Source organism: uncultured Rossellomorea sp. (assembly GCF_947488365.1).
GTDB lineage: Bacteria > Bacillota > Bacilli > Bacillales > Bacillaceae_B > Rossellomorea.
Window position 1 is genome coordinate 57,672 of the sequence record NZ_CANKZT010000008.1, and the last position, 57,671, is coordinate 115,342.

General features: G+C 44.4%; 49 protein-coding genes, 2 pseudogenes and 1 riboswitch (2 of these 52 cut by a window edge). Of the genes and pseudogenes, 39 read left to right on the forward strand and 12 right to left on the reverse strand.

The window, feature by feature from the left end:
- From Q1B03_RS19910 to Q1B03_RS19940, 7 genes are all read right to left on the reverse strand, one after another.
- On the reverse strand, positions 1–161 hold the 5' end (the start) of the coding sequence (locus Q1B03_RS19910; protein WP_299745843.1) for a hypothetical protein. The gene continues 1,141 nt to the left of window position 1, outside the view; 161 of the gene's 1,302 nt are visible here — the first part of the coding sequence; the start codon lies at positions 159–161; its stop codon lies beyond the left edge, outside the window.
- Between the two features lie 4 nt (positions 162–165).
- Positions 166–855 (reverse strand): response regulator, encoded by a 690-nt coding sequence (locus Q1B03_RS19915; RefSeq protein WP_299745846.1) that lies wholly within the window; start codon positions 853–855, stop codon positions 166–168.
- Positions 856–871: 16 nt separating this feature from the next.
- Positions 872–1,636: a sensor histidine kinase gene (locus tag Q1B03_RS19920; protein WP_299745849.1), complete on the reverse strand. Its 765-nt coding sequence runs from the start codon at positions 1,634–1,636 to the stop codon at positions 872–874.
- Positions 1,637–1,705: 69 nt separating this feature from the next.
- On the reverse strand, positions 1,706–2,677 hold the full coding sequence (locus Q1B03_RS19925) for an ABC transporter ATP-binding protein (RefSeq protein ID WP_299746053.1): 972 nt from the start codon (positions 2,675–2,677) through the stop codon (positions 1,706–1,708).
- Positions 2,678–2,682: 5 nt separating this feature from the next.
- The gene (locus tag Q1B03_RS19930; RefSeq protein ID WP_299745852.1) at positions 2,683–3,678 is read right to left on the reverse strand and encodes an ABC transporter ATP-binding protein; all 996 of its coding nucleotides are present in this window, start codon (positions 3,676–3,678) and stop codon (positions 2,683–2,685) included.
- An 11-nt stretch (positions 3,679–3,689) separates the two neighbouring features.
- Complete coding sequence (locus tag Q1B03_RS19935; RefSeq protein WP_113970311.1) at positions 3,690–4,610, reverse strand: ABC transporter permease; 921 nt, start codon at positions 4,608–4,610, stop codon at positions 3,690–3,692.
- A gap of 16 nt (positions 4,611–4,626) precedes the next feature.
- Entirely contained in the window at positions 4,627–5,532 is a 906-nt protein-coding gene (locus tag Q1B03_RS19940; protein WP_299745858.1) for an ABC transporter permease, read from the reverse strand.
- A gap of 239 nt (positions 5,533–5,771) precedes the next feature.
- Here Q1B03_RS19940 and Q1B03_RS19945 point away from each other — a divergent pair, with 239 nt between their 5' ends.
- From Q1B03_RS19945 to helD, 6 genes are all read left to right on the forward strand, one after another.
- Positions 5,772–7,292 (forward strand): glutathione ABC transporter substrate-binding protein, encoded by a 1,521-nt coding sequence (locus tag Q1B03_RS19945; RefSeq protein WP_299746056.1) that lies wholly within the window; start codon positions 5,772–5,774, stop codon positions 7,290–7,292.
- A 69-nt stretch (positions 7,293–7,361) separates the two neighbouring features.
- Positions 7,362–8,606: an amidohydrolase family protein gene (locus Q1B03_RS19950; protein ID WP_299745861.1), complete on the forward strand. Its 1,245-nt coding sequence runs from the start codon at positions 7,362–7,364 to the stop codon at positions 8,604–8,606.
- Between the two features lie 15 nt (positions 8,607–8,621).
- Positions 8,622–9,860, forward strand: coding sequence for an amidohydrolase (locus tag Q1B03_RS19955; protein WP_299745864.1), 1,239 nt, complete (start codon positions 8,622–8,624; stop codon positions 9,858–9,860).
- On the forward strand, positions 9,857–10,786 hold the full coding sequence (locus Q1B03_RS19960; RefSeq protein ID WP_299745866.1) for a DMT family transporter: 930 nt from the start codon (positions 9,857–9,859) through the stop codon (positions 10,784–10,786). Before Q1B03_RS19955 ends, Q1B03_RS19960 begins: the two co-directional genes overlap by 4 nt.
- Positions 10,787–10,990: 204 nt before the next feature.
- Complete coding sequence (locus Q1B03_RS19965) at positions 10,991–12,313, forward strand: D-serine ammonia-lyase (protein WP_299745868.1); 1,323 nt, start codon at positions 10,991–10,993, stop codon at positions 12,311–12,313.
- 255 nt (positions 12,314–12,568) lie between these two features.
- Positions 12,569–14,896, forward strand: a complete 2,328-nt coding sequence (gene helD / locus Q1B03_RS19970) for an RNA polymerase recycling motor HelD (protein WP_299745871.1) — start codon at positions 12,569–12,571, stop codon at positions 14,894–14,896.
- Between the two features lie 42 nt (positions 14,897–14,938).
- Here the strand turns inward: helD and Q1B03_RS19975 are convergent, their stop codons facing one another.
- Complete coding sequence (locus tag Q1B03_RS19975) at positions 14,939–16,198, reverse strand: MFS transporter (protein WP_299745874.1); 1,260 nt, start codon at positions 16,196–16,198, stop codon at positions 14,939–14,941.
- A 165-nt stretch (positions 16,199–16,363) separates the two neighbouring features.
- On the opposite strand from Q1B03_RS19975, the gene Q1B03_RS19980 reads away from it, so the two are divergent.
- From Q1B03_RS19980 to abc-f, 10 genes and pseudogenes are all read left to right on the forward strand, one after another.
- On the forward strand, positions 16,364–16,570 hold the full coding sequence (locus Q1B03_RS19980; RefSeq protein ID WP_299745877.1) for a hypothetical protein: 207 nt from the start codon (positions 16,364–16,366) through the stop codon (positions 16,568–16,570).
- 48 nt (positions 16,571–16,618) lie between these two features.
- Positions 16,619–17,264, forward strand: a pseudogene (locus Q1B03_RS19985) (class I SAM-dependent methyltransferase).
- A gap of 1,046 nt (positions 17,265–18,310) precedes the next feature.
- Positions 18,311–18,712 (forward strand): nucleoside 2-deoxyribosyltransferase, encoded by a 402-nt coding sequence (locus tag Q1B03_RS19990; protein ID WP_299745880.1) that lies wholly within the window; start codon positions 18,311–18,313, stop codon positions 18,710–18,712.
- 5 nt (positions 18,713–18,717) lie between these two features.
- The gene (locus Q1B03_RS19995; protein WP_299745883.1) at positions 18,718–19,308 is read left to right on the forward strand and encodes a kinase; all 591 of its coding nucleotides are present in this window, start codon (positions 18,718–18,720) and stop codon (positions 19,306–19,308) included.
- A gap of 47 nt (positions 19,309–19,355) precedes the next feature.
- Positions 19,356–20,270, forward strand: a complete 915-nt coding sequence (locus tag Q1B03_RS20000) for a DMT family transporter (RefSeq protein WP_299745887.1) — start codon at positions 19,356–19,358, stop codon at positions 20,268–20,270.
- 112 nt (positions 20,271–20,382) lie between these two features.
- Positions 20,383–20,565, forward strand: coding sequence for a hypothetical protein (locus Q1B03_RS20005; protein ID WP_299745891.1), 183 nt, complete (start codon positions 20,383–20,385; stop codon positions 20,563–20,565).
- Between the two features lie 335 nt (positions 20,566–20,900).
- The gene (locus Q1B03_RS20010; RefSeq protein ID WP_299745894.1) at positions 20,901–21,680 is read left to right on the forward strand and encodes an SDR family oxidoreductase; all 780 of its coding nucleotides are present in this window, start codon (positions 20,901–20,903) and stop codon (positions 21,678–21,680) included.
- A gap of 130 nt (positions 21,681–21,810) precedes the next feature.
- The gene (locus Q1B03_RS20015; RefSeq protein ID WP_299745897.1) at positions 21,811–22,380 is read left to right on the forward strand and encodes a TetR/AcrR family transcriptional regulator; all 570 of its coding nucleotides are present in this window, start codon (positions 21,811–21,813) and stop codon (positions 22,378–22,380) included.
- 49 nt (positions 22,381–22,429) lie between these two features.
- Positions 22,430–23,362 (forward strand): NAD(P)H-binding protein, encoded by a 933-nt coding sequence (locus Q1B03_RS20020; RefSeq protein WP_299745900.1) that lies wholly within the window; start codon positions 22,430–22,432, stop codon positions 23,360–23,362.
- Between the two features lie 487 nt (positions 23,363–23,849).
- Entirely contained in the window at positions 23,850–25,763 is a 1,914-nt protein-coding gene (gene abc-f, locus Q1B03_RS20025; RefSeq protein ID WP_299745903.1) for a ribosomal protection-like ABC-F family protein, read from the forward strand.
- Between the two features lie 57 nt (positions 25,764–25,820).
- Here abc-f and Q1B03_RS20030 read toward each other — a convergent pair whose 3' ends face one another.
- On the reverse strand, positions 25,821–26,660 hold the full coding sequence (locus Q1B03_RS20030; protein ID WP_299745906.1) for a LysR family transcriptional regulator: 840 nt from the start codon (positions 26,658–26,660) through the stop codon (positions 25,821–25,823).
- 103 nt (positions 26,661–26,763) lie between these two features.
- Here Q1B03_RS20030 and Q1B03_RS20035 point away from each other — a divergent pair, with 103 nt between their 5' ends.
- The 5 genes from Q1B03_RS20035 to Q1B03_RS20055 all read left to right on the forward strand — a co-directional run bounded on the left by Q1B03_RS20035 (position 26,764) and on the right by Q1B03_RS20055 (position 32,875).
- Positions 26,764–27,612 (forward strand): sulfite exporter TauE/SafE family protein, encoded by an 849-nt coding sequence (locus Q1B03_RS20035; RefSeq protein WP_299745909.1) that lies wholly within the window; start codon positions 26,764–26,766, stop codon positions 27,610–27,612.
- Positions 27,613–28,234: 622 nt separating this feature from the next.
- Positions 28,235–29,524 (forward strand): M20 family metallo-hydrolase, encoded by a 1,290-nt coding sequence (locus Q1B03_RS20040; RefSeq protein ID WP_299745912.1) that lies wholly within the window; start codon positions 28,235–28,237, stop codon positions 29,522–29,524.
- A 53-nt stretch (positions 29,525–29,577) separates the two neighbouring features.
- Positions 29,578–31,188 carry an amidohydrolase gene (locus Q1B03_RS20045; RefSeq protein WP_299745915.1) on the forward strand — a complete coding sequence of 537 codons (1,611 nt, stop codon included), beginning with the start codon at positions 29,578–29,580 and terminating at the stop codon, positions 31,186–31,188.
- Entirely contained in the window at positions 31,185–31,406 is a 222-nt protein-coding gene (locus tag Q1B03_RS20050) for a DUF3311 domain-containing protein (protein ID WP_299745918.1), read from the forward strand. Before Q1B03_RS20045 ends, Q1B03_RS20050 begins: the two co-directional genes overlap by 4 nt.
- Positions 31,406–32,875, forward strand: coding sequence for a sodium:solute symporter (locus Q1B03_RS20055; protein WP_299745920.1), 1,470 nt, complete (start codon positions 31,406–31,408; stop codon positions 32,873–32,875). Before Q1B03_RS20050 ends, Q1B03_RS20055 begins: the two co-directional genes overlap by 1 nt.
- 248 nt (positions 32,876–33,123) lie before the next feature.
- Here Q1B03_RS20055 and Q1B03_RS20060 read toward each other — a convergent pair.
- Positions 33,124–33,228: pseudogene (locus Q1B03_RS20060) on the reverse strand (glycoside hydrolase family 3 N-terminal domain-containing protein); the annotation flags it as partial.
- 70 nt (positions 33,229–33,298) lie between these two features.
- On the opposite strand from Q1B03_RS20060, the gene Q1B03_RS20065 reads away from it, so the two are divergent.
- From Q1B03_RS20065 to Q1B03_RS20095, 7 genes are all read left to right on the forward strand, one after another.
- Positions 33,299–34,588 (forward strand): spore germination protein, encoded by a 1,290-nt coding sequence (locus tag Q1B03_RS20065; protein WP_299745923.1) that lies wholly within the window; start codon positions 33,299–33,301, stop codon positions 34,586–34,588.
- Complete coding sequence (locus tag Q1B03_RS20070) at positions 34,581–35,654, forward strand: GerAB/ArcD/ProY family transporter (RefSeq protein ID WP_299745926.1); 1,074 nt, start codon at positions 34,581–34,583, stop codon at positions 35,652–35,654. Before Q1B03_RS20065 ends, Q1B03_RS20070 begins: the two co-directional genes overlap by 8 nt.
- Positions 35,651–36,718, forward strand: a complete 1,068-nt coding sequence (locus Q1B03_RS20075) for a Ger(x)C family spore germination protein (protein WP_299745929.1) — start codon at positions 35,651–35,653, stop codon at positions 36,716–36,718. The genes Q1B03_RS20070 and Q1B03_RS20075 overlap by 4 nt, the downstream gene beginning before the upstream one ends.
- A gap of 73 nt (positions 36,719–36,791) precedes the next feature.
- Positions 36,792–37,238 (forward strand): hypothetical protein, encoded by a 447-nt coding sequence (locus Q1B03_RS20080; RefSeq protein ID WP_299745932.1) that lies wholly within the window; start codon positions 36,792–36,794, stop codon positions 37,236–37,238.
- A gap of 442 nt (positions 37,239–37,680) precedes the next feature.
- The gene (locus tag Q1B03_RS20085; protein WP_299745935.1) at positions 37,681–38,514 is read left to right on the forward strand and encodes an STAS domain-containing protein; all 834 of its coding nucleotides are present in this window, start codon (positions 37,681–37,683) and stop codon (positions 38,512–38,514) included.
- Positions 38,515–39,008: 494 nt separating this feature from the next.
- Positions 39,009–39,212 carry a hypothetical protein gene (locus Q1B03_RS20090; protein WP_299745938.1) on the forward strand — a complete coding sequence of 68 codons (204 nt, stop codon included), beginning with the start codon at positions 39,009–39,011 and terminating at the stop codon, positions 39,210–39,212.
- Between the two features lie 121 nt (positions 39,213–39,333).
- Entirely contained in the window at positions 39,334–39,666 is a 333-nt protein-coding gene (locus tag Q1B03_RS20095) for a hypothetical protein (RefSeq protein ID WP_299745941.1), read from the forward strand.
- Positions 39,667–39,712: 46 nt separating this feature from the next.
- On the opposite strand, the gene Q1B03_RS20100 is transcribed toward Q1B03_RS20095, so the two are convergent.
- On the reverse strand, positions 39,713–40,564 hold the full coding sequence (locus Q1B03_RS20100; protein WP_299745944.1) for an STAS domain-containing protein: 852 nt from the start codon (positions 40,562–40,564) through the stop codon (positions 39,713–39,715).
- Between the two features lie 226 nt (positions 40,565–40,790).
- On the opposite strand from Q1B03_RS20100, the gene Q1B03_RS20105 reads away from it, so the two are divergent.
- From Q1B03_RS20105 to Q1B03_RS20125, 5 genes are all read left to right on the forward strand, one after another.
- Positions 40,791–42,854, forward strand: a complete 2,064-nt coding sequence (locus Q1B03_RS20105) for a sigma-70 family RNA polymerase sigma factor (protein ID WP_299745947.1) — start codon at positions 40,791–40,793, stop codon at positions 42,852–42,854.
- 214 nt (positions 42,855–43,068) lie between these two features.
- Positions 43,069–44,976 (forward strand): PTS mannitol transporter subunit IICBA, encoded by a 1,908-nt coding sequence (locus tag Q1B03_RS20110; RefSeq protein ID WP_299745950.1) that lies wholly within the window; start codon positions 43,069–43,071, stop codon positions 44,974–44,976.
- An 85-nt stretch (positions 44,977–45,061) separates the two neighbouring features.
- Positions 45,062–47,131, forward strand: a complete 2,070-nt coding sequence (locus tag Q1B03_RS20115) for a BglG family transcription antiterminator (protein WP_299745952.1) — start codon at positions 45,062–45,064, stop codon at positions 47,129–47,131.
- Positions 47,132–47,136: 5 nt separating this feature from the next.
- Complete coding sequence (locus Q1B03_RS20120) at positions 47,137–48,276, forward strand: mannitol-1-phosphate 5-dehydrogenase (RefSeq protein WP_299745955.1); 1,140 nt, start codon at positions 47,137–47,139, stop codon at positions 48,274–48,276.
- 418 nt (positions 48,277–48,694) lie between these two features.
- Positions 48,695–49,351, forward strand: a complete 657-nt coding sequence (locus Q1B03_RS20125) for a 2OG-Fe(II) oxygenase (protein ID WP_299745957.1) — start codon at positions 48,695–48,697, stop codon at positions 49,349–49,351.
- 36 nt (positions 49,352–49,387) lie between these two features.
- On the opposite strand, the gene Q1B03_RS20130 is transcribed toward Q1B03_RS20125, so the two are convergent.
- Positions 49,388–50,347 (reverse strand): multidrug resistance efflux transporter family protein, encoded by a 960-nt coding sequence (locus tag Q1B03_RS20130; protein ID WP_299746059.1) that lies wholly within the window; start codon positions 50,345–50,347, stop codon positions 49,388–49,390.
- 92 nt (positions 50,348–50,439) lie between these two features.
- Between Q1B03_RS20130 and Q1B03_RS20135 the strand changes: the two genes are divergently transcribed.
- From Q1B03_RS20135 to Q1B03_RS20160, 6 genes are all read left to right on the forward strand, one after another.
- Positions 50,440–51,030, forward strand: a complete 591-nt coding sequence (locus tag Q1B03_RS20135; protein WP_299745960.1) for a helix-turn-helix domain-containing protein — start codon at positions 50,440–50,442, stop codon at positions 51,028–51,030.
- Positions 51,031–51,387: 357 nt separating this feature from the next.
- Positions 51,388–51,924: a sigma-70 family RNA polymerase sigma factor gene (locus Q1B03_RS20140; protein ID WP_299745963.1), complete on the forward strand. Its 537-nt coding sequence runs from the start codon at positions 51,388–51,390 to the stop codon at positions 51,922–51,924.
- Positions 51,905–53,305 (forward strand): DUF4179 domain-containing protein, encoded by a 1,401-nt coding sequence (locus Q1B03_RS20145; protein ID WP_299745965.1) that lies wholly within the window; start codon positions 51,905–51,907, stop codon positions 53,303–53,305. Before Q1B03_RS20140 ends, Q1B03_RS20145 begins: the two co-directional genes overlap by 20 nt.
- Positions 53,306–53,424: 119 nt before the next feature.
- Positions 53,425–53,601: riboswitch (Lysine riboswitch) on the forward strand.
- Between the two features lie 115 nt (positions 53,602–53,716).
- Positions 53,717–55,003, forward strand: a complete 1,287-nt coding sequence (gene lysA, locus Q1B03_RS20150; RefSeq protein WP_299745967.1) for a diaminopimelate decarboxylase — start codon at positions 53,717–53,719, stop codon at positions 55,001–55,003.
- A gap of 43 nt (positions 55,004–55,046) precedes the next feature.
- On the forward strand, positions 55,047–56,285 hold the full coding sequence (locus Q1B03_RS20155) for a dicarboxylate/amino acid:cation symporter (protein ID WP_299745969.1): 1,239 nt from the start codon (positions 55,047–55,049) through the stop codon (positions 56,283–56,285).
- Between the two features lie 839 nt (positions 56,286–57,124).
- Positions 57,125–57,671, forward strand: the beginning of a protein-coding gene (locus Q1B03_RS20160) for a S8 family serine peptidase (RefSeq protein ID WP_299745971.1). Its footprint extends 3,179 nt past the window's final position; only the first 547 of its 3,726 coding nucleotides appear in the window; its start codon is at positions 57,125–57,127; the stop codon falls past the right edge of the window.

Here is a 57,671-nt window from a genome sequence, read left to right on the forward strand (position 1 = left end):
GCATAGCCGATTCCACCAAGCAGTCCATATTTCACAAGTGTTTCAGGAGAGGACAAAATCGTATTGCCGGTCACCCATCTTGCCAGGAGCGAAACGACTCCATACGCCACTCCAAACGTGATGGTTCCTTGTATATACTCACGATACGTTCGTGGCTTCATTGATTTATACCTTCTCTCTTATCCGATATTCCCTTGGAGTGTATCCTGTTTGCTTCTTGAATAATGAACTGAAATAGTGCTGGCTGCTGAATCCGCACGCTTCAGAAATAGAAGAGATGGACTTTTCGGTATCCTGCCGCAGTAATCGCTGTGCGGCCTGGACTCTGAAATCATTCAGGTATTCTGAGAAGCTGATCCCCATCTCTTCATGAAATTTTCTGCTCAGGTACGTACCGTTGATATGGATCTGGCTCGCCAATGAAGAAAGGGAAAGCTTATCGCTGTATTGTTCATGGATGATCGTTAACGCTTCCTGCACGATATGGGATTGGATTGATGCGTATTTATAGTGATCGAGAACTTGGAATAATTCTTCTTCAATAATCGGTTTTGTCAAATAATCCTTTGCCCCGAGTCGCAGGGAGGCCTGTGCATAATCGAATGATTGGTAGGCCGTGACCATAATGATGTCGATATGGTCATATTTCTTCATTTCAATCCCGAGTTCAATCCCTGATTTACCAGGCAGTTGAATGTCGAGGAGCGTAAGGCGAATCGGATGTTCCGTCAGAATCTTTAACGCCTGTGACGCATCCGCGGCTGTATGAATCGTCCAGTAAGGATATTTTTCGTGAATCATGTAGTTGAGCTGCTCCAGTTCCAGGGGCTCATCGTCAACGAGCAAAATATGCATGGCGCTTCCTCCTTCATCAAGTAATGGTGTCTTCTCTGGTCATATGAGGCCAGAAGATCTGGACACTCGTTCCTTTGGCTTCTTCATTCAGCTGAATGAGGATTTCTTCCTTAGGAAAGAGCATCTGCAATCGCTTCTGAATATTGTGTAATCCAATTCCACGGTCTTCCTTTTGAACATCTAGCGCTTCCAAAGCAGTTGATGAGCTGTTCCATACTTCTAAGTACACTTTGTTCCTTTGCTCATTCAGGATGATGATCAGCTTGCCTTGTCCGGGATTCTTTTCAAGTCCATGCTTAAAGGCGTTTTCTACAAGGGTCTGCAGGAGGTAAGGAGGGACTAGGGAAAGCTTGCAGCTTTCTTCAACGCTCCACACTACATCGAGCCGATCTCTGAATCTCAGTCTTTGAATGTCGAGATAATATCGGGTGTATTGGATTTCCTCCTCCATGGTGATCAATGGGTCAGTCTGTTTGTATTTGAACTTAAAGTATTTGGAAAGCACCTCGATGGCAGAAATCAGTTCTTCCTTGCGATTCAAACGTGCCAGGCTCAGGATGACATTAAGTGTATTGAAAAAAAAGTGGGGCTGGATCTGTTGGTTCAGTTGGTTGTATCTAGCTTCTTGAAGTTCCTGTTTCAGAAGCAGTTCGTTCTTTTCTTTCTCCAGTTGATCCAGACGTTTTTCAAATAGAAAGAGAAATAATAAGCTAAAAGCCCCAATGATTGGGGCTAATACGGACAGCATGATATAAAATGAAAAGGATTCTTGTGTAATCATGTGAAGAACTCCTAAAGTGATGAGTCATACTTTCTATTTTATAAGAAAACTAAGATTCTGAAAATATGTTTAGACATAATGGCACCTTGTGAAATGTTCTCCATGACCGGTCATAGGAGGCAGTTCTGCTTTACACAAATCCGTTGCCAGAGGGCAGCGGGTATGAAACTTACATCCGGATGGCGGATTCAATGGGGAAGGTACATCCCCTTTTAAAAGGATTCTTTCTCTTTTCTTAGAAAAATCAGGTACGGGGATGGCTGAAAGTAAGGCTTTGGTATAAGGGTGAGTAGGGTTGTCAAACAGCTCATGCTTTCTCCCAATCTCGACAACCTTCCCCAGATACATCACAATCACCCGATCTGATATATGACGTACAACACTTAAATCATGGGAAATGAAGAGGTACGTTAATTTCAATTCCTTCTGAAGTTTCTTTAACAGGTTCAAGATTTGTGCCTGAATGGATACATCCAGTGCCGATACGGCTTCATCACAGATGATCACTTTCGGATTGACCGCCAATGCCCGTGCGATTCCGATCCTTTGTCGCTGACCGCCGCTGAATTCGTGGGGGAGACGGTCGAGTGATGTAATCGGGAGACCCACATAGTCCAATAATTCCTTCATACGAGCTTCATGCTTGGAAGGGGGCAATACTTTTTGTATGGTCATGGCTTCTTTCAGGATCTTTCTGACGGTTTGTCTCGGATTCAAGGAGGCAAACGGATCCTGGAAAATGACCTGGATATCGCCCCTCATATTTCTTAATCCCTTTTTGGATAGACTGTTCAATTCGATTCCTTTGTATTGGATACTGCCTTCCGTCGGCTTATCCAGCTGAAGGATGGCACGGCCGGTTGTCGATTTACCGCAGCCGGACTCACCTACGATACTGAGGGTTTCCCCTTCATAGAGCGTGAAGGTGATATCGTCCACGGCTTTCACCACTTGTTTAGGTTGGAACAACGACTCCCTTTTGATAGGGAAGTACTGTTTCAGGCCATTCACTTCTAAAATAGGTTTTTTCTCTGTCATCATAGCGGTCATGTCATCTGCACCTCTTTCTCGGCATTATATAGAAAACATCTGATTTGACTGCCATCCTTCGAGGAATTGAGCTGTGGCTCTTCCTCGTGACATCGTGCGGTCGCCAATGCGCAACGGGGAGAAAAACGGCAGCCTTTTGGCATGTCATAAGGGGAAGGGACGCTTCCCGGCATCGTTTCCAGTTCTGCCTGGTCTTCATGCAATTTCGGTAATGAAGACATCAGTCCATTTGTGTATGGATGCTTCGGATTGGAGAATAATTGTTCCGTCGAACTATATTCCACAACCTGTCCGGCATACATAACCGCTACTTTGTCACATAGCTCGGCTACCACGCCTAAATCATGTGTGATGAAGATGATTCCCATATTCAGCTTTTTCTGAAGGTCCTTCATCAGCTCAAGGATTTGTGCCTGGATCGTCACATCAAGTGCCGTAGTCGGCTCATCCGCAATCAGGACTTCGGGATTGCAGGCAAGTGCCATGGCGATCATGACACGTTGCCTCATTCCGCCGCTCAGCTGGAAAGGCTCTTGTTTCGCCCTTTGTTCAGGAGAAGGGATGCCTACTAATTCGAGCATTTCGACCGCTTTCTTCCATGCTTCCTTTTTCCCGAGCTTTTGGTGGATGCGAACAGCTTCTGCAATCTGCTCCCCGACCGGTATGACAGGATTCAATGACGTCATTGGCTCTTGGAATATCATGGAAATTTGGTTTCCGCGCACTTTTCTAAGTTCGGGTTCGGACATTTTAAGGATGTCCTTTCCTTTCAATTCAATGGTGCCGTCCACTATCTTTCCGGGAGGGGAGGGGACAAGACGAAGAATCGAAAGGGAGGTCATGCTTTTTCCACAGCCCGATTCTCCGACGATTCCCAGCGTCTCACCTTCGTGAAGAACAAAATCGATTCCATCAACGGCTTTCGTCACTCCTTTTTTCGAAGTGAAATGGGTTTTTAAGTTTTTTACTTCCAAGACCACATTTTTACTCATTACAACCACTCCTAGTTAAGTTCAATTCGTTTGTTAAAGAATCGGTATAAAACGTCTACGAATAGATTGACGATCACGAAGACCAGGGATGCGACCAGTACTCCGCCCTGAACCATTGGAAGGTCACGTGTACGGATCGAGTCAACGATCATACGGCCGAGACCATTGATGGCAAAGACCGATTCAATTAATACCGTCCCTCCGAGAAGTGCCCCAAACTGAAGGCCGACCACCGTGATGACGGGAATCAAGGCATTGCGCAGGGCATGCTTATAGATAATGGCAAAGCTTTTTAAACCTTTTGCCTGAGCAGTACGGATATAGTCCTGCCTCACGACCTCAAGCATGCTGGATCGGGTCATTCTGGCTACGATGGCAGCTCCTCCGACCCCGAGCGTAAAGGCAGGTAAAATGATGTGCAGCATGCTGTCCCATCCCGCAACAGGTAAAAGCTGAAGTTTTACAGAGAATAAATAAATGGATAGAAGACCTAGAAAGAAGCTTGGAAGGGAAATCCCTAATAAAGCGACGATCATCACGGAAATATCGGTAGCAGAGTATGGTCTGACTGCCGAAATGATCCCTGCTGTCATTCCAAGGACTATCGTAATGAGAATACTGTAGAAGGCCAGTTCAATCGTGATCGGTAAGCGGGTCATGATTTCCTGGATGACAGGCTGCTGGCTCTTCAAAGATTGTCCAAGGTCACCCTGGAAGACATTCATGATGTATTCTCCATATTGAACATACAGTGGTCGGTTCAAGCCGAGCTCTGTCCGCAGTTGGTTGATCGCTTCTTTCGAGGCACCTTCTCCTGCAAGTATGATAGCCGGGTCTCCGGGAACCATCTGCATGATGAGAAAGACAACCAGGGTCACACCGAATATGACGGGGATGATTTCTATTAATCTTCTGAAAATGTACAATATCATTTCCTATTCCTCCTTATTATGATTTCAGTCTCGGATCAAGCGCGTCCCGAAGTCCGTCCCCGAAAAGATTAAAGCCGAGTACGAGAATGGAAATCGCCAACCCCGGGAAGAGGGCGATGTAGGGAGCCGTGAATAAAAAGTCCCTTCCGCTGGACAGCATCGTACCCCATTCAGGTGAAGGAGGCTGTGCCCCTAATCCAAGGAAGGATAATCCCGCTGCTGAAAGGATGGCGGTGGCGAGACGCAAGGATCCTTGAATGATGATGGGAGATAAAATGTTCGGCAGGATGTGCCTGAAGATGATGATGAAATCATTGGCTCCAAGCGAACGAATGGCATCGATATATTCAAGCTTCTTCGTTTCAAGCGTCGATCCCCGGACAACCCTTGCAAATAAAGGGATGGAGAACACCCCGACGGCAATCATGACATTCACAAGGCTCGGTCCCAGGGCAGAGATGATGGCAAGAGCCAGTAGGATCCCAGGGAAAGCAAGCATGACATCCAGGATTCTGCTGATGAAGGTATCGATCCATCCTCCATAAAACCCTGAAATCAACCCCATGATGATGCCAAAGAAAGCACCGAAGCCGACTGCGGCAAAACCGACCCCCATTGAAAGACGGGAGCCGTAGAGGATCCTAGCTAGGATATCCCGTCCTTTATCATCCGTCCCCATCCAATGTTCTGTACTCGGGGGCTGGAGTTTATTGTCCAGTTGAATGTCATAAGGATCATGTACAGCGAGTAAAGGAGCAAACAGGGCAATGAGAATATAGAAGAGAATGATCCCTCCACCGACTACTGCTGCCTTGTTCCTTGAAAAGGTTTCCCAAAATGGTTTGATTCTTGTTTCAAACAGGCTGGGCTTTGACTCAAGTATGGGTGATTGAATTTCTTGAACTTTAAGTTCTGTCGACATGACGTTTCCTCCTCATTGAAATGGTTTGTGTAATTCAAAGATAGAGGAAGAGGGGTGGAAAGGGAAGGTGATAAGTTTGAATTGTCAAAATAATTAAAAAGTTGGTAAAGATATTGAAAATCAATCGCTGTTTTCTTTTTTATAATGCAGATAGGCACCAACAATACGGAAAAGGGAGAGTGGAGGAATTGAAAGAAAATAAGAAGTATTTCAGGGGGATCGCAGGATTATTGATCGTGATGGTCATGCTCATCACCCAGGCGTGTTCAACAAGTAATGTAGAAAGTGAAACCGCAAGCAAACAAGGCGGTGAATCAGAAGGCGGGATACTGAAGGTCGTCCGATTATCCGATGCAACCAATTTGGACCCCCACTTTATCACAGATATTCCGTCCGCCAATGTACTTTATCAAAAGGTGTACGAGAGCCTTGTAACGTTTGATAAAGAAATGAACATTGTTCCGTCACTGGCGAAAAGCTGGGAGCAGCCGGACGATACGACGTGGGAATTCACATTAAATGAGGGAATCATGTTCCACGACGGTTCTGAATTTAACGCAGAGGCTGTCAAAGTGACGTTCGACCGCTTATTGGATCCAAACACCGGGTCTCCTCAAAAGGATAAACTGGGGATGATCAAAGAAATCAACGTACTGGATGAATATAAAGTGCAGTTCAAGCTCGATGCTCCTTATGCACCTCTCTTATCGATCCTTGCAAGTAACGAAGGAAGCATCATGAGCCAGAAAGCAGTGAAAGAAAATCCTGATAGTCTTGCTAAGCACCCGATCGGAACCGGGCCATTTGCCTTCAAGACATGGAAGTCAGGTCAGTCCATCACCCTCGAGAAAAATGAAGAGTATTGGGGAGAACAGCCGAATATTGATGGAATCGAGTTTCAGGTAGTACCAGAGGACGCTACCCGCTTAGCGATGATTGAAACAGGTGAAGCTCATATCAGTGATCAAGTGCCCGTAACTGAAATCGAGCGCATCGAAAGCTCCGACACATTGAATCTGTATCGAACAGAAGGGTTAGCCGTCGAGTATGTCGGATTCAATACGCAAAAAGAGCCCTTTGATAATGTAAAGGTAAGACAGGCCATTTCCATGGCCATTGAAAGAGAAGCGATTATAAAAGGTGTCTATAACGGAGTGGGTACTTTAGCGAATGCTGCCATGAGTCCGCAAGTATTCGGTCATAGTGAAAACGTGAAACCGTATGAGTATGACCCGAATTCTGCCAAGGAGCTTTTGAAAGAAGCAGGATTTGAAAAAGGTCTTGAGCTGACACTGATTACAAGTGACCGTAAAGAACGGATCAATATGGCAGAAGTCATTCAGTCCCAGCTGAAGGGAATCGGGATCAAAGTGAATATTCAAGTGCTTGAATATGGTGCGTATATTGAAGCCGTAGACACAGGAGAACAAGATATGTTCATTGGCGGTTGGGGGAATGCAACAGGCGATGGAGACTACAACCAATACAACTTGTTCCACTCTTCTTCCCACGGTTCACCAGGAAACCATTTCTATTACACCAATGAAAAAGTCGATGATCTCATCGAGCAGGCAAGGAAAGAAGTGGACCCTGAAGTCAGAAAGACATTATATGAAGAAGCGATGACCATTGAAATGGAAGAAGCGGTATACATTCCAATTCGAAACTACGAGCATTTAGCAGTGTACAACAATGAAGTGAAGGATTTTTGGTTGAGTGCCGCCAACTACTTAATGGTGAAAGAGGCAACGATCGAATAGGAGAGATTACGGATGGTGGATGAGCACCATCCGTACCCTTGTAAACACTAAATATTGGAGGCTGATTGGATGAAAACAGTATGGATGAAAAATGTGAGAATGGAAACGGGTTTTGAGAAAGAGAATGGAGTCGTGACAGGAACCCTTACGGAATATTCCCATGTCAAAATAGAAGGTGGAAAGATTACGGCCATCTCACGGGACGAGTCAGAGATTGAAGCTGGAGCGGCCGTGTTGGATGCAAAAGGAAAGCTGATCCTGCCTTCCTTACGTGAAATGCACATCCATATCGATAAAACCTACTACAGTGGTCCATGGAAGGCGTGCCGCCCGATCACAAAAGGAATTTTTACAAGAATAGAAGAAGAACAGGAGCTGCTTCCTAAGCAATTGCCATACGCACAGGAGAGAGCTGAAAAGATGATTGAGCTGCTGCTTCAAAATGGCCACACTCACATCCGGACGCACTGCAACATCGAACCGACTTCCGGCTTAAAGCACCTGGAAGTCACCGTTAAAGCACTAGAGAAATATAAACACCACCTCACTTATGACATTGTGGCGTTTCCTCAGCACGGGCTCCTGCGCAGCAATTCAGTGGAACTGATGCGGGAAGCGATGAAAAATGGTGCCACCCTTGTCGGGGGAGTCGATCCGGCGACAGTGGACCGTCATATCGATCAATCGCTCTATACGACGTTTGACATTGCTACAGAGCATAATGCCGGTGTTGACATTCACCTTCATGACCCGGACACACTTGGCGCTTTCACCTTTGAACGTCTTGCTGATTTTACAAGAGAGGCGAACTTGAAGGGGCGGGTCACGATCAGTCATGCCATTGCACTTGGTGATCTTGAGGGGCAATCTCTTACCGACATGATGTCCACTCTGAAAGATCAAGAGATTGATATTACCACTACTATCCCGATTAACCGTCCAACCATTCCTGTTTCGACTCTGGATCAGTACGGTTTACAGGTATCCGTCGGTCATGACAGCTTAACCGATCACTGGTCACCTTTTGGAACCGGGGATACGATCGAGAAGCTGAATATTCTTGCTGAACGATTCCGACTGATTGACGAGTACTCCATCAACCGTACATGGAAATATGCATCCGGAGGGATCACGCCGTTGGATGATGCAGGGAAACAGGTGTGGCCTCAAGTAGGGGACGCAGCAGACTTCCTCCTGGTGGAAGCAAGCTGCTCAGCGGAAGCAGTGGCAAGGAGAGCAAAAATTGATTCTGTTTATAAGAACGGGGAAAAGGTGTTGCTGCCTCACTCTGAATCTGTACTGATCAATAAATAATAGAAGGGAGACGTTTTGATGATCTGGCTGAAAAATGTGAAGCTTGAAGTAGGAAACATAGAAAATGGAGGCATGACAGAAACGAAAACAGAGCTTTTTCACCTCGGGGTCAAGGAAGGGAAAATCGTTCAACAGCTGCCTCATACACAGTCCATACCCGAGACTGCTGATGTGATCTATGATATAAAAGGTCACTTGGCCATTCCGACCTTTAACGAAATGCATAACCATTTGGACAAAACGTATCTAACGCTTGGATGGAAAGCGACGAAGCCCGTTAAAAACCTGAAAGAAAGATTGCAGTTTGAAGCAGAGGAGCTGACAGAACTCGCACCAACGACTAAACAAAGAGCGAAACGGATGATTGACGAAATCCTTTCAAACGGTTCAACGCATATCCGCACTCACGTAAACATTGATCCATACATTGGATTGAAGAACCTCGAGGGTGTCATCGAGGCATTGGAAGAGTATAAGCATGCGGTGACTGCGGATATCATTGCCTTCCCGCAGCACGGATTATTAAGAGGTTCCGTGCCGACATTGATGAGGGAAGCGATGAGAAATGGAGCCACCATGGTTGGCGGCCTCGACCCTGCAGGAATCGATCGCTCAATTGAAAAATCACTCTATGAAACGATGAATATTGCAACGGAGTTCAATGCGGATGTAGACATCCATCTGCACGACAGCGGGCATGTGGGGACCTACACGATCGATAAGTGGATCGATATGGTGGAAGAGTCGAATTGGCAGAACCGGACAGCCATCAGTCATGCCTTCTGTATCGGGGAGGTGCCGGAAGTGAAACAGGTTGAACTGGCAGAGAGGTTAAGAGATAACGGAGTGGCAATCATGTCGACCATTCCTTTGACAAAGTCCCTTCCGCCAATCAAGCTCCTGGACGATCATGGAGTGAAGGTCCATCTTGGGTGTGATGGATTCTATGACTCCTGGAGTCCGCTTGGTCACGGGGACGTGTTAGAGAAAGTGTATAAATACGGCCAGGTGACAAGAAAAAGCGATGAAGTATCCTTAAGGGACAGTCTGAAGTGGATAACTGGCGGAACAACGGCATTGACGAAAACAGGTGAATACAAGTGGCCGAAAGTGGAAGATGATGCAAGCTTTATTTTCGTTGACGCCGCTTCATCAGCGGAAGTCGTTGCCAGAAGACCGAAACGACTGGCCGTGATGAACAAAGGGAAAGTGGTATATGGGTCTCTCTGGAGTACCCATGAGCTGGTGAAATGAAAGAAAAGGTAAATGGAAAGCCCGTGTATCTCTACATGGGCCTCCTTTTTTGTGTCATTTGCTGGGGAAGTAATTTTATTTTCGGTGCGATTTTAGTGCACTATTTCAAGCCGATGGAAATCGCTTTTTTACGGCTTATTTTTATTACTCTGTTCCTGCTTATAGTATTCTACAAGCCAATTAGACAATTTTCTTCGTTGAAATCCATGGTCATCCCGCTGCTCTTCATCGGTTTCATTGGCGTGACCTTGAATCACTGGAGCTTCTATGCCAGCTTGACCACGGCATCACCCGTAACGGCTGCCTTGATCCTGGCTACGGCACCCATTTGTACATCCCTTATCAATTCGGTTGTATTTAAGGAACGCAAAAGTCCGTTTTTCTGGATGTGGAGCCTTTTCAGCTTTTTCGGCGTGCTCCTGGTCATCATGAAGAAAGGGGCCATAGTGATCGGTATGGGAGAAGGGTATATCTTCCTCACGATGCTTACATTTTCCGTGTTCATGATTCTTGTGGAACGATATGCAAGGCACCTTTCTTCTATTCTATTGACCTTTTATTCGACCATGGTGGGGTTGATCTTGATGACCGTGTTTTTGCCATTCTCCGACGTTACTTTTCTGAGGTCCGTCCCCTTCAGCATTTGGATGCTGCTTTTTTTTACAGCGATCATCATGCATGGGATATGCCCGCTTATTTGGAACCATTGCATTTCAGAAATCGGCTCTACAAATACATCCCTGCTCCTGAACATTGAACCGTTTGTGGCAATGGTGGTCGGATACATTGTGTTGAAAGAGTCGGTAAGCACTATGCAAATGATCGGGGCAATCACTATACTAATAAGCGTCACAATGGCTCTCCATTCCAATCGAATGGGACAGAGGGACAGTCACCTTGTCCCGACAAACTCAAATACACTATGATGATTGTTACGGGACGAGGGAGCGGTCGCCTTGTCCTCCAAATTTCTACAACTATTTCCCCGGAAATTGATAAAAAATCATAGTATTCTACAAAGAGTGTCATACTGATCCATTCATTTTTTTACCTTCAATAAATAGTCAACATTAAACTTCTAAAGGCTTCGAAACTTCTGTAAAATGATACGTAAATTGAGGGGGGAATAAATGATGGAACAAACATACGGGCTAAGACCGGCTTTACTTTCCGATCTAAAAGTAATGAAAGAGACCTTTTGGTCAAACTCTTCACTAAAATCCTGCTTCAATTCTGAAACAAATTCTGTAGACGGAAATGATATCTATGAAGCTGAAAAGAGGCTTCTGCGATTTGCTCCATACATACAACATGTATTTCCTGAAACAGAAGAGAAGAATGGAATCATTGAATCACCTATTAAATCACTGCCGCATATGCAGCAAGCGTTACAAGAGTATTATCAAACCACCATACCTGGAAAGTTACTGTTAAAATGCGACAATGAGCTGCCCATTGCGGGTTCCATTAAAGCCAGGGGAGGCATCTACGAAGTTCTGAAACTTGCAGAAACACTCTTGGTAAAACACGATATGATTCAATTGACCGATGACTATTCCATGTTAGCCCATCCCTCGTTCAAGGAGTTCTTTTCACAATACTCCATTGCGGTAGGGTCGACGGGAAACTTAGCCTTAAGTATCGGGACCATTGGTGCAGCTCTTGGTTTCAATGTGACGGTCCATATGTCGCGTGAAGCGAAAGAATGGAAAAAGGAACTTCTCAGAGAAAAAGGAGTAACGGTGATCGAGCATCGGAACGATTTCTCCTATGCCGTTGAAGAGGGGCGAAAGCAATGTGTGAAGGACTCGAATTGTTTCTTCATAGATGATGAAAATTCGAAGGATCTTTTCATGGGCTATGCAGTCGCTGCGCTGCGGTTACGAAAGCAGTTTAAAGAAGAGGGGATAAAGGTTGACAGGGACCATCCATTGGTCGTGTATTTGCCATGCGGTGTTGGAGGCGGCCCTGGAGGAGTGACGTACGGATTAAAGCATGTATTTGGTGATCATGTTCATTGTTACTTTGCCGAACCAACCAATTCTCCCTGTATGCTTCTTGGGCTATCGACTGGAAAACACGAAAATATTTCAGTCCAGGATTTAGGATTAAGCAATCGGACAGAAGCCGATGGCCTGGCGGTTGGACGCCCCTCAGCATTAGCAGGAAGGGTGGTGCAGGAACTGGTGAACGGCGTGTATACAGTGAAGGATGAAAACTTATTTAAAATGCTGGCTCTTTTACATAAATCAGAGTCCATTTCTTTGGAGCCTTCCGCACTTGCGGGGATGCCGGGCCCAACCTCCGAGCAAATACGGAAGCATCTTGAATCGCTTTCATTAACTAATAATCAATTGAATCATGCGACTCATCTAGTGTGGGCGACTGGTGGGAACTTGGTGCCTGCACCGATTATGGAAAGCTATGTTGCAAAGGGGAGTGGTTTACTATAATGCAGAGGGACGGACCTTGTGCTTTCAAATGAAGGCATGAGGTCCGTCCCTCTTTTTCCAGACGAAAAAATGCCAAACGATCATTAATCGTTTGGCAGTCATCATATTTATATTGATTAGAGTGGATATTTGTGATAAATTAGAACAGAAACGCTTATCTTGAGTAAATTAAAACATATTAACTCAATAATAATTATATAACATAATTTACTCTTTCGTCAACCCTCAATTTTTTTTAGAAAAAGGAGTGCTTGGATGAATCTTGAAATTCGGCAGGAGCAGGAACGTGTGGACCGTGTCATTGAGACAATTGTGGAGCAAATCGGTCGTCTGGAGGATGAAACCGGACGACGACAAGAGGAAGTGGTGGAGATCCGTAAACACTTCTGGGATGAGGTCAAGGTGAATACGGATACGTTCGATGATTTTCTGGAAACCGTCCTCAGTTTGAGGCAGCAGGCACAAGTGTTGACCGTCAGTCAAAGCACTCACAGGCAGGCAGTGAAAAAATTATCCGCTCTACAACGCATGAAGGGTAAGCCTTATTTCGGACGGATTGATTTTACCGAAGAAGGAGAATCGGAGTCGGAAAAGGTCTATATCGGCATTGCCACTCTCACAGATCAAAGTGGCGAGGACTTCCTGGTCTATGATTGGCGCGCTCCGATCTCGAGCGTTTACTATGATTATCCGCCAGGTCCCGCTGAATACATCACACCCGGTGGGATAATCGAAGGGACACTGGAGAAAAAATGGCAGTATCTCATCCGGGATGGCGTCATCGAATCCATGTTTGATACCAGCCTGACGATTGGGGATGAAATTTTGCAGGAGGTATTGGGGAAGCGGACCGATACCCATATGAACAGCATCGTGGCGACCATCCAGAAGAAGCAGAATCAAATCATCAGGCACGATTACGGCCGGCTGCTCATTGTTCAAGGTGCAGCGGGCAGCGGGAAAACATCGGCCGCCCTTCAGCGGATTGCTTATTTACTTTATAAGTATCGGGGCAGTCTCAAGGCTGATCAAATCATTCTGTTCTCCCCGAACGCCATGTTCAACAGCTACGTATCGAACGTACTGCCAGAGCTTGGTGAAGAGAATATGGAGCAGGTGACCTTTCAGGAATATCTGGACCATCGGTTGAGTGCGGAGTTCGAATTGGAGGGACCATACAGTCAATTGGAATACGTCCTGACTGAAACGGGTGCCCCCTCGTACCGGACCAGGACGGCGAGTATTTCCTTCAAGGCATCGACGGATTTCTTTGATGTCATTAAATTATACAGAACGTCACTGGAGGAATCCGAGATGCGATTCAAAGGAATCAAGTTCCGGGGACAGCCGATCGTCACAGCAAATCAAATAAAGGAACGATTTTATACCAGTGATACGTCATTGCGTTTCCATAACAGGCTGGAGAAATTGACCGAGTGGATCAATCAACAGATCGATGAAGCAGAGAAGCTTGAACGGAGCAAGCCTTGGGTCGAAGAAGAAATCGAGCTGATGAGCAATGAGGACTATCACAAAGCGCATCAGCACCTGCAGAAGAAAAATCCGTCTAATGATTATGAGATCGAGTATGATGCGCTGGCCAGATTGACCGTTCGCAGGAGATTCAAGGGACTGCGCAAGCGAATCAATAGGTTTCAATATGTGGACGTGAGAGGAATGTATCTTCAGCTTTTTGCTGATCCTACGAACATCTCCACCTTATGGAAGGGTGAGATCCCGGAAGAGTGGGAGGATATTTGCCGTTCGACAATGAACATGCTCGAGGAAGGGGAACTGTCCTACGAGGATGCGACTCCTTTTTTACTGTTGAAAGAGCTGATTCTTGGCTTTCAGACCAATACGTCGATTAAGCATGTGCTCATCGACGAAGCTCAGGACTACTCACCTTTTCAATTCGAATTCATCAAGCGTCTGTTTCCTTCAGCCAAGATGACCGTGCTTGGCGACTTTAATCAGGCCATCTTTGCCCATGCACGTGAGCACGTGGATTTCAGCACATTGACCGGACTCTATGGACAGGGTGAGACCACAATGATCAACCTGACTCAAAGCTACAGGTCCACCAAGCCGATCATCGAGTTCACACGCCGGCTTGTGCCTGGCGGCGACCAAATCTCCCCATTTGACCGGGAAGGGGATAAACCGGTGCTCACCCGGGTCACTGATCACGATGAACTTCACAGCCGAATTGCAGCGAAAATAGAAGAATGGAAGGACCGGGACTATCACTCCATTGCCGTCATATGTAAATCTGCGAGAGAAAGTGAAGCCGCATACGCCTCCTTAAGGGGTGTGGAAGGCATCAAGCTCATGAAAAGCGCTTCTCTTGAATACGAACAGGGCGTGATCGTCATCCCGGCATACCTAGCAAAAGGAATCGAATTTGATGCCGTCATCCTTTATGACGCATCTGCCAGCTCGTATGGTGACGATAGCCTCAGCCGCTTATTCTACACGGCCTGCACAAGAGCCATGCACGAGCTGCAGCTATTCAGCGTAGGTGAACCGAGTCCATTCTTTGAGCATATAAAAGCGGACCTTTATAGTAGCGAATCGTTTTAATTACTCCCTGGAAAGGGACGGACCTCTCATTAACAAGTATCCTTATGAAAGGGAATTAGAGGTCCGTCCCTCTTTTTTGATCAAGACCACAAACAAACTGGCCAGTACGCAGAATATTCCTGCGAGGAAGAATGCCCAAGTATAGGAGTTGAACAGGTTGAAAATGATCCCGCCGCCAAACGCCGCAACGGCAGCACCAGCCTGATGAGCGGCAAATATCCACCCATAAATGACCCCGCTTTTTGCAACCCCGAAGATCTGCCTTGAAATATTAATGGTAGGCGGTACGGTCGCAATCCAATCCAGTCCGTAAAATACGGAGAAGATGATGAGCAAAGTAACAGACCCTTCAGACAAAGCAAAGGGAAGTAAGACCAAAGAACCTCCTCTTAAGGCATAATACCAAAACAGCAGCCAGCGGTTATCGAAGCGGTCCGAAAGCCAGCCGGATAATGTGGTACCGAAAAGGTCGAATATCCCCATGAAAGATAGTAGTGAGGCAGCCGTCACCAAAGAGATCCCATAGCTTAAACAGTAGGAAACAAAATGAGTCCCAATTAATCCACTGGTGGAAAGACCACATATAAAGAAGCTCCCTGCCAGTAACCAGAATTCCTTTGCTTTTACCGCGAGAAATAACCCGTTGAACGCGATCAGAATTGGATTCTTCCTGGAGTCGCCCTCCTTTTCTTGAAGCCCGTCTTCATCGCCATAGGGCTCGATGCCGATATCTTTGGGTGAGCTTTTCATAAAGAAAGCAATGATGAGAAACATGGTGACGCTAAGAATGATGATGAGGCTGATGGCCCCTCGCCATGTATAGTTTTCTATAATGATTGCTAAGATCGGAAGTAAGATCAACTGCCCCGTGGCGGTACTTGCCGTTAGTATTCCAACTGCAAGGCCCCTGCGTTTTACAAACCAGCGATTTGCGATATAAGGGCTTAAGACTGTTAGGAAAAGAGAAGAACCTAACCCGATAATTATCCCCCAAATCAAAATGAGCTGCCATGGTTGATTCATCACCAAAGTAAGCAACGTTCCCGACAATAATGTTCCCATGGAGATAATCATGATCTTCTTTAAACCGAGCACTTCAATTAAAGCTGCCATAAACGGACCGGAAATCCCATATAAAAAGAGACCCACAGCAAACGCAAAAGAAATGACAGATCGGTCCCATCCGAACTCGCTTTCGAAAGGTTCGATGAAGACTCCTGAAGAAGAGCGGACAATTCCGGCTACGATAATCGAGAAGAAGGAAATGGTTAATATTATCCAGCTGTAATGAATTCGTTTCATATTGATCACCTATCCTCATTATATAGTGAGGAGTGAAGGTAAGCTCAACATTTTTAATAAATTAATGATTGAGTTAGGTGAAATTTTTTGAAATAATTGGTAATAAAAGATAAGAGATTAATAGAATCATTTAGTGGCGTCATTTTAAGAATAGGAGGGTTGCAAATGAAACAAAATTTAACCTTGGCCTGGATTGCTTCATGGTTCGCCCTTGTGGGACAGCTGATGTTTTTCATCGGAGTGTCGCTTTTTACAGGAGACTGGCGTTATGTTATGTGGAGTTTCATGGTGAGTATGGCGGTGGGGGTTCCGAGTATGATTCGTACAAGGCACGAACAGAAAAAAAGCAAACCAAGTAAGCTTGGATCATAATACGTATTCCTCTGACCAAGATAGACAATAAAATCAAAAGGTGCAGTAATGAACAATCGTTGGAATGAACGAATGTATAAATATTGGTCTCCAGTATACGATAGGTTTTTTAATTCGGGTGAATTTCTTAAAGCACGGAAAAAGATTTTTTGAAGAAGTGCAGTTTAACGAATATCAAAAGATATTATTTGTGGGTGTAGGTACAGGGGCCGATTTGGAGCTGATTAACCATAAGGTACTAAACATTACAGCAGTTGATTATTCTAATGAAATGCTTGAAAAAGCCAGAAAAAAGTTCCCGGATTCCTCGATTCAATTCTTAAAAATGGATGCACAGAATATGAGTTTTGAAGATCATCCATTCGACGTAGTGATTGGAAGCCTTGTTCTATCTGTCGTACCTGATGCAGATCAGTGTCTCAAGGAAATGATCAGGGTTTTGAAGCAGGATGGTGAGATCATCATCTTCGATAAGTTTTCACCCAAAGGAAGAGCACTTCCGATTTATCAAAAGGTGATCAGGCCGATTATAAGATTATTAGGCACGGATATCGGGTTGAACTTTGAGTTCCTGTATGAAAAGTATAAAGGGACATTATCTGTGAAAGAGGACATACCACTAATGTTTAATGGTATGTATAGAAAGATTGTGCTAAAAAAACGCTTGAAGGCATATCTAGATAAAAACTATTAAAAAGGGTCTCCTTAAAGTCAGCTTTTACTGATTATTTGGAGACCTTTTTATTTAGTAATTTATTCTTTGGGGGCTCCTTCAAAAACGGAAAAGTTCATTTTGCCAGACCTCTTTAATTTAAAAATCTTTATCTTTTCTTGATTTTCTTCTAAAGAAAAGAATAGTGGCTACAATAAGAATCAAAATGATGGTCATAGGTATAATGACAAATAACGCAGTACCGGTATCACCGATTATTGGAATCACTCCTCTCAAGTGTTTAAACATACTTCTCTATTCCCGATTACTATTTTGATAAAACTTTATGGAACACATTACAAAGAGCCCGAGAAGATTAGGGGAATCATCTTTTTTAACGGCTCTTTTCGTAAAGTGTGTTGCTATTGTAGAGAAGAGTGTACTAGTTGATTTCCGCTCCAGGATGCTCGCTTAGCCTCCGGGGTCTCACCTGTCCAGCTTCGGCGGCTAGCCCCTCGAGGTCATAAGCTAAATGGTCCATGAAGGCAAAGTACGCCTTCCCGGCCCATTCATCTTATGCTTGTCGGGGCTGAGCAAGCCGCCTCCGCTTTTCGGACTGTCCAGCTATTCCCGCAGGAGTCGAGCATCCTGCAGCGAGAATCAACTTTCTAAGCATGTATCCTTAATCGAAAACAATTAAAACAAGCTTTTTAGCAAACAACCTTATTCAAGGGTAGAGATTGATTTGCCTTTTTTGAAAAAGAATTTTTTTCTAGTTACATGGTATTATTGAGTATGTTGAAGCACTGTCACAGAAATTCTGTTAAAGATGGTGAGGGGAACTGCGTAGACTCCGGCGGATTTTGGGCGTGCCGAGACCCCGTTCGGCTAAGCTGAGGAGGCTCGGCCGAACGCTAGCTGCAAGCGGAGCAGTTCCCCTCACCATCCAGCACACACTAATTGACAGAGCCTTAACAGAGCTTATGTTAAAAAGCAACAATCTTTGCGAAAAGAGCGTTTTTAATAGAAGATTGATCTTTAGAATATTATGGTAAAATCAAGTTATGAATATAAGAAAGGAGACCGACATGAAGTTTTATGTTGCATCAAGCTTTCAAAATATCGATCAAGTACGAGACGTCTGTGAACGTTTGAAAAGAATAGGGTATACCCATACATATGATTGGACTCAAAATAGCAGGGCTTCCACAGTTGAAGAGTTAAGAAGGATCGGTGAAAAAGAAAAGCAGGCCATCATCGAATCCGATGTGATCCTTGTGTTGTTGCCTGGGGGAAAAGGGAGTCATGTTGAACTGGGAATAGCTCTTGGGCTGAATAAAAGAGTAATTTTATATTCTCCTAACAATGAAATAAGTGACTTTGCACAGACAACGACTTTTTATCATTTGTCAGAGGTTGAAGTATGTACGGGAAGCGTGGATGAACTATTAGAGTATGCAACTACAGCGAAAAGTCATTTTAAAGGGTGAGAATATTGGAAAACCACGATGATTTAAGGGGAATCATTTCGGCCATTCCATCTCAGGGCAGAACCATTTTAGGAATAGACGGCCTAAGCCGATCCGGAAAAACAACTTTCGTGGAACAACTTAATGAAATCCTGAAAAAAGAAGGGATTGCCTATCATATCTTCCACATCGATGACCACATCGTGGAACGCAATCAACGGTATCATACTGGATTCGAAGAATGGTATGAATATTTCCATTTACAATGGGACGTTCAGTGGTTAAGAGAAAACTTCTTTGAAAAACTGACGCATGACAAGCAACTCAACCTTCCATTTTACGACTCTCACATGGATAACCACGATTGGAAAACGGTTACGCTTCCTAAAACAGGACTCATCATTGTGGAGGGTGTTTTCCTCCAGAGGAAGGAATGGAAAGGCTTTTATCACCACATCATTTTCCTGGATTGCCCCCGGGAAAAGAGATTTATGCGGGAAGCTGAAACGACTAAACAGAATCGGGAAAAATTTGAAAAGAGATATTGGAAGGCGGAGGACTATTATATGGATACCTTTTGTCCGTTGGATAGTGCTGATATTGTTTTGAAGACTTGAAGTTTAGTTGTATAGTATAGTAAACAACCAATTTGGAGGCATAAGGATTGAAATCATCATTCATGACATACACAACATTATTCCTGGCCGTATTTGCTCTATCCACTTCAGCCATCTTTGTCAAATTGGCAGATGCTCCTGCCACGATCACTGCATTCTACCGCATGCTTTTTGCAGCACTCCTTCTGCTGCCATTCTTAGTATCAAGTAAATCGAACCGGAAAGAATTATCTACCCTTACCAAGAAACAGTGGGGACTCGGGTTATTGTCAGGAGTCTTTCTGGCGACGCATTATGTCTTATGGTTCGAATCCTTACACTATACCTCAGTGGCAAGTTCGACGGTAATCGTCACATTGCAGCCGCTCTTTGCCATGGTGGGAGGCTATTTTCTATTTAAAGAGCGATACCGCTTGGGAGCCCTGATCGGCTGTCTGGTTGCGATCGTCGGAAGCTTCGTGATTGCGTGGCAGGATTTTCAAATCAGTGGAGAAGCATTATTCGGCGACATCCTTGCCTTTATTGCAGCGGGGGTCATCACAGCCTATTTCTTTGTCGGCCAGCATATCCGTAAAAAGCTGTCCCTCATTCCGTATACGATCATCGGGTATGCCAGCAGTTCACTGTTCTTATGGATCTTTGCATTGACACAGGACGTTTCTTTCAAGGATTATTCCTCACAGACATGGTGGTACTTCCTTCTATTAGCCTTGGTTTCAACGATCTTTGGACAAACAGTGTTTAATTGGCTGTTGAAATGGCTGAGCACAACCGTGATTTCTATGGGGATCCTCGGGGAAACGATTGGAACCTGCTTACTCGCTTATTTCATTTTGGGAGAAGTGATCTCACTGCAACAAGGTATCGGAATCGCTCTGATCCTGATCGGCCTGGCCTTGTTTTTGCTGCTTCAGCGACAAAACGTTAAGATTGCAGATGATAAACGAAAGCAACTGGATTGATTGGCGAAAGCTGATACCCTTTATCCCAACACGTTCTATAACATCATGTTTGTCCTACTCCAGGGCATGATTGTGATTAAGAGCTCATATGGTTTAGAAGGGGGTATGTATAATGTGGTGGTTTGTGATCATGATTTCGGGTGTTTTATTATTCGCTTTACTAATCGATCTCAAGCGAAAGAAAAGAAGAAACGACCGGCATGTACAGGGGATTCATCCTTCTACCAAACCTGGTGAAGACCAGAATTACACCATGGGAGGCGGTCATGACTCGGGGAACGGCACAGGACAGTGATGATGGGCAAGGGACCTGTCCCTCCGTCCCGATAACCATAGATTGTCTATTGAAAAAAAATCCATTATCCTTCTGATTGAGAGATGTAGACGAAAGGGGATTTGAATCGGACATGTGGACAATCCTGTAATGATGAACGAGATCAATAGACTATGAACCTATCATTTTGACGGGAGAAGTGTGTCTGTTTGACCATCATATACAAGGAGCGCCTGGTGTGATTGAATACCCGACACCTAGAGTGGATACCTTTGTATCTGCTTTTTTTTGTGCCGGGATATATACATCTCTTAGTGACACCTTATAGCTTCCTTTAAAAATAGGAGGAATATGAAATGACCAATCTAAAAGGAAAAGTAGCGATCGTGACAGGAGCAAGTCGTTCAAAAGGAATAGGGGCAGCGACTTGCCGAACACTTGCCAGCGCCGGGGCTGATATCTTTTTTACCCATTGGAGCGCGTTTGATGAGGCTAGTGGAAATGGAGTAGAGAATGAGTTTCCGGAAACCTTTTGTGAAGAATTAAAGCAAATGGGCGTACGTGCCTTTCATATGGAAGTTGACCTGAGTGATAAAGCATCACCGCTTCGAATAATGGATCGAGTGGAAGAGACACTGGGAACACCATGTATTCTAGTAAACAATGCGACATTCGAATCACCTGCCGATTTTCGGACGTTGAATAGAGACATTCTGGATAAGCATTACCATGTGAACAACAGCGGGACGCTCATGCTGACCATGGAGTTTGCGAGGCGATATGAAATAGCCTTTCCTGAAAGAAAGGACGGGCGGATCATCCATATGGTGTCTAAGGGTCCGGATCCCAACAACCTGGCCTATATCGCAACAAAAGGTATGTTGATTGCCATCACTGAGCCATTATCCGTTGGCCTCGCGCCAATCGGTATCACCGTTAATTCGATTGATCCAGGTCCGACTGATTCAGGGTGGATCAATGAAGAGTTAAGGGAACACTTACTACCAATGTTTCCAATGGGACGATTAGGTGAACCTGAGGATGCAGCGAAGTTGATACGATTTCTAGCCAGTGATGATTCCGGATGGATCACCGGGCAGCTGATAAAATCAGAGGGTGGATTTTTGGGTAAGTAGATAAGAGGGACGGACCTCCAGCTTAGAGGAGGTTTGCCTCTCTTTTTTTGGTAAAAAATCCCTTGACATTACCATCGTAAGCGAAGTACTATTTAATTAAACACTGGTCAATAAAAAGGATGAGAAATGTATGTCACCCAGAAAAGCAGTAGCACAGGAGCTCACGAAGGAAATGGTAATGGCAGCGGCACGGGAGCTTTTTCGGAAGAAGGGTTATCAGCAGGTGTCCATGAGGCAGATTGCGTCCCAGCTTGGATACAGTCACGGCTCCCTCTACTACCATTTCAAGAATAAAGCAGAATTGTTCTATGCCATGATCGAAACCGATTTTAAACTGTTGGATCAATGGCTGGGTGATGTGATGGGTCAAGAAATGGATAACGAAGGGAAATTGAGGGGGATTCTTCTCGCATTCATTCGATTCGGCCTGAGTCATAAAAGCCAGTATGAAATGATGTTCCTGCTTGCGGATGAGGAAGTCAAAAGCTGCGTGAACAAAGGACCGAACGAATCATATGAAAAATTCGCTAAAGCCCTTATTCATCTAAGCGACCAAGAGATCACCATCCAACAGACGTGGTCGATTTTCCTGGCACTACACGGGTTTGTCAGTCATTACTGCCGTTGTGATGAAACCTATGAAGAAGTTGAGAACCTGGCACACTTGCACGTGAATTTTATCCTGAAATCAATAGGATAAAATTTTTTGGATGTATTTGACCAGCGGTTAATTAAAAGGGGGACTTTTTATGAAAAAGGCAACGGTGGTAGGGGCTTCTGGAGGGATGGGGTATGCACTTGTGCTGGAATTGGTCAGCAGGGGTTTAGAAGTCGTAGCATTTGCAAGAGGGAAAGAAAAGTTGTCCAGATTATTTGGAGGTTTGAAGGCTGTGACCATCGAGACTGGGGATGCGGAAAATAAAGACCAGCTTATTCATGCTGCAAAGGACAGTGACATCATCTTTCATGCCATAAACCTCCCTTATGATGAATGGAAACATAAATTAAGTACGATTACGGGAAACATCATTTTTGCAGCGGAACAAAACAGCGCCAGGTTGGCAGTTGTAGACAATATCTACGCCTACGGAAGAAGTGGCGGTACAATGCTGACCGAAGATAGAGAAAAACACCCTCATACACGAAAAGGCAAACTGCGCTTAGAATTGAATCATATGATCAAGCAATCTTCTGTTCCGTCGCTCATCTGCCATTTTCCGGACTTTTATGGACCGAATGCCACCAACACATACATCCATTTCACATTAGAACAGATTTTGAAAAAGAAAAAAGCGGGGTTTGTCGGTCCGAAGGATGTTGTGCGTGAATTCATATTTACTAAGGATGGGGCTAAAGCGATGGTCGACTTGTCCAGTCAGGACGAAGCATACGGACACAATTGGAATATACCTTCCACCGCACCGATAACTGGGAACGAAGTAGAGCAGATTCTAAAAAAGCAGCTCGGTGAAGAGAAGGGGCTTTACTACATCTCAAAATCGATGTTTGCCGTATACTCCCTTTTTGCAGGGAAGGGAATGCGTGAGGCGTTGGAGATGCAGTATATTAACTCGGAACCTACTATTCTATCTGGAGAAAAGATCGATGGATTTATGGGTAAGCGGCAGCACACATCCTATGAACAGGGGATAGCTGAAACCATTGCATTTATGAGGGGTTAATGGGACAAGGGACATGTCCCTCCGTCCTGCCTATTTACAAAATTATGAAAAAGTGAGATAATAAAGAAAATTCCGGGGGAGGGAAAGTAAGTTTATGGAACCAACTAATTGCTAATTAATTTATTTTTAAATTAATACGGATTTTGTAATGAGCGTGAAAGTGCCTATAGAGATAGGTTTATTTGTTATGCTCTTTATGGAGTCAGGGCAATTGGAAGGTAACTTACTTTACTGATATCGGGATGATGATTGATCATAAAGCGTCCAGCAGCGTCTGGATTGTATTAGGCATTGGAATGCGCTTTTTTAGTATGCGCATGATGCTTATACTGCTTTGCGAAAAATCATATACATTGATGATACTGGACCGTAAGAAGAGACCCTCTTCTTACGGTCTTTTTTATTTCACAATTGAATAGGAGTAAAGGTCTTCTTGACCCGTCCATAAACAGCGTAACTTCAATTATGGATGAAAGAAGGAACGCGTATGTTGGAACTGAAATTAAATGGGATAAAAAAATATATGGAAGCGACGCTGGTCGTGGAAGATGTATCGCTGGAAGTATATGAAGGGGATAAGGTCGGAATCGTCGGGGCAAATGGAAGCGGTAAGAGCACAATCTTGAAGCTGATTGCAGGCATCGAGCCGATGAATTACTATCCTGGTTACCCCCAGACATCGAGTCATGGGTATGACGAAGGCCTCATTCATATGTCGAGGGGAGCGACCACTGCCTATCTTGAACAATCGCCTGTGTACCCAACAGGGGTGAAAGTCAGTGATGTCCTTAATCTGGCCTTTGAAGAGATTGACAGAGTCGAGAAACAGATGCGTGAACTGGAAGAGCAGATGACCTTATTACAGGAGGATGAGCTCCAGCGGACACTTACTAAATACAGTGAGCTCACTCAGCTGTTTGAAGTAAAGGGGGGGTATGAACGAGAGGAAAAAATGAGCAGGGTTTGTACAGGGCTGCAGCTTACGGAGAGCTTCTTGGAAAGGGAATTCGACTTATTGAGCGGAGGGGAGAAGACAACGGTCATTCTTGGAAAGCTCCTGATTCACGAGCCGGATATCCTGCTTCTAGATGAGCCGACCAATCATCTTGATATGGAATCCATCGAATGGCTGGAGAGCTATTTGAAGAGCTACAAAGGGATGGTCATCATCGTGTCCCATGACCGCTACTTCCTGGATAACGTGGTCACAAAGATTGTGGAAATAGAGGATATGAGATCGACTTCTTATAAAGGCAATTATTCTTCTTTCATTGATCAAAAGGAAGAGAATATGCGCATTCAATACGAGCATTTCAGAGAACAGCAAAAGAAGATCCATCGCATGGAAAAGACCGTGTTGAGTCTGCGTGACTGGGCCATGAGGGCTGATAATACCAAGTTCTTTAAGAGGGCTTCAAGCGTCCAAAAGAAGCTGGATAAGATGGATCGCATCGATAAGCCAGTATTTGAACGAAGGAATATGAAGCTTGATGTGAGAGCTGCAGAACGATCAGGAAAAGAAACCATCAAGGCAGTGGGGCTTTCTAAACGCTTTGGGGATAAGATCATCTTTAACAACACAGATGTCATGATTCACTTTGGTGAACGAGTAGGCATGCTGGGTCCGAATGGAAGCGGGAAAACCACATTCTTAAAAATGCTTGTAGGGGAAGTGCGGCCGGATGAAGGCGTGTTAGAGTTTGGTGCAAATGTAAAGGCAGCCTATTTACCACAAAACATTGCTTTTAATAATGAGGAAGTCACGGTGCTCGACTGCTTCAGGGAGGATATCTCCATACTTGAAGGAAAAGCTCGGGAATTCCTGGCGAAGTTCATGTTTTACAAAGGCAGTGTCTTCAAGAAAGTAAAGCATCTCTCAGGTGGGGAAAGAATCAGGTTAAAGCTTGCCATGCTGTTATTCCAGGATATCAATTTACTGATACTCGATGAACCGACCAATCATCTGGATATTGATACAATCGAAACCCTTGAGGAAGCTCTCGAAGACTTCAGTGGTACGATTTTCTTCATTTCCCACGATCGCTATTTTATCAATCGGATGGCGGAGAGAATCATTGCTGTGGAGGATTATTCTTTGAAGAGCTATCATGGGAATTATGATGAGTATAAACGTGAAAAAGAGAAGGAGGAGAGGAAAGAGTCGATTGATGTAAGGGTTGAGAAACCAGTACAAAAACCTGAAAGAATAAATGAGGAAATAATACAGGCAAAAGTTTTAAAGAGAATTGAAAGACTGGAAAACATGATAAGAGAAATTGATCTAGCCATGGAGACAGGTCATATTGAATACAATGAACTGAATCAACTGTATGGAAGAAAGCTGGACGCCGTTAAAGAATTGGATGCTGAGATGGAACTGTGGCTGCGATCTAGCGATTGATATTTTAGAGGGACGGACCTTTGCTTCGTGTGGAAGCTGAGGTCCGTCCCTATCTGCTTATGAAGAACTTCCGAGCAACTCTACCAACTCTCTCACAATTGATCCCGCTTCTCCATCTTCAGGGTACACTGAATAAAATGGTCGGTTGATGACGTAAGGGTCAAGGGATACGAGCATTCCTTGGAGCACCTCTTCTTTTACCAAGGAGCTTGATAGAAATGCAATGCCGAGACCCCTTACTGCGAGTTGCTTGATTAAGTAATGACTACTGGCTTCAAGAATTTCTGTCGGTACGATTCGTTCGGATCTCAGAAAATCATCCGCATACTCTCTCGTCCCTGATCCGATTTCCCTGAGGATGAGGGGGGAAGAATGTAAATTCATGCGGCTGCTGGCGAAGAAACGCAGTTCGTCATGGCTGATGACTTCCAGGTGAAAAGGCTCGAGTCCCCGTGTTCCTTCCACAAGGGCGAGGTCGAGTTCTTTGTGATTCAGTGCCTCCACAATGGTTTCATGATTGTGGGTCATCAGTTGAAGCCGGATGTGTGGATAGAGGATCTTGATCTTTTTGACAAAATCGGGAAGAAGAACGTCACTGACGGTGTGAGTGGCCCCGATCCTTAATTGGATTTCTTCAGTCTTTTGTGTGACCTGTTCCATCGTCCTCCAAAGCTCCAACATCTTCTTTCCTTTTTCAAACACGTGAAGTCCCTCAGGTGTTAATTGAAAAGCCTGATTGGCAGAAGAACGGTAGATGAGTTCAATTCCTAAGGATTGTTCCAATTTCTTGATGTGAACACTGACGGTCGGTTGAGACAAGTTCAGGAATTCACTTGTTTTGGTGAAATGTTGAAGCTGAGCGAGAGTGACGAAGGTTCGAATCCATTCCAGTTGCATAGAACCCCTCCATTACAAAACGTAATCGTCTACATTATTATTATTCATTTCTATTATATCTTAAGGAAAGGTATAATGTGAGACGAAGGAAGTGAACAACAAGATGGAATGGTTATTATTTATCATAGGCGGAGCAGTCATCGGCATCATTTCTGGTTTTTTTGGTATAGGCGGCGGGATAGTTCTCACACCAACCTTACTTGTACTTGGCTATGAACCAAGCCAGGCGATCGTTCTCTCCTTAATGCTGACATTGGGATCGACTGCGACGGGGACAGTGTCACACATTCAATTAAAAAATGTAAATATGAAATTAGCGGTTGTCCTCGGGGGATTCGGAGTGATCGGATCAGTCATCACCGTACCATTTGTGAAGTGGCTCGATTCGATGAATGGAGCTTCCACGGTTATCTCCATTGTCTATATTGGGATATTAAGCTGGTTTTCTTACCAGTTTTTAACTAAACGAAGAAAGGAAGCGCAAGCGAAAGGAGTATCTGCAACTCCCTTTATCGGTATCTTCACCGGTATCATCTCTTCACTTATGGGGGTCAGCGGTGGATTTGTCATGACTCCGCTCCTCTCGAAATGGCTGAAGCTTGATCTCACCAAATCGATTGGAACCAGCATATCGGCAGCCTCGATCATCGTATTATCAGGGATCGGCTCGTACATGTATGCGGGGGAAGCACTCGATTACCGTCATGGAATCATGCTGATCATCGGAACCTTGATCGGAACCCCGATCGGCTCCATCCAGCTGAAACGATTCTCAGACGTTACCGTCAAAAAGATGCTTGCAGTTTTGTACATGGTGGTCGCAGTAAGCGTCATTTTTAAGATGTTATCAATTTCCTCTATCTCACTCGGACTGATCCTGGCATCCGTGCTCGTATTCTTTGGGATGCTGATTTATTCGCAGCAACGAACAAAGAGAGCAGAAAATTATTGATGGTTAAAAACAGAAAGTCGGTTGAGCACGCCAAGCGGTTAACCACGTTTGTAGGTCTGACGATGATATGCATATCGAAGTAGAGAGGTCATTCGCATAGCGAGTGGCCTCTCTATTTTTTTGCTGCGCTTAATGAAGTTTTTTTGAAATTTATGTAAATCAGCTGGATTTTTTTCGAAAACGGCCGGATTATCAACAGAAACGGCCGGATTTATCAGGATTTCGGCTGGATTTTCGTGAAAAACGGCCGGATTTATACTCATTTCGGCCGGATTATCTTCATCATGGCAAGTAATTGGCAAGCAGGACAGGGAACTTGTCCTAATAAATGTATCTGTTCTTGCGAAAACGCCTATGTAAATCTCTTCATTTTCAAAAGTCAGGCAGGATTAAGTGAAAATGTTCTAGAAACTAGTCTAAATAAGGGAGTGGAAGTCGAAAGGGGGTTGGTGTCCGATATTCATTGAATAGAAGACTCTACTAATTTTTCTGAAATTTCATTCTATTTGTCATTCTGTACGGATCACAGGATCTTTTATAGACAAAGTGTCTAATGATAAACAGGCTTTTTCAAAATAAACTAAAGTTAAGGCTATAAAATATGTAAGCAAAGGATGATTCTATGTCAATCAATCGAGAAAGATTAAAGCGTCATCTAGAGGAGTTAGCTGAAATCGGGAAGATCGGGGAGACAGGCGTTTGCCGTTTGGCCCATTCCAAGGAGGATCGCCAGGCAGTGGAAGTGGTGAAAGGCTGGATGGAGGAGGCGGGTTTGACGGCCAGGATTGACGGCTTCGGAAATTTGATTGGAAGGATAGAAGGTGCCGACAAGGATAAGCCGATCCTTATGCTGGGCTCACACATTGATTCTCAGCCATATGGCGGGAGGTTCGACGGGACTGCAGGTGCACTGGGAGCGATCGAAGTCATTCATAGTATGAAGGACAATGGAATCGTCCCGGACCGGAGCATTGAAGTGGTTTGTTTTTCCGATGAAGAGGGCTGCCGGTTTAACAAAGGAGTATTTGGAGTCCGGGCTATAGCCGGGATGCTTGAGGAAGGCGAACTGGACCGTAAAGACAAGCAGGGTGTGACGAGAAGAGAGGCGTTGAAGGAATTCGGGGTCGAGCCGGATGTAACCGCAAGTCCTGTTTACCAAAAAGGTGATATCGCAGCGTTTCTGGAGTTACATATTGAACAGGGGCCGGTCCTTGAGGAAAAGGGAAAACCAGTCGGAATTGTTTCAGGCATCTCCGGACCGATCTGGCTGACCGTTACACTAGAAGGATTCGCGGGCCATGCGGGTTCGGTGCCGATGACGATGAGGCAGGATGCCCTTGTCGGTGCGTCGGAAATCATCCGGAAATTCGATGAGCTGGTTAAAAGAGAAGGAACCGGAACCACAGTAGGAACGGTAGGCAGTATGCAGGTGTTCCCGAACTCAAGAAACATCATTGCCGAAAAGGTGGAGTTTACCGTGGACCTTCGTGATATAGATGTTGAAGCACGTACGAAACTGGAGGAAAAACTCTATCAAATCATCGAGGAGACGGCAATCAGTTACAATCTTAAATACGAGATTAAAGAAGATACCCGGAGTGAACCGAGATATTGTGCAGACTGGATCAAGGACATTATGAAGGAGGAGGATGAAAAGCTTGGACTGGATTCACCGACCTTAATGAGCGGCCCTTTCCATGATGCCTTATTCATGTCCTATATCAGTGATTACGGGATGATCTTCATACGCTGTGAAAAAGGCATCAGCCACAATCCAATGGAGTATGCCGAGATGGATGATGTGGAAAAAGGAGTTCAGCTCCTATACGCGACAGCATTGCGTGTTTGTAAGGGACATGGGGACAGGCACCTTGTCCCAAAAGACGGCTCTGCTGCTGTTCATGATAAGTAAGAGAAGGCTGGGACGAGGGACCTGTCCCTCTGTCCCATTTGGGAGGTGATCGTTTGAGAGCGACGATGCTCTTCGTAAACGGAGAAGTGGTTACTGTGAATTCTGAATTTTCCGTGAAAGAGGCGGTTGCCATTCAGGATAATAAAATAATCGCGGTCGGCACGGATGAAGAAATTCTATCATTTGCAGGTGAAGGAACGAAGATTGTGAATTTGGAGGGAAGAAGTCTCTTGCCCGGCTTTATTGATGCTCATGCCCACCTCGAACTTTATGGAACCAATAGGCTCGGGGTGAACGGCAAGGAGGCAGGAAGTATAAAAGAGCTCCTCGGGAAGTTGAAGGAGAGAGTACGATTAACTCCAAAGGGGGAATGGATCCGGGGCTGGGGTTATAACCAGAATACCCTTAAAGAGGGAAGGCACATAACTCGGTGGGATCTTGATCAGGTTTCCACCGAACACCCGATCATTGTGGTCCGGACATGCGGGCACATATCGTGCGTGAATACGAAAGCGCTGGAGCTTGCGGGTATTCATCCTGAAACAGAAGATCCGAATGGAGGGAAATATGTACGGGAAAACGGCGAATTAACCGGATTGCTGCTGGAAGCTGCCCATATGAACATGTTTCTTACAGCCAATTATTCTGAGGATGAGGTGCAGCAGGGATTGTCCCTCGCTTCCCAGGATTATTTAACAAAAGGAATTACGAGTGTCCATGATGCCGGGGGATATGGACCTGAACATATTCGGTTCCTTCAAAAAGCAGTAAGAGCAAAGAGAGTTAAGCAGAGGGTATACGCACTTTACGGTTCGCTGCATGATTCTGTAGAAATGGTGGAGAAAGGCCTGGTAAGCGGAATAGGGACAGGCCTTGGGGATGAGTGGATGAAAATCGGGCCTGCCAAAGTGTTTATCGACGGAAGCAGCAGTGGCCCTACAGCCAAGACGAGGGAGGCCTACACGAGCAATCCAAATGACTCAGGCATTTTATATTTGAACCAGCATGAATTAAACGGGTCCCTCGGAAAAGCGCATGAAGCGGGGTGGCAAATCACCGCACATGCCATCGGGGACAAAGCGGTTGAAATGATGATTGAAGCCATTCGCCATGCTCTTGACCTACACCCCCGTGAAAACCATCGTCACCGCATTGAACATTCCGGCATGACACCAGCAGACCTCATTTACCGGATAAAAGAGTTTGATATTGTTCCGATACCAAACCCAGCCTTCATTTATGAATTCGGCGACGGCTACGTGAAAGATTATGGAGAACGGGTCGACGTCATGTTCCCCTTAAAGAGCTTTTCAGAAGCGCAGATTCCTTTTGCAATCGGATCTGACAGCCCGATCACCGCCGTGGATCCGCTCCAAGGGATTTATTCAGCTGTCACTCGCATGAGTAAATCCGGTGAAGTGATAGGGACCGGACAACGAATCACCCTAGAGGAAGCGATTAAGGCCTATACATGGAACGGTGCATATGCGAGCTTTGAAGAACCCATAAAAGGCAGCATCGAAGCAGGGAAGCTCGCCGATCTGGTTGTGTTGAATGAGTCGATTTTACACTGTGAACCTGAAAGATTACGAGAGTTAAAAGTAGAGTTAACGATCCTTGATGGGAAAGGGGAATATGCAGCAAAAAAGGAGGGTGTTTTATGAGTAAAAGCGCGTTTACGAAAATCTATTGCTTGTCTCTGATTTTACCGTTTCTTCTATTGATCTTCCCCTTGTTTTCAATTGGAAACAGGGCAACCCCGATCATCATGGGGCTGCCGTTTTCGATATTCTGGGTGATTTTATGGATTATCATTACCTTTCTAATCGTTCTTATACTCTATCGGATCGATCCAGACAAAGATGAAGAGGAGGTCCATTAATGGCAGATTGGCAGATTGCAATGATCATGATGATCGGCTATCTTGTGATTGCATTAGTAGTTGGTGTGATGGCAGGAAGAGGTCATGATAAACATTCATTAGATGAGTTTACCGTTGCTGGCGGAGGTCTCGGCTTGGTTGTGATGTGGTTCCTGATGGGAGGGGCTGTGTTCAGTGCCTTTTCATTTCTCGGCGCTCCAGGGTGGGCATATTCCAAAGGAGCACCCGCACTTTATATTTTAACTTATACCGCTTTTGCGATTCTCCCATGGTACATCATCGGTCCGAAAATCGGGAAAATCGGTCGTAAATTCAATATATACACGGTTTCCGGCTTTATGAAAAAACGTTACGGAGGTAAGACGCTTCCTATCTTAATTGGGGTCATTGCGTTACTCGCCTCCATTCAATACCTAGCCACGCAGATGAAAGGGATGGCCTACATCTTCAATATCATGACTGAAGGACGTATTCCTCTTTGGCTTGGAGCCCTGCTCGCGTATGGAATCGTAGTCGTCTATGTTGCAACAGGTGGATTGCGGGCAGCGGCATGGTCTGACGTGTTCCAGGGGATCTTAATGATTGTCATCTCGTGGGTAGTCGGCCTTGCGATTGTGAATAAGCTCCACGACAGCGTGGGTGGGATGTTTACCAACCTCGTTCAGGACAACCCTGCCTTTTTTGAAATCGGGAATGAAGGGTCTACCATGTCAGGGACAGCTTATACGACCACGATTCTTGTATCTCTCATAGGGTTCTTAATGTGGCCACACCTATTTTCAAAGTCATACGCCTCCAATGCACGAACGATTAAGAAAACCGTATTGGTGTATCCGATCTTTGCCCTGTTCCTTATCCCACTATTATTTGTTGGCTTTTCGGCAGTGAATGTCGTCAATCCAGCTGACATTGGAGCACCGGATGAAATTCTTCCTTACCTGATCACCACCGTCCTTAGCCTTCCCGGCTGGGTTTACGGGCTTGTAGGTGCAGGAGCGTTAGCAGCAGCCATGTCTACGGCAGATGCCATCACCCACAGTGCTTCGCTGGAATTTACGGATGGGGTCATTAAGAATGTAAAATCGGACCTTTCTGATAAAACCACATTGCTTCTGATGAGAATCGGTGTGTTTGTTGTCGGAGGGCTTGCTTACTTTATCACCGTATTCGGGGGGCAGGGGCTCATCGCCCTATTGCTGGGAGCCTATGGTTCCATCGTTCAATTCGCACCTGGTGTATACGGAGCCCTCTATTCGAAAAGGGTGACCGGCCCGGCTGTGATCACGGGACTCGTCGTAGGTACATTTGTAAACTACTATTACCAGTTAGTCGCAGAAACCACGCCTTTCGAAATACATGCAGGTATCCTTGGATTGATCTGCAACATCGTCATTGTCATAGCTGTCAGTGCTTTCACCCAGCAAAAGAGTATCAGGATTGCTGAGGAGTATCGCAATATCGGATCCTAACAGGAACCTTGTTATTCCGGGAAAGCTGACGTGTGTTTTCTTTCCGAAAAAACTCCAACACAAAATCTTAAAAAAAGCCAAGAATGCTATTGGATCAGCATTCTTGGCTTTTTGACTTTGATTATTTTTCTGATTATACCTTATTAGACAACCATTTTTTTATCGCTGGATTCTCTTTTTAATGGACTCAATCGAATGATTAAGCTTCGTTAAGTCAACCTCTCCTGTTTGAATAACCTCCAGTTTGCCGGAAGCTCCAGGTGTGAATCTACGGAAGTATCCCCGTGGCCAGGGAAGTGCTTGATGGTTGAAAGGGTTTTCTCGGATTGACCTTTCATTGTTTGGATCCCTAGTTCCATATACATATTCACCTTAAATTTGGGGACAGTAATCAAGAGATATGTATAGAAGGAGTCTATTATAATGGATTCATATTTATTGGAGATGAAGGCATCAATAGGGGACAATGATGATTTCTTTCAGGTGCATCAAGATTTTGGTGAATCTCGCTATTTATTGTCAGGGCTTAAAAGTCTTATAGATGTACAGAAAACAATCCAGGTAATCGAAGATCGAGTCATATCAGGGACGATGGGTGAATTGCTTCATGATGGAGAGGAAGTCATCGAAGCGATTTTGGAAGGGAAGCTGATCATCTCAAGAGTTGAGGAAAATGGGCCTTTCTTCAGGATGGACCCGGTTGCAAAGGCGCTGAATCGTTCAATCGAGCCTCCTATCAATGAAAATACCCTACAAGGGCCATTGAGTTCTTTCAATGAAGACATCGATACAAATATTGGGATTATCCGCAAACAGGTCGTTTCAAAAGACTTGCAGATAAGATCCTTCTCAGGAGGGGGTGTAGAGAAAAGAACGCTTTCGGTAGTGTATCGTAAGGATAGCGCAGATGTGGATTATGTGAGCAGGGTCGTCCACCAGATCACATCAAATATGGATCAATCCCTTCATACCATACAAGATGTGACGAAGATGTTAGGATTGTCGACCCGAACCCTGATTTCTCCCTTCAACACAACAGAGGCGCCCCAAGAAGTATACAGGAGCCTGCAAAAAGGAAAACTTGTATTATTTCTGGATCGAATACCTTTTGCTCTTATTCTTCCAAGCGATTTCTGGGATATGTTCTTCCTTGAGAATGATCGGAATTTCTCTTTCCCTATCATGGTTTCAGTGAGGTTGCTCAGGATTATCGGTACATTGCTTGCCCTTGTTTTACCAGGGCTGTATGTAGCATTGGTCGCTGTCAATCCTGAGATGCTCCGTATTGAATTAGCATTATCCGTTGCTCAGACTCGTGAAGGTGTCCCTTATCCGGCATTTGTTGAGACCATTTTCATGCTTCTTATTCTTGAATTAATATTGGAGGCGAGTATTAGGCTTCCGAAAAGCATCGGTCCTACCATTACAATGGTAGGAGGGATCATTCTGGGTCAGGCCGTAGTCGAGGCGAGATTAGTAAGCAATTTACTGATTATCATCTTAGCCGCCACTACGATTGCCAACTCTACCATCATTGGATTTCAAAATTCCATCTCCATCCGAATCTTTAAATATCTTATCTTGATTCTTTCTTCGATTTTTGGGGTATTCGGCATATTGGCAGGAATATTCTTAGTTTGTGCATACTTAGCGGGGATAAGCACTTTTGGGGTGCCTTACCTCAAGATTAAAGGAGTTAGTAATAGTGGATAGAAGCTTGTATGTTGTCATTATGTACATTTTAACCCACATAGGCCTTATTCTGTTTTTGTATCCTAGTAATATCATTGAAAGCTCATCTCAAGGACATTGGATTCCGATCATTATCGGAGTCATCGTACATTTCATTATTTTATTCTTGCTTTTGACGGGGCTTGATCGTTTTCCGCAACAAGATATCATCACCATTTATCTGCGTGAGGGAAAGTTGATGACATTCATTTTTCTGTTCCCCGCTCTCCTCTATTTTTTAATGGCTAACATCATAACAGTCCGGGCGTATTCAGAAGTCGTTACCATTGTGTTTCTATCAAACACTCCCATCTGGGCGATCATGGCATTGCTGCTTATCTTATCATGTTATTTAGCTATTAAGGGAGTAGAAGCCATCTTTCGTACAGCTATACTTCTCTTCTTATTATTATTCCCGTTGGTTTGCTTCATATTGGTGGTTGCGTTTCAGAACGTGGATTGGCACTATGTATATCCCTTATGGAATGAAGATTTTTCTTTTTTGACTGACTCCTCTTACCATAGAAGCTTCTTTGCCATCGGTGGTGTATTTCTGTTTATTGGGTTTGTAAGGCCGGTCCTTCCCTATAAGAGCAAAAAAGTTTTGCTTGCTGCGGTTGCACTTATTCCCATCTTTACCATATCTGTATATATACCCGTCCTTACATTTGGCCAGGCAACAGCATCTACATTTATGTTCCCTTTCATCATGACAGTGGATGCCATCAATTTGACATGGCTTATGTTTGATCGACTCACCATGTTTTTCTTACTAAGTATAGTGATTTATATATTGTTGTTTATATCACTCGTATTATGGATGAGTGTAAAAATAATAAATAAATGTGTGCTTCCAACCATGAAATCATCTTATTTAGTAATATCGGTTTCACTCATCATTTACATCATTTGTTTGTGGATTCCAAATTGGAGTGACGTTGAACAGCTCTTTAAATGGAATACTCCCCTAAGATTTTATGTCATCTTTGGAGTTCCAATTTCAATTTGGTTTCTTGGTGTAAGAACAAGGAAGGAGAATGCAAGTTGAGGTGTAAAAAAGCGGTGATCTGGCTTTCTCTCTTATTCTTGGTTTTCATGATGAGTGGCTGTTGGGATACCAGAGATATTAATCATCGGGTGATGCCCGTTGTCTTGGGGATATCCAAGGATAGTGACCAATATAAAGTCTTTCTGCAGATTCCCCACCCTCAGCAGGATATGATACAAACGAAAGTGGTTGTTGGTGTTGGTGAAACGATTAATGAAATTGTAGATGATATCAGTGCTGACATGGAAAGCAGTGTCGATTTGCTTCACGTAAAGGTAATTGTCATCGATCGACTTCTTGCAGAAGAAGGTGTGAAGGACCTTATTTCAGGTATTATGAGGTCGAGGGATGTATCTTCAAAAGCATTGGTTGCCATTTGTAACGACGATATTGACCGATTTTTCGAAAGTATGGAGAAAAACACCTCTCCGCGCGGGACGACTCTGTTGGATTTCTTTGAAAAGAATGCCGGTTGGGACCCTCAGGTTGCTTTAACCAGAGTTTGGGAAGTTTATAGAAGTATTCACTCTTATACCCGGGACGTGGCCATCCCGATGCTCTGTCTTGGAGAGACGACGTTAGTGGACCATGTGGGGTCAGCGGTGATAAAGAACGGAAAAATGGTAGAAGAAATCAACCCTAATGAAACCCTTCTTTATAATGCATTTAAGGGAGAAAGCACTGAAGGGAAAATAGAGGTGCTCAATGAAGGAAGTGTCTTGATCTTAGGAAATACGATTGAACATACAAGTGAGGTGCGGAAAGAACCGTTCTTATATTCCAAAATAAAGTTAGATGTCATGATACTGGAAACAAAAGGAGATCCTACAGAGAAAATGATTGAAAAGGGATTGGAAAAGCTTCTGACAGATCGTTTGAATAAGATGTTCTCGAAGCTACAGAATAGTGAGGCGGATATTCTAGGACTTGGCCAATTATTCAGAAAAGAAATACCGAGGATGGACTTAAAGGAGTGGAGATCGAAGTATTATCAAAACTTGTCCACAGACTTTGTAGTTGATGTCGATATCCGGAATTCCGGGAATTTAAAGAACCCCGGTTAAGTACATAATTTTCTTATGTTTCAGCAAAATAAGGAGAAGTATTCTTTTTAACCGACAAAGGGGTTGTTTCAGCTTGATATTAGTATGGGGACTTATTCTTTTTTTAGTCATTGCACTGATGTTCGTGCCAAAGAGGTTAACACTTAGGGAAAATCTCATCATGTTTCCGTTCGTTGGTTATTTTGGTGCGTTGGCACATGTTCTGGTAGGGCTTATGTTGGATTATGTAGATTTTGGACCAACCAAAGGTGTGGAAGTTTCCGATTTTGCACTGGTGGCCTTTGCTCCCTCGTTTATTGCGCTTTTATACTTGAATATTATGAAACCGGATAAGCCATTGTTTTATGTGCTCATTTGGACAGTACTCTCGTTCTTTATAGAACTGTTGCTGAGTTTTAACGGTTATATGAAACATCTAGAGTGGAAAATATGGTACTCGCTCCCCGTTTATTTAGTGGCATTCCTTACGCTGCATTGGTTCTTTCAACATGTAGTCCGAAATGGTTCTAAGAGTTCGTAGATATTGAGGAAATGGTAAAGTAATTTACTAATTAATAAAGAGGAAAGATGGGGAAGTCTTTCTTATTGCACACATTCTTTTCTGTTTTTATTTATCCCCTACTAATCTTTTTCTGACAATGCGATTTCCGACCAGCTTTTTCATCAGGGCACATCCCTTATTTTCCCAAAGGGATAGTGTACTTTTTTATGAAAATATGCAACCTTTCAAGGTCAAATCAATCATAATTTTGGAAAAACATAGAAAATAAAATGGTCCTTGTACACCATTTGTTCAACTTTTTCTTCCCTTTCGTTCAAGGAAATAGTACATTACTCTTATAGGCATATGAATAAGTCATTTAGGGTATAGGCAACTAAGATAGTCTTATACATTCCTGCCCGTCAGGATCATGGCTTATGAACTGATCACAATATCTTGTCTTATAGAAAGTAGGTCGAATATGCAGGTAGAGGAAAAATTTTATGAATTTATGAAAGAACGTACGTGGAAACTGACGGAGAATTGGTATGAATCCCTTGATAAAAGTGATGTCTCAGGCGTTTATTCTTCAACTGATCCACAGGTCATCCTAACGTTGAAGCGCCAAAATCACGAATTTCACGAACGTTTTTGTCTCCTTTTTAAAGATATAGGGCAGGACGCACTATGTAATTTCGCTGAATGGATCGAAGAAATTGCAAAAGATGAAGAGCACTTACAAACCCCAACTCACTATATACTGAGGGAATTCTTCAGAACCCAGGATCAATATTTGGAGATTTTGAAGGAATTTGAACGCCTGTATGGCACTGATTATCCAGCGGAGAGAATCGATTCATTCAGAGAGTTGATCATTAAAACCTTTGGTCTTGTCATTTCCAAGTTTGCAGAAGAAAATTACGAGTATGCCCAAAGGCGTTTGAAGGCACAGCAGGAAATGATCAAAGAATTGAGTTCACCTGTCATCTTAATCGATAAAAAGACAGGGGTGCTGCCTCTTGTCGGTGATATCGATACAGGAAGGGCGAAGTATATCCTCGAGAATACACTGGCCGAATGCGTCGATAAAAATGTTGAGCACTTGTTTATTGATTTATCAGGTGTCATCATGGTGGACACGATGGTTGCTCATCAATTATTCCAGATAATGGAGAGTTTGAACTTGATTGGTGTGAAAAGTTCAATCTCCGGCATTCGCCCGGAAATTGCCCAAACCGCTATTCAACTTGGTATATCATTTGAAAATATTTCTGTCACTTCGACTCTTGAGCGAGCATTGAATGAGCAACGGTAGAAGCGATTTAATGAGCGGTTACTCTGTAATCGCTCGTTTCTTTTTATTCTATAAAACAAATTGTTTAAAACCATTCTATAAAGGTAATTACCACCATTATAGAGTGAATTTGGAAAAAACGCCCTTGGGGAATTCACCTAAAAGGAGGGGCAGCAATATGCAATTTGTCAAAATGATTCGATTTTCCCAAAATGGATTTACCTGTGGTACGCCTCAGTCCGACTCTAATTATAATCGGAGAGAGCCCATTTTTATCAATCGGGAGATCGACAATCTGTTTCATAAAGGTCAATCGATTTATATGTCGGAAATGATCCGACCGCGAAGTACTGATCGGCAATGGTCAGGATGTTTCTGTTATTTAGAAGAGTTCACACAGGTGGCTTCTGAAAATCGTCATATAGGCTTCCTCCCCAGGGAAAGCTTGATATGGGCTAGAAATAAGAGCCATCTTGGGGGGGGTTCCGTACTTTAGCCTCTCAGGTGAATCATGGTTGAAGAGAGTGACGGAGGATGACAACACATGGGTGAAAATGAGGGTAGAGGATGCTCTGGAACGAACCCATCTTTGGAAGAAAGAGCATGGTTCGGTTCCTGGGTGGATTACGGAATGCTTCCTGGTGGAGGAACAGGTGAAACGTCTTGTCTATCCTTCTGCTAAAGAGAGAAAGATGGAATTCTGGTTAATAAAAAATTAAGCATACAGGAAGTCATGAATGTCCCATTTTTCTGTTATACTACATAGTAGTTGATCTTAATCTAAAAAAGGTTGAAGTGTCGCGTTTTTCGTTCACTTTCTATGTAAAAGGGGAATTCACTTTGAAATTCGAAGATATTAATCCAGAATTAGTGGAATTATGCCGGACATCAGATCCGTTTCATATGGCAGAATCGGTGATCGGAGACCGATTAAGAGGATTGGATACCCTGTCGTTAAAGTCTATCGAGCGTAAAAAGGCCCTTCCTAAAGACGTGGTCAACCTCTTGATCATCTATTTCTTCTCAGAGGTAAAAGGCACGGTCTACCACAGGAATGCCCTTTCTAAGTTATATAATCATTGGGTCTCTAACGAAGTGTTTACTTTCTCTAAGGCCAAAAAGATGATCGAGCTGGACATGCATGAGCAGCTTGGTGAAATCGACCGTTCATAGATATGCATAAGGTCTGGACCATTGGGATCCAGACCTTTTCTATATATTATGTTCTTGGGTTGATGCTGTATCCCAGGCTCTTCAAAGCATGGAGTAACGTAGAGTGAATATGCAAAGATCCAAGGGGGATGCCGAGTTGAACGGCAGTTTGTGCGATGGCTGGCCTGATTCCCGTGATGACAGGATCGACCCCCACCAAAGTCAGGGTGTTCATAAGTTCAAAGATTTTCTGGGCGACCATGGTGTCGATGACAGGCACGGCTGAAAGGTCCACCACCAAATGCTGGATTTCCTTTTCCACACACTTCTCTAGGGCATGCTCCATGATATACTTTGCCCTCGTTGTATCAATATCCCCGACCAGTGGGAGTATCGCGATCGTATTGGATAATGGAATAATGAGTGAGCTCAATTCATTAATGAGTCCCATTTGATCCTTGAGTCTGCTTTCATAATGAGTCTTGTAGGATATAACAAAGGTTTTTATCACTTCATCAAAGATGGAATGGTAGTTTTCAATCATGGCATAGCGGGCTTCCAGCAGAAGATCTTCATTTTCCATCAGCCAAGCTTTCATAAATTGAAAATAAACTTTCCTGAAACGGTGAAATTGTTCAAGCACCTTATCGATACTTGTCCCGTCATTCACACGCTCTTTGGCAATGAGATTCGACCACTTTAAAAGCTCGTTCGAAAGTTTCTGTTCTTCATCGACCAACGCCTCGGTTATATAGAGTATAAAGCTTCCTGACTCCTGCCTAAGTTTTTCTTCAATTTCTTTCGGTGCGTTCACATTAAAGATGGAAAATTGATCGACTTCCCGCAACTGTAACCATTCACCGATGATCTCATCCGACTGCAAGTGAAAAAAATCCATCAACTTGTCCTTTGTTTTCATCTACATCCTCCAGACTCTTTCATAGACTAATAAATGACTCTTCAGTAAAAAAAATATATTGAAATGGAATAAGTTAGTCAATTGTATTTGATCGTGTTTGCCAGAATTTTGTCTGGGAATTCGTCTTCCGTTTTTTTTAACCCAAACACACACCCTTTATATGGTAAAATGGAATTACATGTTTTATTTTGGAATATTTCGTTTTTTTTAGGAGGGGAATACATATATGGTCACAACGCAAACAGCTCCCTTTTTGATCAGCAGGATGAGGGAAAAGGACTTGGAGTCGGTAATGGATTGGTTTGTACAGCGTAACCAGTCATTCTATGCCCTTGGACGGATATATGTAAATAAGCAAGAGGACCTGGAAGAGATATTTTATCGTTCAATCAACATGATACATAATGAATTACACCGTTTGAAAAAAGAACCTTCATTTGACTCGTGGGCTGTTTCTCATTTTATACATAATGGTCGGGATCTTTCTAAAGATAAGAGTTTCCGGGTTTCAGAAGGACAGAATCATGATGATGCGCTCTTTCAGGCCATACATCAATTGGAGTGGGATGAAAGGGAAGCGATTGCTTTATTCTATTTCAAGGAATGCTCTTATGAGGAAGTTGGGCGTATTCTTGATATTTCAGAAGAGAAGGTAAAATCTGTTTTATTTTCAGCTATACGAAAGCTTCGGAAAGAATTGGGCCACGGTTCTTTCGAGGGCTGCACGGAATACCATAAGCATTATCTTGATTACTTAGGTAGAACGATGGATCGGCCTGGAAAAGTAGAGTTTGAGATGCATATTTACCATTGTCAGGGCTGTCAGGAGGATTTGGCCACCTTTCAGGAAGTGGCACTGACTCTGACAGGAATGACAGATGCCATGGAGATCCCTGTTGGATTCATGGAGAAGGTCAAGAATAAGGTGGAAGAAAGAGAAGCGCGCAGGCAACGGAAGATAAAGAAACGGAAGTCGATTTGGCTTGCCTTCGCAGGTATTTTCGCAATGATCGTTTCGATTGGATTCGTGACAGGTGGATTCTCCAGCCTCTACTATGCATGGACGGAAGAGGATGAACAATTGCGTGCCATTCTCCAGCATGATCTGGGGGAAAGGTTGAATCTCGAGTCGGAAAGCAATGGGGTGAAGATCACCATCAAGAGTGTCGTCGCCGATGATGTACAGACCCTTGTCTTTTATGAAATAGAGGATACCGAGGAAGACAATCGCTATATGATGAATGCTCATGAAGGAGTCCATATCGAGAATGAATACGACGTCATGAGGCGTGATGTGCAAAACATGTTCTATTCTCCTCCTGTCGATCAGGATGAAATACAAAATGAAGAGAAAAATGTGTATAAAGGTACCATGAGTCTCCTGCCGGTTTCGATGGACAGCGGAACCATTAAATTGAATGTGGCAAGACTCATGCAAGTAGATCCGGACACTCGAAAAGGTGAGTATTTCAGTAGGGAGATGACATTTGCGGAAGGGGACTGGAGCTTTGACATTCCGTTTACAAAGCAGTCATCCCGGGTGCATAAGCTGGATAAGGAAATCGACATTGACGGAATTCCAGTCCGCCTGGATAAGCTTACGATCGCGCCGACTACGACGCTCCTCCAGTACAGCTTTCAGAATCAAGGCGGGGACAGAAGGATTGATGTCATTACCTTTGATTCCATTGAATCGGATAAGGAGAGAGTGAAGGCAGACCTCTTTGGAGGGAATATGTACGTTGAATCCTTTGACCAGGAGGGATGGAGTGCCTTTACATCAAGCTTTGACACCTTATATTTTGAAAATCCAAAAGAAGTTGACATACTGTTTGATTCCATTCATTTATCTGTAGACGATCGGAAAACCATCCCACTTGATAATCTCAAGGACCTGCCCGAGGCATTCGAGTATCAAGGGAATACCATTACCATTGATGAAATTCAGGCAGGAAATCCGGCGAAGGTGATTCTTACGCATGATGTATCGAAGGATCGTGCCTATGAAAGAGTGCACTATGGGTTCTCCAGCGATTATTTGATGAATGAAAATACTTCAATTGGAGTTAGTGATGGCGATGGGGTATTGATGGACAAAAACGGCAAGATCCATGAAATCGATGTATATGAGTATGATAAATTGGATCAACCCCGCTACTTCGAGAAGGAACAAACCATTGAATTTTATAACGATTCGTCCAGGGAAGATGTAAACTTGACCAAGCTTGAAATAGGGGGCTACAGCACAACGAAATATGTGGATGACCAGGTGAAGGTGAAGTTGGATTAAGAAGATAGAAGATAAAAAGAGGGACGGACCTCCTGCTTTTAGAGCAGGAGGTCCGTCCCTCTTAAGTGAGAATAACTTCCGCGGCCAGAGAAACAATAGGTTTGTCGTGACAAGGGTGACAAAGTTAGTTTTCATCTTTCTTGAAACCGTCACCATCCGGAGCCTATGATGAATATAAGAAAAATGATTATTCAAACATGAAAGGATGAGAGAAGTGGCTCAATCGAATATGAAAGTCGCGGTACAAAAGTTTGGTAACTTCCTCAGTTCAATGGTTCTGCCTAATATTGGCGCTTTTATCGCTTGGGGTTTAATTACAGCGTTGTTCATACCAACTGGGTTCTTTCCAAATGAAAGCCTTGCCAAACTGGTAGGGCCGATGGTTACGTACCTGTTACCGCTCTTAATCGGGTATACAGGAGGTAAGCTCGTACACGACCAGCGCGGTGGGGTCGTGGGTGCGATTGCGACAATGGGTGTCATTGTCGGTGCACCGGATACACCGATGTTCTTAGGTGCCATGGTCATGGGTCCTCTTGCGGCTTACGTGATCAAAAAGTTCGACGGGGCAATCGAAGGGAAAATCAGAGCAGGATTTGAAATGCTCGTCAATAACTTCTCAGCAGGTATTCTTGGAGGAATCCTTGCGATCCTGGCATTCCTTGGTGTAGGACCTGCCGTGGACGCATTTACGAATCTACTAGTCTCAGGTGTAGACTGGCTTGTGGCAGCTGGACTGCTTCCTTTAACAAGTATCCTGATCGAACCTGCAAAGATTTTATTCTTAAATAATGCCATCAACCACGGTGTACTATCACCGATCGGATTGGAGCAAGTTCAACAGGGTGGAAAATCGATTCTTTTCCTATTAGAAGCCAACCCGGGACCAGGTCTTGGAATTCTACTGGCGTTCATGTTCTTTGGAAAAGGAACAGCAAAGCAATCTGCATCTGGAGCAGGAATCATTCACTTTTTCGGTGGGATTCATGAAATTTACTTCCCGTACGTATTAATGAAGCCGATGCTGTTTGTTTCCGTCATCCTTGGTGGAATGAGTGGAGTGTTCACCCTTGTTTTATTAGGTGGAGGATTGGTATCACCGGCATCACCAGGTAGTATCCTTGCGATTACCGCGGTTACCCCTCCAGAAGGAATGGCGTATCTGGCAAACTTTGCAGCCGTCTTTGTGGCAGCAGCCGTTTCCTTCATCGTGTCTGCCATCGTGTTGAAATCAAGCAAAACGACAGATGAAGACATCGAAGGCGCAACGAAGAAAATGCAGGAAATGAAGGGCAAGAAAAGTTCTGTAGCCGGACAAGTAAGCCAAGGAACAATGCCTGAAGAAGTAAACAAAATCGTCTTTGCCTGTGATGCAGGGATGGGCTCTAGTGCTATGGGGGCTTCACTCCTCCGTAAGAAAGTGAAGGCGGCAAAACTCGACGTCAGCGTAACGAATACATCCATCAGTAACCTTCCATCTGACGCTCAAGTGGTCATCACACAGGAAGAACTGACGCCGCGGGCGAAAAATAAGCTTCCGAATGCTTATCACATTTCCGTGGATAATTTCCTATCCAGTCCGGAGTACGACAAGCTGATTGCGAGTCTTCAGGACGGAATCACGGGTGAGCAGGCAGAGGTTGTGGAGGATGCAGAGGAAGAAACGGTGAACGCTGAACCGAATGCTGATCATGATGATGATCTACTGCTTGAAGAGAACATCTTCATGAATCAGTCTTTTGCCACAAAAGAAGAGGCGATCCGGTTCGCAGGAGAAGCTCTGGTCAAAGCAGGATACGTGGAAGACAGCTATGTAGATGCTATGATTGACAGAGAAGGAATCACATCTACTTATATGGGTAATAATGTAGCCATTCCACACGGTACGGAAGACGCGAAGAAAGCCGTCATCAAGTCCGGATTCACGGTCGTTCAAGTTCCGGACGGCGTGGACTTCAACGGTGAGAAGGCGAAGATGATCTTCGGTATCGCCGGCAAGGACGGCACACATCTGGAAATCCTTTCAGGGATCGCCGTTGTCTGCTCCGAGCAGGAAAACGTCGACAGAATGGTTCTGGCCAAGTCAGCCAAAGAACTGAAGGACATCATTAATAGCAACTAGAACAATCATTCAGAAAGGTAGGATCCCTGCCTTTCTGTTCTCATTTGTATTGATAAAAGCTAATTCAGGGAAAAGAGTGGAAAGAATGTTTATTACATCAAGGGAAAAATCCATCATTGAATTGATCGTAAAAACATCGGGAAAACATACCGTGTACTCTCTTTCTGCATTCTTGAATGTGAGCGGGAGAACCGTTCAGCGCAACCTGAAATCCATCGAAAGCATTTTAAAACAGTATCATTTAGAACTGAAGCGGACGGGCAATGAAGGACTGTTCATCGACGGGAAGAATGAACACATCTATCGCTTGATCCAGAAACTTGCGGAAGTGAATCCGACCGATGAAACACCTGAAGAGCGAAAACTGGGTTTATTGATCATCCTTCTCCATGAAGGATCTTCCTTCAAAAAACAGGTCCTTGCACAGCAGTTGGGGATCAGCGTCACGACTCTCACTTCTTATCTCGATGAAATCGCAGATTGGCTGCAAAAATACGGCATCACCCTGACAAGGAAACGAGGGGTGGGGGTGGAGCTTACCGCAGATGAAGCCGACAAACGTCATGCACTGGCAAGCTTCTTCCTCGTCTATTTTTATGAAGACATCATCGAGACCCTGTATGGGATGCAAAAGGGGAATCACCTAGATGAGCCGGTGCTGGGGTATTTCAAACCGGACTATTTACTCGCTGTCGACCGGGTGGTGAACCAACACTTGGCAGAGGGGCAAATCACCTTGACGGACAGTGATTATATCGGTCTTGTTGTGTATACCTGCCTGACGATACAACGAACCGAAAAGGGCTTCGAATTACAGAAATATGAGCAAGCGGAGGATCATGATTCTACTGAAAATCAGCTGATGGACATGATTTACAGGGAACTGAAAGATAAGCTTTCCATTCCCATGACCAATCGGGATGTCCAATTTTTGACCGTTATTTTAAAAGGATCCAAAGTTCAGGATCCCGACGTTGTTTACTATGACAGTATCCTCCTTGGCCATCTCATCAAGAATGTCATCAAGGATGTATCGGAAGACCTCCATGTGGATCTGTCCGATGACTTTTCCCTTTTCCAGGGCCTGCTTGCCCATATGGGACCGTCCATCTTCCGCCTGCAGCAGCAGCTGGATCTTTTCAATCCATTGACGGATGAAATCAAGAAGAAGTATCCCGTGTTATTTTTAGCAGTGAAAAAGAGTCTTGAAACGGAATTCAAGGATATTTCTTTTCCCGATGATGAGGTCGCCTTCATCGTCCTTCATTTCGGATCGGCCATGCTGATGAATGAAGAGAAGGTGAACATCCAAGCGGTGGTCGTCTGTCCGACAGGGATCGGGACGTCCAAGATGCTCGCCAGCCGCATCCAGCGGGAACTGACGATGATCAACAAGGTGGAAATCCTGTCGATCAAGGATTTTCAGAGTGCAAACCTTGATGACTACGATATTGTCATTTCCACGGTCAGGCTCCCCTTTACGGAAGTGGAGTATATTCTGGTAAGCCCGTTATTGAGCGAGAAGGACATCGGATTCATCCAAAGCTATCTGCAGAATAATGTTGAAAAGCTGACGAGGAAGAAATACTTGAAGCCAGCGCCGCGATCGGTTGAGAAAACCGAGGTCAGGATGCTCCTTCAGGAAATCAAGGATGTCCACTCCAGCATGGAAGCCATCCTCACCAATTTCCGGGTGTACCGGAAGCAGTCGACGGGAAGTCACTTCAGGATCCTGAATGAAATGGTGGAACAAGCGGAACTGGACGAACTTCTTCAACACACGCATGTGGTCATGCATCAGCTGATCGAAAGGGAGAAAAAAGGCGGACTCGGGATTCCGAAGACGAATATGGGCCTCTTCCATTGCCGTGACCACAACGTGAAGAAGCTGATCTTCCAGGTGGCCCATCTGGATGAACCTTGTAAGATCAAAGGGATGGACGGTGGGGAAATGGAGATGAAAAGCCTTCTCCTCATGCTTGCCCCTGAAGAATTGAGCAGGAGGGAACAGGAAATTCTCAGCCTGATCTCTACAAGCTTAATCGAAGATCACCGGTCGATGATGATCTATTCGTCCACGAACGAAGCGGTCATTTTAAAGAAATTAGAAGAAATCTTTTTGGACTACTTACAAACTAATTTGATAAAGGAATGATGATGTTGAAACAAACGGTACATTTTGGAGCAGGAAACATAGGCAGAGGGTTTATCGGAGCATTATTCACACAATCAGGTTACCACGTGACCTTCGTAGACATCGCCGAGCAGGTGATCAACAAGCTGAATGAAGAAGGACGCTACGAAGTGAAACTCGCCACGGAAACGAAGGAAACCGAAACAATCGAGAATGTATCCGGACTGAACAACCTTCATCAAGAAGGGGAAGTCATTGAGACGATCGGACAATCCACCTATCTGACGACGGCGATCGGACCGAATATCCTTCCACGGATCGCTCCCCTGATCGCCAAAGGGATCGAAAAACGCATCGCCTCATCAGATGAGCCGTTATACGTGATTGCATGTGAAAATCAGATCGGTGCCACTGATATATTAAAGAATCATATTATAGAAAATCTTGATGAGAAAACGATTGCGATGCTTGAAGGAAAAGTCTACTTCTTCAATTCAGCCGTCGACCGCATTGTACCGATTCAAGATCAGAGCTCACTAGATGTACTCGTTGAACCGTATTACGAATGGGTGGTTGAAACAAAAGAAACAATCCCGCCTGTTGAAGGCATGACGATTGTAGACGACCTTGCTCCATTCATCGAGCGTAAGCTGTTCACGGTGAATACAGGCCATGCGGTCATTGCGTACCTTGGTTACCTGCAAGGCAAGTCAACGATCGATCAGACATTGGCCGATGAAGCCATTGCCGAGCAGGTCAAGGAGACACTGAAAGAAACAGGTGCCTACCTTGTGAAGCAATACGGACTTAATGAAAACGAGCATCTTGCTTATATTGATAAGAACATCGTACGCTTCAAAAATGCTTACCTGAATGATGATGTCAGTCGTGTGGGACGGGCGCCGATCCGCAAGCTGGGTCCTGATGACCGCTTGATCCGACCGACGACAGAGGCTCAAAAAGCGGGGCTCTCTTATGCCTACCTTGCCAAAGCGATTGCTGCAGCGCTATTGTTTGACAATCCTGAGGATGAACAAGCGGTTGAAATCCAGGGCATGATCAAGGAACACGGACCTGCCCATGTATTGAAAGAAGTGAGCGGACTGGATCCGGATAGCGAGATTGTGAAGGAAGTATTGGTTCAGTATGAAGGTTTGAAGGAATAAAATGGGATCGGCTGTCGAACTTGATTCGGCAGTCTATTTTTTTGGAAGGAAGACGCAGAGGAATCGACGCATAAATTTTAAAAAGACGCATACTTTCGAAATTTGATGTATAAGAGGAAACCGGCGCATAAAACCCATCCGTGTCTTTTCTGTGACGTCCCCGCAACCGCGCCAATCCTACAATCCCCTTCATTCCCATCAGACCCCTAATTTTTCATCAAAAAAAAGATAGAATTCCCCTCATCACGGGTGTAAAATATATAAAAATACACACGCAGGAGGAAACCGCCAGCCAAAATAAAGACTACAGTTATGCCTATTGTTGCTATCGTTTTTTTCTAGATTGGAAGAATCAAAGGGTGCTTCCACCAATATAAAAATTCAGAATGTTAAAAATACGATAAGAGGTTGATGAAAGTTGGCAATGGATAATACTGAAATAGCTGTAAAGGAACAAACGATTTTCCACCATACGGGGAATAAGATCAAGACGGACGACCGGGAGATTCAGATCATCGCGAAAATGGAAGAGCCGTTGATCGTCGTTCTTGGAAATGTGTTGAGCCATGAAGAATGTGATGAACTCATTCAGCTTTCCAAGGATCGGGTCGAGCGCTCGAAAATCGGTAACACACGCACAGTGGACGAGCTTAGAACGAGCAGTTCAGTGTTCCTAGAGGAGAATGAACACGACGTCGTGTCTTGTATCGAAAAACGGGTCTCTCAGATTATGAATATACCCGTGGAGCACGGGGAAGGTCTTCAAATCCTTAACTATAAACCGGGTCAGGAATACAAGGCTCACTTTGACTTCTTCTCGGCCTCATCAAGACCGGTGAAGAATCCGAGAATCAGCACCCTCGTGATGTACTTGAATGACGTAGAGGAAGGCGGGGAAACGTACTTCCCTAAATTGAATTTCTCTGTTTCTCCGCAAAAGGGGATGGCGGTCTACTTCGAATATTTCTATGATAACCAGGAGCTGAACGACTTGACGCTTCATGGCGGCGCACCGGTTGTCATCGGGGATAAATGGGCTGCTACCCAGTGGATGAGAAGAAAGGTATTTAAATAAAGTGAAGGAGGAGCATCCAGGATGCCCCTCCTTTTTTTAGCTGACGGATTTAACGGCTTTGACCATTCCGGTATTCATTCTTTTCACGTTTATGGTGTGGATGATCATTCCCGTGATGATCAGGAGGATGCCGATCAGGGCTATTCCTGATGGAAGTGGAACGGACAGGATCGCCGCTTCTCCTATGATGACAAACAGGATCTGTGTCGATTGGGTCGCTTCCACTGCGGCAAGTTTCCCGGGAGTGTGCCTTGCCTGATTCGTGGCGATGAAGAACAGGGACGTCGCAATCACACCTGAGCATATGGCGACAATAAAGGATTGTATCACTTGCTGCTCGCTTGGTGCCCCAACCTCGAAGAACGCATAGCATCCTAAGATCAGCCAGAAAGGAGTGCTTGCGATCGTCATCCCGAGCACACGTTGGAAGGTATCAAGCTTGCCACCGCACACCTCCATCATTTTCCGGTTTCCAAGAGGATAAGCAAAGGCTGCGATGATCACAGGTAAGATCCCAACGGCCATTTCAGAAAAGGACAATCCACTGGCATTTTCCTGTTGAATGAAGAGAACCCCAACTAAAATGATGGAGGATATGGCCAAAGCTCTTTTTTGAATGGTATGCCTGCGCCTGGCCGGCCCGGAAGTATAAAATAAAGGAGCGAGTAAGATGCCTGCGACGATGGTAAACTGCCACGTGCCCGCTACAAGCCAACCCGGTCCGTACGCAGCCGCATAGGTGATAGGACCATAAAAGAGGACAAACCCGACAAAGCTCCACGTCAGCCATTCGAATGGTTTCTTCTTCATTTCAATCCAGACTTGATTTATATTCTTCCGTAAACCTACAATAAGGAATAGGAAGGGTAGCATGAACAGGAATCGCAGGGATGAACTCCACATCCAGCTTCCACCAGCGAGCTCCATGGACCGGTTCAGAATAAAGGTGACGGCAAAGAACATAGATGAAATGACACCGAGAGCAAGCTCTTTGATGATGAACACTCCTTTCCAATACATATACTATAGTTTATTTTTTATATATTATAATATACTTACATACGTTGTCTATAGAAAGAGGTAGGATTATGAGTAATGACGGTTTGACTTGGCAGGACCCGGAAAAATTGGCTAGGCACGTCGGGATGACACTGAGACATATACGACATGAGCGTGGGCTAAACCTCCAGGAACTCGCAGCTATGACCGATGTCAGTACTTTGACTTTGGGCAAGATCGAAAGGGGAGAGGCGAATCCATCTTTGACGATCATATGGAAAATTGCGAACGGACTCGCGATCCCCATTTCGGCCCTTCTCGTGGAAAAACAAGAAGTCCAGATTTCCCGGAAAAATGAAGGGAGCAAAGTGATCAGTGCCAATGAGTCCTTGACCCTGGAACCGATGTTTACTTCCTCTGGCTACAGCTCATTGGAAACCCACAGGGCCTTCCTGAAACCGGACAGTGAGTACCGTGCGGATGCCCACCAGCCCGGGGTGATTGAATTTGTAACCGTTATGGAAGGAAAAGTACGTGTGAAGGTGCAGGATGAAGTATTCGAGCTCAGTCAGTATGACTCGATCAAATTCCATGCGGATAAAGGCCATAGTTACATGAATATGGAATCAATAGAAGCGGTCCTCCACTTTGTGATGATCTATACGGGACGGGCGGATTGAAGCTTATCGAGACGGATAAGCTTTTTTTAGTGAAAAGCATTACGATGGAAGATAAAAAAGGATTTTTCAACCTTCCTTTGGCTTTTGGATCATTTTCATTCAATCTTGGTGGAGGATGACCCCATCCTACTTAATTGCGTCGAAATCGTCCATGATTGCGTCATTTTCAAGGTGAATTGCGTCATGATCGAAGTAATTGCGTCGATTTCAAATTTATTGCGTCGTTTTTCATAGTTTATGCGTCTTTTTGAAATAAATGGTAACTACCCTCAGTCTACATCGCATGACACCCCATAAAAAATTCCTTGAAACTTTTCCCGCCTCACCCGACTCTAATGAATGACAGGAGGTTAATCAATGGATGTGAAACTCGTAAAAAGAGCAATCAAAGGGAATGAACAGGCATTTGAAAGGCTGATCCACTCAGAAAGCGAGAAGCTGTACAGGACGGCATTTCTATATGTAAGAAATAAAGAGGATGCTCTCGACGTGGTGCAGGAAACGGTTTGTAAAGCATTCACCTCGATAGCCCGTTTGAAGAACCCAGAGTATTTCAGCACCTGGCTGATCAAGATCCTGATACATACGGCATACAGCATGTTGAAGAAACAAAACCGACTGGTCCTGACGGGGGATGAGTTTCTAGACAACACTCTCGTCTCAGAAGAAACGGATATAGAAGGGCGGATCGACTTGATTACGGCCATGGCGTCTTTGAATCAGCACTATCAAACCGTCATTATCTTATTCTACTTCCAGGGTCAGTCGATCAAGATGATATCCGATACGATGGGTACGCCTGAAGGGACGGTCAAGACGTATCTTCACCGGGCGAAGCTGGAATTGAGAATGCTGCTGGAAGGAGTGAATCAGTATGGACAAAAAATGGTTTGAGGAAGAAATGAACAGCATCGAGGTACCAAAAGAAAAGGTTTTTGAGGCAATTTCAACAGGAATCCAAGAAGGCAGAAAACAAAAGTTCCGGAAAAAAACGGTCAAGATAAGTGCCGCATTTACCACCGCTGCTGCCTCCATGGTACTCGTATCGGGCTTCCTGTTCTCACCTGTGAACAATGCACTGGCCAAACTGCCTGTACTGGGTGCCATTTATGAAAAAGTCGGTTCGGATGTCGGAAAAGAACTCTATTTCAGCGATAAAGTGACGGAAGTTAATCAGGCCGCCACTTCCAACGGCGTCGATGTGACAATCACAAGCACATATTATGACGGGAACGTCATCGGAGTCACCTTCAAGGCGAAGGGTGATGACCTTTCCATCGAACATATGGACGAAGGGAATCGTCCGGTGAGCGGCTACAGCTATCATCTCTTCGACGGTAAGGATCAGAATCAATGGGGATCGGGAAGTTCGGGTCTTAAAAAAGACGGGGATGAGTTCATAGGCTCGATCGAATTTTACCGGGATGGGAAAGAACCGCCGGAAAACTTCACGCTTCCGTTAACGTTCACCCATATGGCAGATGTGAACGGTACCTGGACCTTTGATGTACCGGTCAAGAGGATTCCATCTGAAAAGATCAAAACAGATGTAAGGACAGAATCGCCCAATGGGGAATTTGAGCTGCAAGTAACATCTGTTACTAAAGGAAAAGCTACGACTACGCTGGAGTATACCTATTCGGTGGAGTCCGAGAAGGATACGTTAAATCTGATTGTGTTTGATGACTTAGGGAACCGGTTATCAAAGTCCAGTGCAGAGACACTAAATATCAAAGAAATTGACGGTTATTATCAAAAGACTGTCAGGGAGCTGTTCACGAGTAAACTCAGTGATAAAGCACAGTCGCTGAAAGTCCAGGCTGATATGGAGCGAGTAGATGAAGACGGCATCAACTCACTGAAGGATTCACCTCCATTCCAGGTGAAGAGCCCTCGTTTTGGTTATCAGGTCACGGTACAAGATATCCAAAACGCAAAAGGGAAGGTGACAGTCGATTTCACCATTGATCATATCAAAGAAAAACAATTCCAATATGACATATTAAAGAGCTTTGCTCAATTCGTTCAGGTGATCCCATCAAAAGATATTAAAAGAAATGCGAAGGATGAACTGGATTATAATGAGATGCTGAATCATATGATCAGAAGTGCTAAAACGAAAACAGTGGATAAGGATACTCTCCGTTATCAATCCACGTTTACATTGCCTCAGGATGCCAACCTTGAGGACTACTCACTGATTGTCCCATTCGAGACATTGAGCAGAAATGATAAGCCGGTCAAAATGAAACCGTTCGAAATCAATCTGAAATAAAATGATCCACGAAATCCCCGGGCTACTTCCGGGGGTTTTGCCTATTTCTCTTTCAAAAACCAATTGACAACTATTTTAAGAGAGTGGTATAGTAATTCAAACAAAATAATACGTCACTCTCTGATAATAGAGGCGCGAGTATGATGAGTATCTTCTTTGAGAATAATGGATTCCGGGATAAGAAGGGAAAGGCAGATCGCCGAAGCAGAAAATAGCCAATTCTATTTTTTGTTGGGCCAGCATTGAAGAAATGTTGGACTGTCACAATGAAAAAGTTGTGGAGAACTATTGAAGAGATGTTAATACATAGTCTTCATTATGTTTCCAAAACTTTTGATGATAAACCGTATGAGCATCGCTTCATACGGTTTTTTTGTGTTTTTTTAGAGAGAGTCAAAAGGAGTATAGGATATGAGTACAGTTGATGTGAATGTTCGTGGAGATCTTGAAATCGGAGGAATGAGCACGGGTGAGTTGGTGGAGACCTATGGCACGCCTTTAATGGTTTACGATGAAGGAATGATTCGTGAAAATGCCCGACTTTTCCGTAATGCCTTCAACGAAAGCGGATTGCAGTTCCAGGTGGCATATGCGAGTAAAGCGTTCCTATGTAAAGAGATTGTGCGCCTGGCAGAGCAGGAGGAGTTATCACTGGATGTTGTATCCGGCGGGGAATTGTATACGGCCCTTGAGGCAGGTTTTCCAGCGGAGCGTATTCATTTTCATGGGAACAACAAGTCAGAAGAGGAGCTACTCATGGCACTTGAGGCTAAAATCGGCTGCTTTGTTGTCGATAGTTTCCTAGAGCTTGAACTGCTGCATGATCTGGCCAAGGAGCGTGAGCAGCAGGTTCAGATCCTGATCAGGGTCACGCCAGGTGTGGAAGCCCACACCCATGAGTACATCACGACGGGACAGGAGGATTCGAAATTCGGATTCAGCATTTCCAACGGACAGGCGAATACGGCGATTCAGTTAGCTCTCCACAAGCCGTACTTCTCATTACTCGGTCTGCATTCACATATTGGATCTCAGATTTTCGAACGGGAAGGGTTTGATCAGGCGATTCAAGTACTGGCAGATTTCCTGCAGCGGATCCGGATCGAATTTGATGTGACTATGCCGGTGCTGAATATCGGCGGAGGATTCGGTGTCCGGTACACGGAAGAAGACCAGCCCCTGCCGATTCCAACGTATGTGAAGGGCATTACCGATAGTGTGAAGACCTATTTCACCAAGAATGAATATCCGCTCCCTGAAGTATGGGTGGAGCCGGGACGAAGCATGGTGGCTGAAGCTGGGACGACCTTGTATAAAGTGGGGTCGAAGAAAATCATTCCCGATGTGCGCACGTACGTCGCGATCGACGGGGGGATGACGGACAATATTCGCCCGGCCCTCTATCAGGCGAAATACCATGCGGTGCTTGCCAATCGTCCCCATGAGGAATGCACGGAGCTTGTGAGTATTGCCGGGAAATGCTGCGAATCCGGTGACATGCTGATCTGGGACCTGATGCTGCCACCGACGAATTACGGTGATATTCTGGCCGTGTTCAGTACAGGAGCCTACGGGTATTCCATGGCGAGTAATTATAATCGGATTCCAAGACCGGCTGTTGTGTTTGTAAAGGATGGGGAATCACGGGTCGTGATCGAGCGTGAATCGTATGCTGATTTAGTTCGGAATGACCGGTAAAGAATAATCCACCTTACAATCATAATGAAGAGGAGAACATAGAATGAAAAACATATTTAAAACGTACGGATTAGCCATCACACTACTCGCATCCATTATCATAGGATCCATTATCGGACTGACCATGGGAGAGAAAGCAGAAATGTTAAAACCCTTGGGAGATATCTTCCTGAATCTCCTCTTTACGATCGTGGTACCCCTGGTTTTCTTTTCGATCTCATCGGCGATCGCCAATTTGGAATCGAAAGGTCAATTTAAGAAAATCATGCGCAGTATGCTGGTGATATTCCTGATCACCACGATCATCTCGTCTGTGTTGATGATTGTGGGAGTGAAGGTTTTTCCCCCGACGGAAGGTATTACCATCAGTCTGGACCAGTCAGTTGAAACAGAAGACATCCAATTGGGGGACCAAATCGTCCAAACCTTTACTGTGGATAATTTCATTGAATTATTTACACGGGAGCATATGCTGCCCCTTATCTTGTTTTCAGTGGCACTCGGATTTGCCACGAATCGACTGGGGGAAAAAGCAGAGCCATTGAAAAAAATCCTACAGGCAGGGGCCGATGTGAGCATGAAGTTGGTATCGTATATCATGTATTATGCCCCAATCGGTCTGGCTGCCTATTTTGCTACATTAGTAGGAACGTTCGGGGCAAGCTTACTATCTTCTTATTTGCGTTCTTTCCTATTGTATTTAGTGATAGCGGTGATTTACTTTGTAGTGGTTTTCTCCTTCTATGCCTTTGTGGCAGGAGGGAAAAGAGGGGTGAGAGGCTTTTGGAAGCATAACCTTTTACCTGCGGCAACCGCAATCGGAACACAAAGCTCAGTGGCAACCATTCCTGCCAATCTGGATGCAACGAAAAAGATGGGGGTATCCAATGCCGTTCGAGAAACGGTCATTCCTATTGGAGCGTCGATTCATAAAGACGGCTCGGCCATGGGGGCCATCTTGAAAATCGTCTTTGCATTTGGCGTTCTGGGCATTCCTTTTGAAGGGCTTGATACGTACCTTATAGCGGTATTGGTCGCGATTATCACCGCAATCGTCATGGGGGGGATCCCTGGAGGAGGACTGATTGGTGAAATGTTCATCATCGCCGCCTACGGGCTGACGCCGGAAGTGCTTCCGTTATTAGCGGTGATCTCAACTATAATCGATATTCCGGCTACGTTACTGAACGCAACAGGAGACAACGCAGTAGCCGTGCTGGTCGAACGATTTACAAAGAAAAAAACCATTGCCGGCAGGAAAGACATAGAATCGGTAGCGTAGATAGGACAAGGGGACAGGTAAACTGATAACTAGTCATTCATCATTCAAGTGACCTCTACGCATTCATTTTTCAACTAGCTATTTCACACGAGTTGGGACATAATGATGGATCTAATATCCCGTTCGGAAAGTCTCTATTAATGCAAAATAGGAGCAGGTTGAACCCTTTGTGGTTCCGCCTGCTCTTTTTCTATTTATCCTTTTTTTCACAGAGCTGCATGAAAAGATGATGAACTTCACTCGGCGACATCATGCCCCGAGTGATTAATATTAAGATGTTCGACTTTATGAACGAGTAAAGCCTCATGTATTGCTGATTCTATTTATCCTCCCTTGATATCTTCTATTATATATTTTTAGGGGACTTAAGACGGATGGAGAGATGCTGATGCGTTTGTACTAATGAAGGACCTTTCATTTCTCTCACAGAATGTGTTCTTTGTTCCGTCCTCTCAATTTACTCGATTTCACCACTTTCTATTTAGATTTAATGCTCAAAAAAATGTGTCAATATTCACAAAAAAGTTGAATGTAATCCACCATTCTCTTTGTGGCTAGTTCCCTACTCCCGAAAAATAACCCCAATTGAGAAAGGGACGGACTTAGACTTACAATTCAATTAACCACATAGCGTCTACACGACTTCAAGATACCTTACCTATCACATCCTCAGAACTTCAAAAAACGATCTTTATTTGGAGGTGATGATTGATTTGCATTCTAGTAGTCTTTCATTCTTTAAATCATTTTAGTAGGACTACATACCTTCTTCATTTTTTTCCCCAACAAGAGTCAACTTTTAAGAATCCATCAACATTTAATAGAATAGGAGAATGTTCATGAAAAAGCTTAACTTGAAACCACTTCTCGTTGGATCGATTGCCGCTACGATGATTTCAGGCACTATGTTTCAAGTGGATGCCCAAAGTGTCTCTTCCAAAGATGCTGATCCCACACAGTCAACAGTCGATGTGAATACGGCCATCAAGGGGGAGCACACCGTCACCCTTATCACAGGTGATGTGGTCAAGGTATCCACTCTGGAAAACGGCAAACAAATCATCAACGTGGAGGCTGCTGACAAGAATGGCGAAGGTGTCAGGGTCATGACCATCAAAGACGACACTTTCGTATTCCCGAACTCTGCCATGCCTTATATGGCTGCAGGTAAAATGGATGAAGACTTATTTAATATTACGAAATTGATTGAGTACGGGTATGATGATAAGAATCAAGCGTCTGTACCTGTCATCGTAGAATACAAGGAAACCAAGGCGAAGACTTTCTCAGCAGCTCCGGCGCCAAAAGGATCGAAGAAAGTGAGAGACTTGGAAAGCATTAATGGAGCGGCTCTTTCTGCCGAGAAAAAGCAGGCAGTAACATTCT

Bases quoted from the DNA above. Each gene is read 5' to 3' on its own strand.
- Q1B03_RS19915 (WP_299745846.1), bottom strand. From the start codon at position 855: ATGCATATTTTGCTCGTTGACGATGAGCCCCTGGAACTGGAGCAGCTC.
- Q1B03_RS19920 (WP_299745849.1), bottom strand. From the start codon at position 1,636: ATGATTACACAAGAATCCTTTTCATTTTATATCATGCTGTCCGTATTA.
- Q1B03_RS19925 (WP_299746053.1), bottom strand. From the start codon at position 2,677: ATGATGACAGAGAAAAAACCTATTTTAGAAGTGAATGGCCTGAAACAG.
- Q1B03_RS19930 (WP_299745852.1), bottom strand. From the start codon at position 3,678: ATGAGTAAAAATGTGGTCTTGGAAGTAAAAAACTTAAAAACCCATTTC.
- Q1B03_RS19935 (WP_113970311.1), bottom strand. From the start codon at position 4,610: ATGATATTGTACATTTTCAGAAGATTAATAGAAATCATCCCCGTCATA.
- Q1B03_RS19940 (WP_299745858.1), bottom strand. From the start codon at position 5,532: ATGTCGACAGAACTTAAAGTTCAAGAAATTCAATCACCCATACTTGAG.
- Q1B03_RS19945 (WP_299746056.1), top strand. From the start codon at position 5,772: ATGGTCATGCTCATCACCCAGGCGTGTTCAACAAGTAATGTAGAAAGT.
- Q1B03_RS19950 (WP_299745861.1), top strand. From the start codon at position 7,362: ATGAAAACAGTATGGATGAAAAATGTGAGAATGGAAACGGGTTTTGAG.
- Q1B03_RS19960 (WP_299745866.1), top strand. From the start codon at position 9,857: ATGAAAGAAAAGGTAAATGGAAAGCCCGTGTATCTCTACATGGGCCTC.
- Q1B03_RS19965 (WP_299745868.1), top strand. From the start codon at position 10,991: ATGATGGAACAAACATACGGGCTAAGACCGGCTTTACTTTCCGATCTA.
- helD (WP_299745871.1), top strand. From the start codon at position 12,569: ATGAATCTTGAAATTCGGCAGGAGCAGGAACGTGTGGACCGTGTCATT.
- Q1B03_RS19975 (WP_299745874.1), bottom strand. From the start codon at position 16,198: ATGAAACGAATTCATTACAGCTGGATAATATTAACCATTTCCTTCTTC.
- Q1B03_RS19980 (WP_299745877.1), top strand. From the start codon at position 16,364: ATGAAACAAAATTTAACCTTGGCCTGGATTGCTTCATGGTTCGCCCTT.
- Q1B03_RS19990 (WP_299745880.1), top strand. From the start codon at position 18,311: ATGAAGTTTTATGTTGCATCAAGCTTTCAAAATATCGATCAAGTACGA.
- Q1B03_RS20005 (WP_299745891.1), top strand. From the start codon at position 20,383: ATGTGGTGGTTTGTGATCATGATTTCGGGTGTTTTATTATTCGCTTTA.
- Q1B03_RS20010 (WP_299745894.1), top strand. From the start codon at position 20,901: ATGACCAATCTAAAAGGAAAAGTAGCGATCGTGACAGGAGCAAGTCGT.
- Q1B03_RS20015 (WP_299745897.1), top strand. From the start codon at position 21,811: ATGTCACCCAGAAAAGCAGTAGCACAGGAGCTCACGAAGGAAATGGTA.
- Q1B03_RS20020 (WP_299745900.1), top strand. From the start codon at position 22,430: ATGAAAAAGGCAACGGTGGTAGGGGCTTCTGGAGGGATGGGGTATGCA.
- abc-f (WP_299745903.1), top strand. From the start codon at position 23,850: ATGTTGGAACTGAAATTAAATGGGATAAAAAAATATATGGAAGCGACG.
- Q1B03_RS20030 (WP_299745906.1), bottom strand. From the start codon at position 26,660: ATGCAACTGGAATGGATTCGAACCTTCGTCACTCTCGCTCAGCTTCAA.
- Q1B03_RS20035 (WP_299745909.1), top strand. From the start codon at position 26,764: ATGGAATGGTTATTATTTATCATAGGCGGAGCAGTCATCGGCATCATT.
- Q1B03_RS20040 (WP_299745912.1), top strand. From the start codon at position 28,235: ATGTCAATCAATCGAGAAAGATTAAAGCGTCATCTAGAGGAGTTAGCT.
- Q1B03_RS20050 (WP_299745918.1), top strand. From the start codon at position 31,185: ATGAGTAAAAGCGCGTTTACGAAAATCTATTGCTTGTCTCTGATTTTA.
- Q1B03_RS20055 (WP_299745920.1), top strand. From the start codon at position 31,406: ATGGCAGATTGGCAGATTGCAATGATCATGATGATCGGCTATCTTGTG.
- Q1B03_RS20065 (WP_299745923.1), top strand. From the start codon at position 33,299: ATGGATTCATATTTATTGGAGATGAAGGCATCAATAGGGGACAATGAT.
- Q1B03_RS20085 (WP_299745935.1), top strand. From the start codon at position 37,681: ATGCAGGTAGAGGAAAAATTTTATGAATTTATGAAAGAACGTACGTGG.
- Q1B03_RS20100 (WP_299745944.1), bottom strand. From the start codon at position 40,564: ATGAAAACAAAGGACAAGTTGATGGATTTTTTTCACTTGCAGTCGGAT.
- Q1B03_RS20105 (WP_299745947.1), top strand. From the start codon at position 40,791: ATGGTCACAACGCAAACAGCTCCCTTTTTGATCAGCAGGATGAGGGAA.
- Q1B03_RS20115 (WP_299745952.1), top strand. From the start codon at position 45,062: ATGTTTATTACATCAAGGGAAAAATCCATCATTGAATTGATCGTAAAA.
- Q1B03_RS20135 (WP_299745960.1), top strand. From the start codon at position 50,440: ATGAGTAATGACGGTTTGACTTGGCAGGACCCGGAAAAATTGGCTAGG.
- Q1B03_RS20140 (WP_299745963.1), top strand. From the start codon at position 51,388: ATGGATGTGAAACTCGTAAAAAGAGCAATCAAAGGGAATGAACAGGCA.
- Q1B03_RS20145 (WP_299745965.1), top strand. From the start codon at position 51,905: ATGGACAAAAAATGGTTTGAGGAAGAAATGAACAGCATCGAGGTACCA.
- lysA (WP_299745967.1), top strand. From the start codon at position 53,717: ATGAGTACAGTTGATGTGAATGTTCGTGGAGATCTTGAAATCGGAGGA.
- Q1B03_RS20155 (WP_299745969.1), top strand. From the start codon at position 55,047: ATGAAAAACATATTTAAAACGTACGGATTAGCCATCACACTACTCGCA.